Genomic DNA, 57,671 nt, shown 5'->3' with positions numbered 1-57,671 from the left:
GAAGACCATGAAAGAGATCCTGGACAGGATCCAGTTTTATTTAAATCACAGATCCTATGAGCAGATCCTTTTAGGGGCAGTGATCTTTAATAATACTTATGGGTATCTGGGGCAGACTGCAGATGCAGAGAAGCTGATAAAGCTGATTAATGCACAGAATGATGAGGCACAGTAAAGATCCTATCGCAAAGGCGATTTTAACCGAATCAAGTAAGTCCCCTGCTTCAATTGCGAAAAGCAATAAGCAGTGGGTGGGGACTTGCTTGTATCAGGAGGAGTGCAAGCTCCTTCTGATAAACTGCGGAGCAGTTATTCGGTTATGAGCAAGTAGCGAAGCGGATTGCGAATATCCGCTTGAATGGATTTTGACTCACAACTGTGAAAGTATTGAACAGTTGAAATAAATTTATAAAAAGGAGAATGATAGATTATGGTACATTTCGTAGGAGCAGGTCCGGGAGCACCGGATCTTATCACAGTAAGAGGAAAACAGTATCTGGAGGAAGCTGATGTGGTGATCTATGCAGGATCACTGGTAAATCCAAAGCTTCTGGAATACACAAAGGACATCTGCACCATCTACAACAGTGCAAAAATGACACTGGAGGAAGTGATCCATGTGATCGAGAAGGCAGAAGCAGAGGGAAAGACAACTGTCCGACTTCATACCGGAGATCCATGTATTTACGGTGCGATTCGTGAGCAGATGGATATTCTGGATGAGAAAAATATTGCTTATGATTACTGTCCGGGTGTCAGTGCATTCTGCGGTGCTGCAAGTGCCCTGAATCTGGAATATACTCTGCCGGATATTTCCCAGAGTGTGATCATTACACGAATGGAAGGCAGAACTCCGGTTCCGTCCAAGGAAAGCATTCAGTCATTTGCAGCTCATCAGGCAACTATGGTTGTATTCTTAAGTACAGGAATGCTGGAAGAGCTGAGCAGACGTCTTATTGAAGGCGGTTATACAGCAGATACACCAGCAGCCATTGTATATAAGGCAACCTGGCCGGAACAGAAGACCTTCGTCTGCACAGTGGGAACACTGGCAAAAACGGCTGCAGAAAATAATATTACAAAAACAGCTCTGATGATCATCGGAGATACAGTTGCAGCAGCACACTATGACCGTTCCAAGCTGTATGATCCGGAGTTTACCACAGAATTTCGTGAAGCTGTGAAATCAAAAACACATCACTCATAGAATCTGGTAACCTTAAGGAATTGCTATCGTTTATGAGATTACTGTAAACAGGAGAAAGAGAAGGAATATAACAGTGAAGGTTGCACTTATATGCTTCAGCCTTACCGGTCAGCAGACCGGGGAGAGATTATGCCGGGGGCTGGAAGCTGCCGGTATGACAGCAGAACTGGATAAAAAAAGTAAATATCTTCTGGATTCTATTCAGATCAGTACCTCTGCATGGGCAGGAGAGAAATTTTCTGATTCAGATGCACTGATCTTTATCGGTGCCACCGGAATTGCCGTCCGCAGCATTGCGCCTTATGTAGCGTCAAAGAAGTCAGACCCTGCGGTGCTGGTTGTAGATGAATGTGGAAAGTTTGTCATTTCCCTTCTGTCCGGACATCTGGGCGGTGCCAATGAACTGGCGCTGAAAACAGCAGAAATTCTGGAAGCAATACCAGTGGTCACAACAGCCACAGACCTGCATCACCGTTTTGCAGTAGATGTTTTTGCAAAGAAAAACAATTGCAATATTTTTAACATGAAAGCAGCAAAGGAAGTCTCTGCTGCACTTCTGGCAGGAAAGAAAGTTGGATTTTACAGTGAGTTTCCTGTAGAAGGCGAACTGCCGGAGGGGCTGGTCCGGTGTGACGAATATGGGAATCCTGTCAGCAGTATGGATGACAGATCAGAAGAGGAAACACAGAAAAGCTCTGATTTTAATGGAACAGGGACAGACTGTACGAATATAGACTGCGGAGTTGCAGTTACTGTACATACTTCCTGTAATCCTTTTATTTCTACCACACAGGTAGTTCCGAAATGTCTGACTCTGGGTATGGGATGCAGGAAAGACAAGGATGCCCGTGGAATCGCAGAGGCAGCGCAGAAGGTGCTGGACAGATCCGGATTTCATAAAGAAGCATTTGAGCAGATCGCAAGTATTGATCTGAAGAAAGAAGAAAAGGGAATCCTGTCATTGTCACAGGACTGGCAGATTCCTTTTGTGACTTATACAGAAGAAGAATTAAAACAGGTGCCTGGAGAATTTACTCCCTCACCTTTTGTAAAAAAGATCACAGGTGTGGACAATGTCTGTGAGAGAAGTGCAGTCCTTGCCAGTGGAAATGGCAGGCTGCTGCAGAGAAAAACAGGAGAAAATGGTGTGACCACAGCAGTGGCTGCCAGGGAATGGAGGATACATTTTGAGTAAAATATATGTAATCGGAATCGGACCGGGAGCTTATGATCAGATGACAGGAAAAGCGATACGCGCCATGAATGAAAGTGATGCAATCATCGGATATACCGTATATGTAGACCTGGTGAAGGAATATTTTCCGGGAAAAGAATTTATGACTACACCAATGAAAAAGGAAGTGGACCGCTGTGTCCTTGCTTTTGAAGAGGCAAAGAAAGGCAAAACTGTTTCCATGATCTGCAGCGGTGATGCAGGAGTTTACGGTATGGCAGGTCTGATGTATGAGGTTGGTGTCAATTATCCGGAAACAGAACTGGAGATCATCCCGGGTGTGACAGCGGCAACAGGTGGAGCTGCTGTTCTGGGTGCACCTCTGATCCATGACTTCTGTCTGATCAGCTTAAGCGACCTTCTCACACCATGGGAAAAGATAGAGGCAAGACTTCTGGCAGCAGCTCAGGCAGATTTTGTTGTATGCCTTTACAATCCGTCAAGTAAAAAACGTCATGATTATCTGCAGAAAGCCTGTGATCTGATGATGAAATACAAATCACCGGATACCATCTGCGGAACAGTTTCCAATATTGCAAGAGAAGGCGAAGAAGCTCATGTAATGACATTAAAGGAACTGAGAGATACACAGGTGGATATGTTTACCACAGTATTTATCGGTAATTCTCAGACAAAGGAAATCAACAATAAGATGGTAACACCGAGGGGATATAGGAATGTATAAAGTTCTTGTTTTTGCGGGAACAACAGAAGGATACGAGATCTGCCGGTTTCTGGCAGATCATAAGATAGAGACAAAAGGTTTTGTTGCCACAGAATATGGCAGCAAATCTCTTACAGAAAATGAATTTCTCACTGTTCAGACCGGAAGACTGGATGCAGCGGACATGGAAGAGGTCTTTTTACAGGAGAAACCGGAAATGGTGCTGGATGCTACCCATCCTTATGCTGCTGAGGTGACTGTAAATATCAGGACAGCCTGTGAAAATACGCAGACAGCATATTACAGGGTGCTGAGAGAGGCCGGGGAACATGAGGACAGGGCAGTATATGTGGACAGTGTTCAGGCTGCTGCAGATTATCTGGATCAGACCCAGGGAAATGTATTGCTGACAACAGGAAGCAAGGAGCTGGCCGGCTTTACAGGCATGAAGGATTATCAGAACCGTCTTTATGCAAGAGTCCTTTCTCTGCCCAATGTGATGAAAGCCTGTGCAGAGCTGGGATTTGAGGGAAAACATCTGATAGGAATGCAGGGGCCTTTTTCCAGAGAGCTGAATGCTGCAATGCTCAGACAATATGACTGCAGATATCTGGTCACAAAGGATACAGGAAAAGCAGGTGGATTTCAGGATAAGATCGATGCTGCCCTGGAATGTGATGCAGTTCCTGTGATTATCGGGCGTCCTCTGAAGGAGAAAGGAATGTCTGTGAGAGAATGTAAGAGATTTCTTACAGAACATTTCAGCTTAGCCCACAGACCGCATATTATATTGCTGGGAATTGGAATGGGAAGTCAAAAACTTCTCACTGTCCAGGGTAAGAACAGCCTGGATCAGGCGGATCTTCTGATCGGTGCCAGAAGGATGGTGGATTCTGTGAAACGTCCGGGACAGGATGTGTTCGTGGAATACAGAAGCCAGGAGATCAGGGATTACATTGATGCACATCCGGAGTATGACAATATTGTAATCGTCCTTTCAGGAGATGTGGGCTTCTACAGCGGAGCCAGAAAACTTCTGGAAGTACTGTGTCAGGACAGTGCGGATCTGAGAGTACAGAGAAAGAACGGATCAGAGAAGAGTGAGGAAGAACGGGATAGTTCAGCACAAAATAATACAGAGATAGAGATTCAGTGTGGGATTTCCTCAGTTGTATATTTTATGTCCCAAATAGGATTGTCCTGGGATGATGCCAAAATCGTCAGTGCACATGGAAGAGGATGTAATCTTATCTCACATATCTGTTATGCGGAGAAAGTATTTTCCATACTTGGAACCTCAGACGGTGTAGCAGTTCTGGCAGAGAAACTGGTAAAATACGGGATGGGTGATGTGCTCCTTTATGTGGGAGAGAATCTGTCTTATGAAAATGAGAAGATTTTTGTAAAACCTGCCAGCGAGCTGACAGAATATAAGGGTGATCCTTTGTCCGTCATCTGTGCAGTAAATGAAAATGCAGGAACACGTCTGGAGACGCATGGGATCAGAGATGAAGAATTTATCAGAGGCAAAGCGCCTATGACAAAGGAAGAGGTGCGTACGGTATCCCTTTCCAAATTGCGGCTGACTGCTGATTCTGTCTGCTATGATGTGGGTGCAGGAACAGGCTCACTGTCAATAGAGATGGCACTTCGTGCTCATCAGGGACAGGTCTGGGCAATTGAGAAAAAGGAAGACGCAGTTGAACTGATCCACCGGAATAAGGTGAAATTTGCAGCGGATAATCTGGAGATTGTGGAAGGACTTGCACCGGAGGCTCTGAAAGATCTTCCGACACCAACCCATGCTTTTATCGGAGGCTCGTCAGGAAATCTGAAAGAGATCGTGAAGCTGTTACTTGAAAAGAACCCTCAGGTCCGGATCGTGATCAACTGTATCACTCTTGAAACTGTGTCTGAAGCATTGGAAACAGCGAAAGAGTTTGGATTTGAAGAAAATGAAATCGTGCAGCTAAGTGCGGCACGTTCAAAGGCAATCGGACGTTATCATATGATGATGGGCGAGAATCCTATTTATATTATTACACTTCAGAATCCCGGGAAATAACAAATGATGCAGATATCAGGGATTACAAATTAACAGTTAAGGAAATACAGATTAACAGTTAATAGATTGGAATGCCCTGAAATTGTTGAAAAAATATAGGACAGAAACAGAGGAGAACAGGGATGGATATTCCAAGAATACTTCTTGCAGCAGGAGCCAGCGGCAGTGGCAAAACTCTGATTACCTGCGGACTTCTGCAGGCACTGGTCAATCGAAAAGTGAAAGTGGCATCTTTTAAATGTGGACCGGATTATATAGATCCCATGTTTCATTCCAGAGTCATCGGGACGAAATCCCGTAATCTGGACACCTTTTTTACAGATGCCGAGACTACCCGATACCTGCTTGGAAAAAATGCAGCAGACTGCGATATTGCAGTGATGGAAGGTGTTATGGGCTATTATGACGGCGTGGGTGGAATATCCACGAAAGCAAGCGCCTATGACCTGGCAGATACCACAGATACTCCGGTCATCCTTGTGGTAAACAGCAGAGGAATGAGTATTTCCCTGGCAGCTTATATCAAAGGTTTTATGGAGTACAAAGAGAAAAGCCATATCAAAGGCGTAATCTTTAACCAGATGTCTCCCATGCTTTATCCCAGAATGAAGAAGCTGGTGGAAGAACAGCTTGAGGTGGAGGTTCTTGGATATGTGCCAAAGGTGGAGGACTGTGTGATCGAGAGCCGTCATCTGGGTCTTGTGCTTCCTGAGGAGATTTCTGATCTGAAGGAACGTTTGCAGAAGCTTGCCGGAATATTGGAAGATACACTGGAGATCGACAGGATTCTTGCACTTGCCCAAAATGCAGAGGAGCTGCAGGTGCCGGAATCTCTGATACAGAAAGATAGGACATATGGATATTGTCTGCCACAGAAGCTGCGTATCGGAGTGGCAAAGGATGAAGCCTTTTGTTTCTTTTATGAAGACAATTTCCGTCTCCTTCAGGAAATGGGGGCAGAGCTGGTTGATTTCTCGCCAGTTCATGATGAACATCTTCCTGCAGATCTGGATGGGATTCTTCTTTATGGCGGTTATCCGGAATTAAATGGAGAGGCACTGGAACGCAATGCATCCATGAAAGAAGAGATTGCACAGGCAGTTAAACAGGGCATGCCATGTATGGCAGAATGCGGAGGCTTTATGTATCTTCATGAGCAGATGGAGGATATGGGCGGAGTGTTCCGGAAAACCTGCGGAGTGATTCCCGGAAAATGTTTCCGCACTCCCAGACTGACCAGATTTGGATATATCACATTAACCGCCGGGAAGCCTGTTTTCGGCAGAAGTGCAGAGGAGATCGGTGAGATTCCGGCTCATGAATTCCACTATTTTGATTCAGAGAACTGTGGAAGTGATTTCCATGCAGCGAAGCCTTTGAGTAAAAGAGGTTGGGACTGTATGCACAGCAGCAGTAACCTGCTGGCAGGATATCCTCATATCTATTATTATGGAAATCCCCAGATTCCCAGGGCTTTTCTCATGAAATGTCTGGAATATCATAGCAAGGAGTTTTAAAAATATGTTATATTACAGTATGCCTGCCCTTGCAGCAGGCTTCATACTTGATCTTATGATAGGAGATCCCAGATGGCTGTATCATCCGGTATGTCTGATCGGAAATCTGATCGCATTTCTGGAAAAAATACTCCGAAAGATTTTTCCGAAAACAGATAAGGGCGAACTGGCTGCAGGTACAGTGGAAGTGATCCTTGTCTGTCTGTTAAGCGGTGGAATCCCATTTCTGATCCTACACATTCTCTATGGAATCTCAGTATGGGTGGGATTTGCACTGGAAACCTTCTGGTGTTATCAGCTTCTGGCAACGAAATCTCTGAAAACAGAGAGCATGAAAGTCTATGACAGACTGAAAAACGGAACTTTGGATGAGGCCCGTTATGCAGTATCCATGATCGTAGGCCGTGATACCCAGTCATTGACAGAGGAGGGTGTTACAAAGGCGGCAGTAGAGACTGTGGCAGAGAATGCTTCAGACGGTGTTATAGCACCGATGTTCTATATGGCAATCGGCGGAGTGTGGCTGATGTTTCTTTACAAAGGAATCAATACCATGGATTCCATGCTGGGTTATAAGAATGATAAATATCTGTATTTTGGTCGTTGCGCTGCAAAGCTGGATGATGTGGCCAATTATATTCCAGCCAGACTTTCAGGATGGCTGATGGTGGCAGCCTCTGCATTTGTAAAAATGGATGTGAAAAATGCAGCGAAGATCTACCGCAGAGACAGAAGAAATCATGCCAGCCCCAACTCTGCACAGACAGAGGCAGCAATGGCAGGTGCGCTGGAGGTACAGCTTGCAGGCAATGCTTATTATTTCGGAAAGCTTTATGAGAAACCAACCATAGGAGATGGAATCCGCCCTGTGGAGGTGGAGGATATCAGACGATCCAACCGTCTGCTTTATGCAACAGCGATCCTGGGGGCTGTGATATTCCTTCTGATCGGAAGCGCGGTGCGCATCTGTTTCTTTTTATAATTCCGGTAACAGTGTGCTGATAAGTTGATTTTTGTAATAATCTTGCAGGATAACAGCTTGTTGGTTCAATAGTGGATTGCTGAATAGTTATTAATATAAAACATGTATAGTAAGACAGGAGACAACTGATGACAAAACATATACATGGCGGTGATGTTTATAAATATGATCACTGTCTGGATTTCTCTGCAAACTGTAACCCTCTGGGAACACCGCAGAGTGTAAAGCTGGCGATCATAGACAGTGTAGAGGACCTGAGTGATTATCCCCGTGTAGGATGCGGACCTCTGAAAGAGGCAATCGCAGATTATGAACATACAAAAAAAGAATATCTGATCTGCGGGAATGGAGCCGCAGACCTTATTTTTTCCCTCAGCAGGGCATTGAATCCAAAGAAGGCCCTTCTTCCTGCTCCTACCTTTGCGGAGTATGAACAGGCACTGATCAGTGTTGGCTGCGAAATCAGCAGATATTATCTGAAAGAGGAAAATGATTTCTGTATACAGAAAGATTATCCGGATGTTCTGAAAAGAGAAAAGCCGGATATTATTTTCCTGTGTAATCCCAATAATCCTACAGGGATCACCATACCTCAGGACCTTCTGGAAGAAATCCTGGAAACCTGTGCCATGCAGGGAATATTTATGGTAGTAGATGAGTGCTTCCTGGATTTTGTAAAAGATCCGGAGAAACATACGCTGAAGGAAAAACTGGAAAAATATCCCGGACTTTTTATTCTTAAGGCATTTACCAAAAGATATGCGATCCCCGGTGTGCGGCTGGGCTATGGATTCTGTTCGGACGGGGAAGTACTTGACCGGATGGAGGCAGTCACCCAGCCCTGGAATGTGTCTACCATGGCACAGCAGGCAGGAATGGCAGCACTGAAGGAAGCAGAATATGTGGAAGCAGGACGGCAGATCATTTTCCGTGAATCTGCATGGATGAAGGAAAAGATGAGACAGCTTGGGCTGACGGTATATCCTTCTGAAGCAAATTATATATTCTTTTACGGATCTGAGGATCTCTTTGAAAGATGTGTTGCAAAGGGGATCCTGATCCGGGACTGCAGTAACTATTCGGGGCTGAAAAAGGGATATTACCGTGTGGCAGTGAAGTTGCATGAACAGAATGAAAAGCTGATAGAGGTACTGGAAGAAGTGCTTTCGTAAGTATTTATACAGGAGAAAAGGGGAAACAAAAAAATGGCAAAAGCAATTATGGTGCAGGGGACAATGTCCAATGCAGGAAAAAGCCTTCTGGCAGCAGGGCTTTGCAGGATTTTTAAACAGGATGGATACAGGGTGGCACCCTTTAAATCCCAGAATATGGCACTGAACTCTTTTATTACAGAAGAGGGGCTGGAGATGGGCAGAGCTCAGGTGATGCAGGCGGAGGCAGCCGGAATTAAGCCTTCTGTGCTGATGAACCCCATTCTTCTGAAGCCTACCAATGATGTAGGCTCCCAGGTGATCGTAAACGGAGAAGTCCTGGGAACCATGAGTGCCAGAGACTATTTTAAATATAAGAAAAAGCTGGTGCCGGATATTATGAAAGCTTATGATAAACTGGCATCAGAAAATGATATCATTGTGATCGAGGGAGCAGGAAGCCCGGCAGAGATCAATCTGAAAACAGAAGATATCGTAAATATGGGAATGGCAAAGATGGCAAAGGCACCGGTACTTCTGGTGGGAGATATTGACAGAGGCGGTGTTTTCGCACAGCTGATCGGTACAGTGGAGCTTCTGGAAGAGGATGAAAGAGAGATGGTAAAGGGTCTGATCATCAACAAATTCCGCGGCGACAAGACCATCCTTGATCCGGGAGTGCAGATGCTGGAGGAGAGAAGCCATATCCCTGTAGTGGGAGTGGCTCCGTATCTGGATATTCAGGTGGAGGATGAGGACAGCCTCACAGAAAGATTTGACAGAAAACAGGAAGTGGATCTTATTGATATTGCGGTGATTCGGGTGCCAAGGATCTCCAATTTCACAGATTTTAATCCACTGGAAAGTATCCCGGGCGTTTCCCTGAGATATGTACAGCATGTCAGCGAACTGAAAAATCCGGATATGATCATCCTTCCAGGAACTAAAAATACAATGGAAGATCTGCTGTGGATGCGGGCTAATGGTCTGGAAGCTGCAGTTTTGAAGGAAGCTGCAAAGGGTAAGATCATCTTTGGAATCTGTGGCGGTTATCAGATGCTGGGTGAGACCTTAAGTGACCCTCATCATGTGGAAGCCGGAGGAAGCATCAAAGGAATGGGACTGCTTCCTATGGATACTGTTTTTGCGGAAAAGAAAACCAGAACCAGAGTTTCCGGCAGATTCCTGGAACTCGAGGGAGAGCTTCAGGCACTGTCCGGTGCAGAACTGGAGGGTTACGAGATCCATATGGGAGAAACTGTGTTAAAAGGCGAGGCCGGACACAGTGTATCCATTGAAGATCAGGTGTCAGGAGAGTGTAAGGAAGACGGTGCATACTGTAAAAATGTCTGTGGAACCTATGTCCATGGAGTTTTTGACAGAGAGGATGTGGCAGAGGCTGTTGTACGTGTTCTGGGTGAGAAAAAGGGAATCGATGTATCTCAGATGACGGGAATCGATTTTGCAGCATTTAAAGAAACCCAGTATGATATCCTGGCAGCAGAACTGAGGAAGCATCTGGATATGAAGAAAATCTATGACATTCTGGAGCAGGGGATCTGATCCGGAACTATATGGTGAAAATCCAGATAAACTATAGCAATCCTCGTAAAATTTCACACTCTGATGGGCTGGATTAAGATGCATTATTTTAGAGGATTGCTATAATGAGTGATAGATGTAACTATTGTATACGGGAATTTATGGAATTTGGGAGATAAGGAATGAAAGTAGAACTGGAAAATGTAAAACCAATGGATATAGAGAAACGCAGCTTTGAGATCATCACAGAGGAACTTGGAGATAAAAAGCTGGTTCCCGGAACAGAGCTGATCGTAAAGAGATGTATTCACACAAGCGCAGACTTTGATTATGCAGAGAATCTCTGTTTCTCTGAGAATGCAGTTGAGAAAGCAATTGCTGCTATCAAAGACGGTGCCTGCATTGTGACAGATACACACATGGCAGAGTCCGGGATCAACAAGAGAGTCCTTTCCCGTTACGGCGGAGAAGTATTCTGCTTTATCTCTGACGAGGACGTAGCTGCCACAGCCAAAGCCAACGGAACCACAAGAGCTACAGCCAGCATGGATAAGGCTGCTGCCATGGGAAAGAAGCTGATCTTTGCCATCGGAAATGCCCCCACTGCGCTGGTACGTCTCTATGAACTGATTGAGGATGGCAAGCTGGATCCTGAGCTGATCATCGGTGTGCCGGTAGGCTTTGTAAACGTGGTTCAGTCCAAGGAACTGATCATGCAGGCAGACGTACCTTATATTGTAGCCAGAGGAAGAAAGGGCGGAAGCAATGTTGCCGCATGTATCTGTAATGCATTGCTTTATATGATTGATAATAACAGAGGATACTAATTCTGTATCTGACTGATATTCTTTAACAGCTTGCATGCCGGGACGAAATCTGCCACAGGCATGGAGGAGCAGGAGAGAATCAGGGTAATCTTACCGGGAGCCTCTCTCAGAAGCTGCAGGCGCAGACCATTGGTCTGTGCCTTTTTTTGAAGCTCCTGCCAGGTAAGAGTTGTGGACAGAGTCAGGGCCAGGCTGGTACCTGCGGCTCCGGTCTGGATCTGGGAATCTTTTCCAAATACTTCCCGCACAGCACTGCGGAGTGCTTTCAGCTTTACAGAATACAGACGTTTCAGCTTACGGGTCTGTGCTGCCAGGTGACCATCCCGGATAAACTGGCACAGAGCAATCTGCTCTGCCTTTGATGCTGTCTGATTATATTGGTCTGCTTTTTTTCTGTACAGTGCAGACAGCTCCGGAGGCAGGACCATAAAACTGATACGGATGGAGGGCAGCAGAAGTCTGGAAAAGGTTCCCAGATACACCACATTCTGACCGCCTGCCAGACCAAAAAGAGAAGGGGTAGGCTTCTGCAGATACACAAATTCATTTTCAAAATCATCCTCAATGACCAGACTGCCATGTGCAGCAGAGTAATTCACCAGTTCCAGGCGTCTGGAAACAGGCATAATATCACCCCATTTTGTCATATGTGCAGGGGAAACATAAATAATATCACAGTCCTTATTCCTGTAATCTACCTGAAATCCATAGTCATGGAACACAGTACTTCCCTGTACAAAAGAAGAATTGGGAAAAGAAACAGTCCGACGTTGATCAAGGAGCGGGCAGAGGATGTGCAAAAGGCTCTGGATACCTGCACCGATCACAATATCCTCCCCACTACATAGCACGTTTCTACGTTCTCTCACATAATCGGCAAGTGTATCTCTCAGGTCAGCCTCACCCTGAGGCTCTCCATAAGACAGTAATCTTTCATCCTGGCGAAGAGCGCTTTTGATATAACGTCTCCAAAGGTCAAAACGGAAACTCTCCCGATCTACTCCTGAAGATGCAAAATCAAACCGGCAAGGTGTCTGAGCATGTTTCTCTGTTTTTCTGACAGATGTGTGTTGTCTGTCAGCTATATCTGTCACATAGTATCCGCTCTGGGCTTTGGAAATAATATATCCCTCCGCAGCCAGCTGCAGATAGGCATTTTCAATGGTGGTGCGGCTCAGCTTTAGTTCCTGCGAACATTTTCGAAGAGAGGGCATCCTGCTTCCGGGCGGGAGCTTTTTCTCCATGATCAGCTCCCTGTAATAGTGGAACACCTCCAGATACAGGTGCTCCCTTTTTTTATTCTTATCTAAAATCAATTCCATATGTAAAACTCCGATCCTTCAAACATGCTGATGGCATTCTTGAATTGCTATAGGGTTAAAAATAAACTGACCCTTAAAAAAACATTAAATCTGGCTATATTCATATATCCACTGTGATGCTATATTAATACAAAGCATAAAAGAAAGCAAGAGGAATAAAAAATTGAAAAAAATTGCAGTAATTCATGATCTGTCCGGTCTGGGAAAATGCTCTCTTACAGCAGCGATTCCTGTAATTTCCGTCATGGGAGTCCAGGCTTGTCCGCTGCCCACCGCAATATTGAGTAATCAGACAGGATATGGATCTTATTTCTGGGATGATTATACAGACCGGATGGAACTGATCATGGATGAGTGGAAAAAAACGGGATTTACACCGGATGGTGTTTATACAGGATTTCTGGGAGATGCCAGACAGGTGGATCTGATCCTGAAATTTGTAGATATGTTCTGTACAGAGGGAACACATATCCTGGTTGATCCGGTTATGGGAGACAGAGGGGAAACATACAAAACCTATTCAGAGACTCTCTGTGAAAAAATGCGGACTCTGGTCAGAGAAGCTACAGTGATTACGCCGAACCTGACAGAGGCACTTCTTCTTCTGTATGGAGAAGAGGGGATGAAAGAAAGAATGAAAGCACTTTCTGATATGGAAGAAACACAGTTGCTTAAGGAAATAGAAACATCCGGCAGAGAACTGACTCAGCGTTTTGGGCTGGAAGCAATTGTGATCACAGGAGTAGAGGTGTCCGGCAGTGACGGCAGAGCACGAATGGGAAATCTGGTTCTGGAGAAAGAAAAAGCAGACTGGTGTTTTTCTGTAAAAGAGGGCGGCAGTTATTCTGGAACAGGAGATCTTCTGGCATCTGTTCTGAGTGCGGGAATGGTGAGAGGGATTCCCATGAAAGCATGTGTGGAGAAGGCTGTTGAATTTCTGGGTGGAGCTATTCACGATGCAGTGGAAGAAGGAACTGACAGAAATGATGGAGTCTGCTTTGAAAAATATCTGGGGATACTGACACAGATATAAGACAGGAAATCATAGATACCAAATGCCGGACAGTTAAGTAAAATATATAACAGGAGGGATCATATTATGTCTGAATTAACAGCAAAAGAGAACATCAAAACAGCCGATACAGTGAAAAGGATCACAGCCACAGCGGTAATGGCAGCATTGACTACTTTAATGACAGCTTATATCTTCCACATTCCGGTAGGGGTGAACGGAGGATATGTACATCTGGGCGACACGATGATCTATCTGGCAGCAGCATTTCTGCCACTACCTTACGCATGTGCGGCAGGAGCGATCGGAGGTGGCCTGGCAGATCTTCTGACAGCACCTGTATGGGCGCCTGCAACCATAATTATCAAAATGCTGATCTGTCTTCCGTTTTCTTCTAAAGGAACAAAGCTGGTCACAAAGAGAAATGTAGTTGCATTATTCCTTGCATTCGCCATCTCAGCAACAGGATACTATATTGCAGAAGGAATTATGTTTGGATTTACAGCATCCTTCTTTACCTCTGTCAGCGGAAGTATTGTACAGTCAGGTGGAAGTGCCATTATGTTTGTGATCATCGGTACTGCACTTGATAAAATCGGATTTAAGACGAATATTGCGAAATAATACGAAAAATGAAACAACTGAATTTAACCGGATCAAGTAGCGAAGCGGATGATTTTATCCGCTTGACACTGAGGAGAATATAAAATGACAACAGATATCATATACAGATATAAAAACCAGGTATATTTTAACATCACCAATAAATGTCCATGCAGATGCACTTTCTGCATCCGAAATACAGAGGATGCTATCGGTGAGGCATCCAATCTCTGGTTTGAACATGAACCTGCATTGGAAGAGATTTACAAAGCCATTGATGAGTTTGATTTTTCTGACTGTAATGAAGTGGTTTTCTGCGGATACGGAGAACCGACCATGGCTCTTGAGAACCTTATAGCAGTAAGCAAATATATCAGGGAAAGATACCCATTCCGGATCAGGCTGAATACCAACGGATTATCTGATCTGATTCACAAACGTTCTACTGCAGAAGAAATCTGTCAGGCTGTAGACAGTATATCCATCAGCCTGAATATGCCGGATGCAGCTTCCTACAATGAAGTAGTCCGTCCAGCATACGGCGAGAAGTCCTTTGACGCCATGCTGAAATTTGCAAGAGACTGCAAGCAGTATCTTGATGATGTACGCTTCACAGTTGTAGATGTGATTGGCGAGGAAAAAGTAGAGCAGAGTAAAATCCTGGCTGCTCAGAATGGGATTCCGTTAAGAGTAAGAAAATATTCACCGTGATACAGAATAGAAAATTTCTGTTTTTGCTTTTAAATTTGCCTGAAAACTACAGCAGTCATGCACCTTACCGTGCGTGGCTGCTTATTTTTTATGTTATAGGAAATTACTCCGTAATGTTTCTATAACATAAAAAGCCTTCCGGGCAGGATGAAGTCCCCTTCTTCGAAAATTGCAAAAAGTAATAAGCAATAAGAGAGTGCACTTGACATATGATATTCTTTATACTATATTATATTTAACAATTAGGTTAAATGTTAAATGAAAGGCTGTGATGAACTATTGGGATTACAGGATACATTGAAAGCACTGGCAGATCCAATACGACGTGAGATTCTAAATTTGTTAAAGGGCGGACGGCTTTCAGCAGGAGAGATATGTGAACATTTTTCAGTGACGGGGGCGTCTATATCCAGACATCTGGCAATATTAAAGGATGCTGATCTGATCAGGAGCAAAAGGGAAGGAAAATTTATTTATTACGAACTAAATACTTCTGTATTGGAGGATGTTATGTTGTGGATCACAGACTTAAAGGGGGTATCGGATTATGAAGGAAATGATTAAAAAATATAAAGGTACATTGATCTGTTCTGTACTGGTAATGCTTGCAGGAATTTTGGTGGGTTTTACGATGGCGCAGAGCATATGGATAAACGTGTTTTTTGTAGTGACAGATTGTATACTGGTGACAATCATCTTTTATGACAACAGGAACAGACAGCAGAGCAGCAAGGTTATAGGGATGGTCATATGGATGATACCTGTTACCGCGTTAATCTATAATGGTATGGCAAGACTGATCAGTATGGATGCGGATAGTGAGAATCTGTTTATGGCAGTAATTTACTTTGGAACAGGATTACTGTTTATGATTATAGGAAATTATTTGCCAAAGGTGAAACAGAATAACACCATAGGAATCAGGGTTGTATGGACATTGCAGGATGAAGAAAACTGGAGTGCAACTCATAGATTCAGTGGAAAATTATGGGTGGCATCAGGTGTCTTATGTATGCTTTGCGGCCTTTTTGGAGAAAGCATTGCTGCTTTGGTTTTGTATATTGTGAGCATTATGGCTGCTGCAATTGTCAGCATTCTTTATTCTTATCTTTTTTATAAGAAAAAAATGGCAGCCGGAGAAAAATTAAAAATCCAGTATAACAAGAAGACAATCGTGATATATGTAATCGTATCAGTTTTTGTCGTAATATTTACTATATGGACTTTGTTCTGGGGTGGTATTGATATCAGTTTCCATGATAATGATTTTACTGTTGAGGCACAGGGATGGAGTGATTATACAGTGGATTATGAGCAGATTGACAGTATCTCATACAAAGAAAATTTATTTCAAAATGGGAATGATCGCAGAACAAATGGTATGGGAAACCTGAAGTATGGTATGGGAAATTTCAGAAATGATATTTATGGAGATTATATCCGCTACACCCATGCATCCTGCCACTCATATGTAGTTATGGATATAGGCGGAAAAATATTGGTGGTAAATGGCGTAGATGAATCAGAAACAAAGAAAATTTATGACACTCTCAGAGAGAAATGTCAGATGAATTAGTGTGTGTTTAATCGAATCAGACAAGTAGCAAAATAACAGGTATTGCGGTTATAAATCACAATACCTGTTATTTTTTGATGCGATTGCGGGTATCATGGAACCATGAAGGTGATTTCTATGATAAACAGACAGTTCTACATCAATAAGATTATGCCATATGCTGATACGTCTTGTGTAAAAGTATTGACTGTCTTTATACAATCTTAATACGGAATCATAGACTTTTATACTATCTTTGAAAGCAATTGTATATAATAAAACGCATTATGAAGATATTGCTATAGAATCATTAGTAAGGAGTTATGATCATTTATGCCGGAAAAAATGTGTAAGAAAAAACACCTGACGTCTTTTCAGCTGATTATTCTGGGATTTGCAGGTGTGATCCTTTTGGGAAGTATTTTGCTGATGCTTCCGGTTTCCTCTTTGGACAAAGTGCCGACGCCATTTCATGAGGCACTTTTTACAGCCACTTCGGCAGTATGCGTTACAGGACTTGTAGTAAAGGACAGCGGAAGTTACTGGTCTGTATTCGGACAGACAGTTATTCTTGCGCTTATACAAATAGGTGGACTTGGAGTAGTAACCGTAGCGGCAGCGGTTTCGCTTCTTTCAGGGAAAAAAATATCTCTCATGCAAAGAAGTACAATGCAGGATGCAATTTCAGCACCTAAAGTTGGAGGAATTGTCAGACTGACAAGGTTCATTTTAAAGGGGACTCTTTTGATTGAAGCAGCAGGAGCTATGCTATTGCTGCCGGTTTTTGTATCGGATTATGGCTTAAAGGGAATCTGGATGGCAGCCTTTCATTCTATTTCTGCTTTTTGTAATGCAGGATTTGACATTCTGGGAACAGCAGATAATGCCTTTCCGTCTCTGACGGGCTATTCCGGAAATATCCTTATAAATGTGGTAATTATGCTGCTGATCATCACAGGGGGGATTGGTTTTCTTACCTGGGATGATATTTATAGGAATAAAATGAATTTTAAACGTTACCGCATGCAAAGCAAGATTATTCTCATGACTACTGTATGCCTGATTGTTTTTCCGGCAGTTTTTTTCTTTGCCTGTGATCTGAAAAACCTGCCTGCGGGAGAACGCCTGTTAGCTGCCATGTTTCAATCGGTAACTACAAGAACTGCCGGCTTTAATACCATAGATATTTCAGAGATGAGCGAGGCATCAAAAGCGGTTATGATACTGTTAATGTTGATCGGTGGTTCGCCGGGTTCTACAGCAGGAGGAATGAAAACAACTACTTTTACGGTACTGATTTTAAATGCAATTGCAACCTTTCGCAGTCAGGAAAATGCAGGGGCTTTTGGACGGAGACTGGAGTATCATGTGATAAAAAATGCAGCCACAATAGCTATGCTCTATTTTACATTATTCTTTTGTGGAGGTGTTGCAATCAGCGTATACGAAGGTCTTCCCCTTTTGGATTGTCTGTATGAAGCAGCTTCAGCTGTGGGCACGGTAGGTCTGACCTTGGGAGTCACACCGGGACTTCATGTTTTTTCACAAGTTGTGCTGATCATACTGATGTATCTGGGACGCGTAGGCGGCCTGACCCTGATTTATGCAGTATTCTCAGGAAGAAATAAGGGAAATGCAAAGCTTCCTCTGGAGAAAATCACAGTTGGATGAGAAGGAGAAAAGTAATATCATGAAGAATGTATTGATTATTGGACTTGGAAGATTTGGAAGACATATTGCCATGCAGCTGAATCAGCTTGGGCATGAAATTATGGCAGTTGACTGGAAGGAAGAAAGGGTGGACAAAGTGCTTCCGTTTGTGACTAACGCCCAGATCGGGGACAGTACCAATGCTGAATTTTTACAATCCCTTGGAATTGGAAACTACGATATCTGTTTTGTGACTATTGGAGGAAGCTTTCAGAATTCTCTTGAGACAACTTCCCTTCTGAAAGAACTGGGAGCAAAACTGGTAATATCCAGAGCTGAACGTGATGTCCATGAAAAATTTCTTTTACGCAATGGTGCAGATAAGGTGGTTTATCCGGAAAAACAGGTTGCAAAATGGGCATCTATCCGTTACACAGATGATCATATCCTTGATTATATGGAGGTGGATGCTTCCCATGCGATTTTTGAGGTAGAAGTGCCGGAGGAATGGACTGGAAAAACTGTAGGCGGACTGGATATCAGAAAGCGTTACAATATTAATATTCTGGCAGTAAAAAATGAAGGAGAATTTAATATTGCAATTTCTCCGGATACGTATTTGGAAGAGAATAGTAAATTACTGGTGCTGGGAGAATACAGAGCTCTTCAGAAGTGCTTCCGCATATAGTAAAAAAGACTTTTGACCACAACACAGCCCCATGATATAATTTTCAAAACAGTAAAAAAGGTGGGGGACAGGATGAGTTTAAAAAATGTGAATCATCAGAAACGGTCATTTACATGGTCTATGGAAAAACCGTCTGCAAAGGATTATTTTCTGACGGTATTTATATTTGCGGTATGCACTTTAATTGGTCTGTTGTTTCAGAAACTGAATTTTACGGATACGAATATTGTAACCATATATATTCTGGGGGTTTTGCTTACTTCGATTGTGACAGATGGCTATCTTTGCAGTGTGGCAGGCTCTTTCTTAAGTGTATTTTTATTTTGTTTTTTTCTGACAGAACCAAGGATGTCTTTCAAAACCTATGCGGTGGGTTATCCGGTGACATTTTTCATAATGCTTATTTCATCCGTACTTACGGGAGCACTTGCAGCAAAGCTGAAAACACATGCAAAGCTGTCTACACAGCTTGCCTTTCGTGCACAGATTCTGTTCGATACAGACCGTCTGCTGCAAAAGGCAAAAGGAGAAACAGAGATTCTTGATGTCACCTGTACACAGCTTCTCCGTTTATTAAACCGCAATATTACAGCATATGTAGTAGAAAATGGAACTTTATCAGAGGGAAAGCTTTTCTCCGGGGAAAAAGAGGACACAGAAGATTTTTTGATACCAGAAGAGCAGCAGATAGCCAAATGGGTCTGTGAAAACAGACAGCATGCCGGTGCGTCCACACACCATTTTCCTCAGGCTAAATGTTTATATCTGGCAATCCGAAGCGGGGATAATGTTTACGGTGTGATCGGGATACCATTGCAAAAAGAAACACTGGACACTTTTGAATACAGCATCCTGTTGTCTGTAATAAATGAATGTGCGCTTGCAATGGAAAATGCGAAAAATGCATTAGAAAAAGAAAAAAATGCAGTTATAGCCAAAAATGAACAGTTGCGGGCAGATCTTCTTCGGGCGATTTCGCATGATCTTCGTACGCCGCTTTGCTCCATTTCCGGTAATGCAGATATGCTGCTTGGCAATAGTGACCGTCTGGACGAAGCTACAAAACATCAGATTTATAGCGATATCTATGATGATTCTGAATGGCTGATCGGAGTTGTGGAGAATCTGCTTTCCATTACCAGACTGAATGACGGAAGACTGAAATTTAAATTTACAGACCAGCTTCTGGATGAGGTGATTGCAGAATCCCTGAGGCATATCAGCCGGAAACATGATGATTATAAAATTGTGACAGACTGCGAAGAACTTGTTCTTGCACGTATGGATGTACGTCTTATTATGCAGGTTCTGGTAAATTTAATTGATAATGCAATAAAATATACACCGCCGGGTTCTGTGATCTGTATTCGGGGAACGAAAACAGATGGGAAAGCGCAGATAAGTGTGGAAGATAATGGCCCGGGAATTCCGGAAGAAATGAAGTCACATATTTTTGAGATGTTTTATACAGGGAAAACGACAGTTGCGGATAGTCACCGAAGTCTGGGACTTGGACTGGCACTTTGCCACTCTATTATAGAAGCACATGAAGGAACCCTGGTTTTGACAGATCATGATCCTCATGGATGCAATTTTACTTTTACTTTACCCTTAAGCGAGGTGACATTAAATGAATAAAACATTAATTCTGGTGGTTGAGGATGACAGACCCATACGCAATCTGATCGTTACTACATTAAAAACACATGACTATAAATATCTGGCTGCAGAAAACGGATCTTCAGCCATTCTGGAAGCTTCGTCCCACAATCCGGATATTGTTCTTCTGGATCTGGGGCTTCCTGATATGGAAGGGGTAGAAGTGATAAAAAAAATCCGTACCTGGTCGAATATGCCGATTATTGTGATCAGCGCCAGAAGTGAGGACACAGATAAAATAGAGGCGCTGGATGCAGGAGCAGATGATTATATTACGAAACCGTTCTCTGTTGAAGAATTACTTGCGCGTATCCGTGTCACCCAGAGGAGACTTGCGGTTATGCAGAGCGGAGAGCAGATAGAAAGCTCTGTTTTTGAGAATGGTGGATTAAAGATAGACTATACGGCAGGCTGTACATATCTGAAGGGAGAGGAATTGCATCTGACACCTATAGAATATAAGTTGCTCTGTCTTTTGTCCCGCAATGTGGGAAAGGTATTGACACATACCTATATTACCCAGCAGATTTGGGGACGATGTTCGGATAATGATGTTGCTTCTCTTAGAGTTTTTATGGCAACATTGCGGAAAAAACTGGAGCCTGAGAAAAATGGAGTGCAATACATCCAGACACATATTGGCATTGGATATCGCATGCTTAGAATTGAGAAGTAAAAAGCTAGTACATCGTTTCGTAAATAACTATACCAATCCGCATCCTACGCGATTGGTATAGTTATTTCGAAAACGATGTACTAGATACGGAGTATGTCACAGAGGATATCGCCCAACCATCTGATTTAATGATACAACAATATCTTATTTTTATAGCAATCCTCGTAAATAATGCATTTAAGAGGATTGCTATAGATTTATTTCTCATAATATAATAAGAAGGAACCCTCCCAATATTAACAGCAATGAGGAAACAACTGAAAAGATCTGGGCTCCTACACCTGGGGTGCCGCCCTGTTTGATCGCTTCATCGCGGTCAAGTTTATTTTTCATCAGATTCTTTGTGATTCCGGGTGCGGATTTGAGAGTCTGTCCGTCCTGTATGCCGATAGCAGTTACGGTTTGCCCTGTTTCGAAATCAGCAGCAGAATAATAATAACGAACATCATATTCTTTATGTGAACGTGTCGTCTGGTTCGATGGTTCTATAAAATGCTTCTGTGTATAGGTGTTATCCGGTACATATGTATAACCGGCAGATGATAATGCTGCCTTGTCGTAATCTTCCCAGGTTTTGGTCAGCATAATATCATCAATAAAATCCTGCGAAAGTGCATAATTTCCAATTTTCCCCTGACCTGATACCGGCATGCTGCTGAAAGATGAATTCCATTCCAGAACGCCATATTTCTTTTCGTCGTCAGTCATTGCCTCCTTCTTTTTGGAAGAAGATTTTGTTAATTTCATTGTCTGTTTTGAACTTGAAATGCGGATGCTGTCAAAGTCCAGTCCAAGCTCATCATCATGTGCCGGTTCAGTCAGCTCGAATGTGCCGCATACAATGACTGTCTTTCCATCGTTTTCCGGGTCGATCGTATCTGCTGCATCAACGTAAACTGCGTCTTTCAGAGCTGCTTTTGTTTTGGGGTTATCCACAAAGATCATCTTTAAAGCAGATACAAAAAAGAATATTCCGATTATTACAAGGAGAACCCCTCCTGCTTTCTTCAATATCTTCATAAATTTCATCACCTTCCCTTTCTGTTAATATTTTTCTGCAAGTATCTCAATCATATTATTACATATTTTACTTCGTTTGCCACTGTCACTTGCGATAGTAACAGGGTGTGATTATTTTCTGGAATTACCATAGGATTCATGTTATTATAAACAGTAATAAGACGGATAACCATAAGAAAGGATGTTTTATAAATGGAAGGGGGATAAGATGGCAGGATTAAAAAAACTTCCAATTGGAATTGAGAATTTCGAAAAATTGCGGCAGGAAGATTTCTATTATATAGATAAGACACGACTGATTGAACAGTTGCTTACAAGATGGGGTGAAGTAAACCTGTTTACCCGTCCGAGACGTTTCGGAAAATCCCTGAATATGAGTATGCTCCAGAGTTTTTTTGAGATTGGAAAAGATAAGACTTTGTTTGATGGGCTGAGGATTTCAGATAATCAGGAATTATGTGAGGAATATCAGGGGAAATTTCCGGTGGTTTCTGTCAGTCTGAAGGGAATTAATGGTGCCACATATGAGGAAGCCCGAAGATTTCTCATAAAAACAATCAATGAAGAAGCCCGCAGACTATCCGTACTTTCAGACAGCACAGAGCTTGATGAAACAGATCACGAATTACTGACACAGTTAAAGAAAAAAGAAATGACAAACGATTCTCTGGTGTACAGTATCCGTGAACTGACAGAATTGCTGGAAAAGCACTATGGCAGCAAAGTAATTGTTCTGATCGATGAGTATGACGTACCTCTGGCAAAGGCAAATGAAAATGGCTATTATGATGAAATGGTATTGCTGATCCGTAATTTATTTGAGAACGCATTAAAAACCAATAACAGTCTGAAATTCGCAGTGCTGACAGGATGCCTGCGGATTGCAAAAGAAAGCATTTTTACAGGTCTTAACAACTTTAAGGTTTATTCCATTACAGATAAGAGTTTTGATGAAACATTTGGATTTACAGATGCGGAAGTAAGGGAACTCCTCCGGTATTATGGACAGGAAAAATATTATGAGACAGTGAAAGAGTGGTATGACGGCTACAGGTTTGGAAATGTGGATGTTTATTGTCCATGGGATGTGATCAATTTCTGCAGCGATCATCTGGCAGATCCCGGGCTGGAACCGAAGAATTACTGGGCGAATACAAGTGGAAACAGTGTGATCAGTCATTTCATTGACAGTGTGGGAAAACCACAGAAGCTGACCAGAATGGAGCTGGAACAGCTGGTAAATGGAGGGATTGTCCAGAAAGAAATTAATTCTGAGCTTACCTATAAGGAATTATATTCTTCCATAGACAATCTGTGGAGCACACTTTTTATGACCGGATATCTGACACAGAGAGGGGAACCCAGTGGTAACAGATATAATCTGGTTATTCCCAACAGAGAGATCCGAAATATTATCACCAATCATATTCTGAAAATGTTTAAAGAAAATGTAAAGGACGATGGAAAAACAGTCAGCGATTTATGTGATGCACTGCTGAACCAGAATCCGGAAAAAGTAGAGTTGATTTTTACAGAATATATGAAAAAAACGATTAGCATAAGAGATACCTTTGCCCGGAAACCAACGAAAGAAAATTTCTATCATGGATTGCTGCTGGGGATTCTGGGATTCAAAGAGAACTGGTCAGTAATGTCCAATCGGGAATCAGGAGACGGATTCGGGGATATTCTGATTCGTATAGAAGATGAAGATGTGGGGCTTGTGATCGAAGTAAAATATGCAGATGACGGAAATCTTCAGGGAGAGTGCGAAAAAGCACTTCAGCAGATTATAGATATCAGATATACTGAGTCGTTGGAACAGGAAGGGATTCATACAATCATAAAATATGGAATCGCCTGTTACAGAAAGAAATGTAAGGTGCTGATGAGAATAGACAAACAGTGAACACAGAATATTCAGACCTCATTACCGGATGCAGAACGAACGGTAATGAGGTCTTGTCACGTTATCCTTTAGTTACTGTTCACTCCGTTCACAGTAACTTAGCCAAAATTCATTCCAGATTGCCTGCGGCAATGGAATTTTGGCTTGTATGTCTCGGGATAGTGGTATGTGAACAGTAACATCCTTTACTCTAATGCTGAGTTTTTTCCGTGTTTGCAATTGACATCTTAACAGGAAATGATTATGATATCTCTGACAGCGCTTTTTAGCTGTCCGGATTTCTTATCAAATCAAATACCCTGTTGCCAGTGGGATATTTGATTTGATATGAAATGAATGAGGAATGGTGAAATACGAAGGAGAGTTAGAAGTTATGAGTATTTCCATGATTGGAATTGACCATAATATGGCACCGGTGGATATTCGTGCGAAATTTGCATTTACAAAGAAAAATGCCGGTGAAGCAATGGAAAAAATAAAGAATCAAAATGGAATATATGGATGTGTGATCCTGTCCACCTGTAACCGCCTGGAGGTCTGGGCAAGTGTGGATGATGAGGTAGATGTCTGTCTTTATGACTATCTCTGCAGGATAAAGGGAATTACTGAGGATTCTTACAGACAATATTTTGTAGAGCGTAAGGATCAGGAGGCAGTTGAGCATCTTTTTTATCTTACCAGTGGTCTGAAATCACAGATCATAGGGGAGGATCAGATCCTTACACAGGTGAAGGATGCCCTGAATCTGGCAAGAGAGAATTTTGCGGCAGATGGTGTTTTGGAGGTTCTGTTCAGAATGGCTGCCACAGCAGGAAAGAGGATTAAGACAGAGGTTCCTTTTTCCCATGGAAATCCGTCAGTGATCCATCAGGCCATCGGATTTCTGGCAGAGAAAGGGTATTCTCTCAGGGATAAGACCTGTATGGTCATCGGTAACGGTGAGATGGGGAAGGTGGCTGCTCAGGCTTTGCAGGAGGCAGGTGCAGATGTGACAGTGACCATCCGTCAGTACAGAAGCGGAGTTGTGAATATTCCGCTGGGCTGTAAGCGCATTAATTACGGTGACAGAATGGAGTATGTGCCGCATTGTGACCTTGTAGTGAGTGCAACTGCAAGTCCGAATTTCACATTAAGAGAAGAATTATTCCAGGGAATCCGGACAAAGGATGACCTGATCCTGATCGATCTAGCAGTTCCCAGAGATATAGAGCCATCTGTTGGAAAGATCCAGGGGGTCACACTTTATGACATGGACAGCTTCCGTATAGAGGAAGTTCCTGCAGAACTTCAGGAAAATCTGGAGGCAGCAGGTGCGATCGTAAGAGAGCAGATGGATGAATTTTTCCAATGGCTGGATGGAAGAGACCTGATCCCAAGAATTCAGGATATTAAAGATGAGGCAGTCAATGACCTGAATTTAAGGATTGCAAAGATATTAAAGAAAACACCTATGGAAGAGGATGACAGGCAGAATCTGGTCCATGCAGTGGATACGGCAGCAGGAAAAGTAGTAAATAAACTGATCTTTGGTCTGCGTGACAGTCTGAATCAGGAGATTTTCCTTGAGTGTGTGGCAGGACTGGAGAAAATATATGAAGAATAAGCCGTATTTTCCAATGTTTATAGACTTATCAGATAAGAATATCGTGGTTGTAGGCGGCGGAAACATTGCAACCCGTCGAGTGAAAACCCTTTTATCATTCACCAGAAATATCAGAGTCATTGCTCCGAAGGTCACCATGGAGATGATGGAGCTTGGCAAAGCCGGCTATGTAGAGTTGATCACACGTCCGGTGAAGCGTACAGACTTTGCGATGGCATATATGGTGATCGCAGCTACAAATGACAGAAAGTTAAATGATGAGATCCACAGGATCTGCAGGCAGGAAGGCGTTTATGTTAATGTAGCCAGCGACAGAGAACAGTGCGATTTTTATTTCCCCGGGATCTATATGGAGGATGGACTGGTGGTGGGAATCACAGCCAGCGGTCTGGATCATAAAAAAGCGCGCAGGATAAGAGAAGAAATCCAGAATGCCCTGGAGAGGGTTGCGCAGGAAGATGAGAATGAGGAGGGAAATGATGACTGAGGTGATCATTGGAAGTAGAGAGAGTAAGCTGGCCGTTCTCCAGAGTGAGATGGTAAAAAGCTACATAGAACAGAAAAACCGTGAAAAAAATGCCGGTTCTGAAATAACAGTAAATATCCTGACTATGAAAACAACAGGAGATATTATTCTGGACCGTACCCTGGATAAGGTGGGCGGAAAAGGATTGTTTGTAAAAGAACTGGACAGGGCATTGCTAGATGGTAAAAGCAATCTGTCTGTACACAGTCTTAAGGATATGCCTATGGAGGTTCCAAAAGAGCTTCCCCTTCTGGCCTTTTCAAAGCGTGAGGATCCAAGAGATGTACTGGTGCTTCCTGAGGGAGTGGCGGAGCTGGATCCGGATAAACCTCTGGGATGTTCCAGCTTAAGGAGAACTCTTCAGTTAGAGAAGCTGTATCCTGAGATGGAGGTAAAGAGTATCCGTGGAAATCTGCAGACAAGGCTTCGCAAGCTGGATGAAGGAGAGTATTCCGGGCTGATCCTGGCAGCGGCAGGTCTGAAACGACTGGGGCTGGAAAGCAGGATCAGCAGATATTTTACACCAGATGAGATGATTCCTTCAGCAGGTCAGGGAATCCTGGCTGTGCAGGGACGCAAAGGTGAGGATTATGGGTATCTGGACGGATACTGTGACAGGGATGCCTGGATTGCAGGAACTGCAGAGCGCGCATATGTAAAATATCTGGACGGAGGATGTTCTTCGCCTGTAGCTGCATTTGCAGAGGTGGACGGAGATGAGATCTTTATCCGCGGTTTATATTACAGTGAAGCTACAGGAAAGTGGCTTACAGGTCAGATCAGAGGTGCAGCAGAGGATGGAGAGAAGCTTGGAATTGCACTTGCAAAGCAATTGAAATCTGACTGTGAGGGAAGATAAAAAAATTTATAAAAAGAAAATTCTTGTGACGCAAAAAGGAGAGGTAACATGGCAGCTGGCAAGGTTTGGCTGGTTGGTGCGGGACCGGGTGATATCGGGCTTTTTACATTAAAGGGCGCAGCGGTTCTGCAGCAGGCAGATGTGGTAGTATATGACAGTCTGGTAGGCGAAGGGGTTCTGGCAAAGATCCCGGAGCATGCCAGACTGATTAATGTAGGTAAAAGAGCAAATCACCATACAATGGTGCAGGAGGATATTAATAAGGTTCTTCTGGAAGAAGCTGAAAAAGGAAATAAAGTGGTAAGGCTTAAAGGTGGAGATCCCTTTCTCTTTGGAAGAGGCGGGGAGGAACTGGAACTTCTTTCTGAGAATGGAATCCCTTATGAGATCGTGCCCGGAGTGACATCTCCCATCTCTGTTCCTGCTTACAATGGGATTCCTGTGACACACAGGGATTTCTGTTCGTCCTTACATATTATTACAGGACATAAACGCGCAGGGCAGGAGTATGATATAGATTTTAAGGCACTGACCCGGACAAAGGGAACACTGGTGTTTCTCATGGGAATTGCAGCACTGGAGGATATCTGCAAAGGGCTTCTTGCAGGCGGAATGGATCCGAATGTGCCGGCAGCAGTTCTTCAGAAAGGAACAACAGCAGGACAGAAGCGGGTGGTTGCTACTGTAGGTACCCTCAAGGAAGAGGTGGACAGACAGGGGATAGAGACACCTGCCATTATTGTTGTGGGTAAGGTCTGCTCCCTGGCTGACAAATTTGCCTGGTATGAGAAGCTTCCTCTGGCAGGCTGGAAGGTTCTGGTCACAAGACCAAGACAGCATATTTCAAAGACAGCAGATCTTCTCCGTCAGAAAGGTGCCGAGGTTCTGGAGCTGCCGTCTATCTGTACAGTACCTGTTGAGAATAATGGCAGACTGTATGAGGCATTTGAGAAACTGGATACTTATCAGTGGATCATTTTTACAAGCCCTGCAGGTGTGGAGATCTTTTTTGACGAGATGGACAGAAAAGAGATGGATGTGCGCAGCCTGGGACAGGCGAAGATCGCAGTGATCGGTGAAGGAACGAAGAAAAAGCTGAAAGAGCATCACCTGCTGGCTGATTTTGTGCCAGGTGTGTATGACGGAGATACTCTTGGAGCAGAGCTTGCAAAAGAACTTCAGGGAAATGAAAAAATCCTGATCCCAAGAGCTGAAGCCGGAAATAAAAAGCTGACAGAACTGCTGGAGCAGACAGGGGCACAGGTGGATGATATTGCAACCTACACTACTCGTTATGAGAAGAGCAGACTGATCGATGAGAAGAAAGAACTGGAGACAGGAAGTGTGGACTGTGTAGTATTTACCAGTGCATCCACTGTAAAGGGCTTTGTGGAAGGCACAAAGGGACTGGACTATACGAAGGTAAAAGCTGCCTGTATCGGAAAACAGACCAAAGCTGCAGCAGATGCTTATGGTATGCAGACCTGCATGGCAAAGAAGGCTACCATCGAAAGTCTCATAGAGCTTGTGGAAGAGATGAAACAGGAAAACTGATAACTATTCTGCAAAAAATGGAACAGTTATGAGAATTGTTGATAAAAGGAGCAAAAAGACATGGATTTAATTCAGAGACCAAGAAGATTAAGAGGCAGTGAAAATTTAAGAAAAATGGTAAGAGAGACAAGAATGGACAAGTCTTCCCTTATCTATCCCTTATTTGTAAAAGAGGGAACAGGAATCGAAGAAGAGATCCCTTCTATGGAAGGACAGTTCCGCTACAGTGTAGACCGTCTTCCTTTTGAACTGGAACGTCTGCAGAATGCAGGAGTAAACAGCATTATGCTGTTCGGTATCCCGGATCATAAGGATGAGGTGGGAAGCGGTGCGTACGACCCCAACGGAATCGTACAGAAGGCCCTGAGAGAAGCAAAGAAACAGTTCCCGGACATGTACTATATCACAGATGTATGTATGTGTGAGTACACTTCACACGGACACTGCGGAGTGCTCTGCGGTCATGATGTAAATAATGATGCAACACTGGAATTACTGGCTAAGACAGCTGTTTCCCATGTAGAGGCAGGCGCAGATATGGTAGCTCCCTCTGATATGATGGACGGACGTGTACGTGCTATCCGTGAGGCTCTTGATGCGAACGGACATTATGGAGCACCGATCATGTCCTATGCAGTAAAATATGCATCTGCTTTCTACGGACCATTCCGTGATGCAGCAGGTTCTGCACCGTCTTTTGGTGACAGAAAGAGCTACCAGATGGATTTCCATAACAGAAGAGAAGGAATGAAGGAAGCTCTTACGGATGTGGAAGAGGGCGCAGATATCATTATGGTAAAACCTGCCATGTCTTATCTGGATATGGTCTCTGAGGTATCAAAGGCTGTAAATGTGCCGGTTGCAACATACAGTGTAAGCGGTGAATATGCAATGGTGAAAGCAGCTGCAAAGATGGGATGGATCGATGAAGAACGTATTATGTGTGAGATGGCAGTCAGTGCATACCGTGCAGGTGCCCAGATCTATCTTACTTATTATGCAAAAGAACTTGCAAAATGCATGGATGAAGGGAGAATCGGCTGATGGGTTTATCAGAAGAATTATTTGACAGAGCGGTAAAGGTGATTCCGGGAGGAGTAAACAGTCCTGTACGTGCCTATGGCGCAATCGGTATTGCACCGAGATTTATCGACCGCGCAGACGGATGCCATATTTATGATGTTGATGGAAAAGAATATGTGGATTATATCGATTCCTGGGGACCTATGATTCTGGGCCATAATTTTCCGGAAGTAAAAGAAAGTGTACTGAAGGCATGTGAAAAGGGCCTCAGCTTCGGATGTGCAACTGCAATTGAAGTGGAGATGGCTGAATTCATCTGTGACCATATTCCACATGTGGATATGGTGCGTATGGTAAATTCCGGTACAGAGGCTGTTATGAGTGCAGTCCGTGTTGCCAGAGGATTTACAGGAAAGAATAAGATCATTAAATTTGCAGGATGCTATCATGGACACAGTGATGCCATGCTGGTAAGTGCAGGCTCCGGTGTGATGACAAGCGGTGTTCCGGACAGTGCCGGTGTGCCTAAGGGATGCACAGAGGATACCATGACTGCTGTTTATAATGATCTGGACAGTGTACGTGCACTGATGGAGCAGGCTGACGGACAGACTGCTGCTGTTATCGTGGAAGCTGTAGGCGCCAATATGGGTGTGGTTCCCCCGAAAAAGGGGTTCCTGGAAGGTCTGAGAAAGCTCTGCGATGAGTACGGCGCCCTTCTGATCTTTGACGAGGTTATCACTGGTTTCCGTCTGGCTTTTGGCGGTGCTGCAGAATATTTTGGCGTGACCCCTGATCTGGTTACCTATGGTAAGATCATCGGTGCAGGTATGCCGGTAGGCGCATACGGCGGACGCAGAGAGATTATGGAACTGGTTTCCCCTGTGGGAAAGGTTTACCAGGCCGGTACCTTAAGCGGAAATCCTATTGCAATGGCAGCAGGACTGACACAGTTAAAATATCTCTATGAACACCAGGAAATCTATAAAGATCTGGAGGAAAAAGGAAAACGTCTCTATGGCGGTATGGAGAAAATCCTGGCAGAGAAAAATCTGCCTTACCATATCAATCACGTATCTTCCCTGGGAAGCCTGTTCTTTACAGAGCAGGAGGTTGTGGATTATACATCAGCCAAATCTTCAGATACAAAAGCTTTCTCTGAATATTTCAAGGGAATGCTTGCGCAGGGAATCCATATGGCTCCGTCACAGTTTGAGGCAATGTTTTTATCTGTTGCCCATACAGATGAGATTATAGACCAGACACTGGAAGCTGTCAGAAATTATTTTACCAAATAAACAGCAGAGCGCTTATCCGGTATAGAACTTAGCCAAAATTCATTCCAGATTGCCTGCGGCAATAGAATTTTGGCTTGTATGTGAATAGTAACGACAGTAACCCATGAACTGGAAAAAATACATAAAACTGAGTTCCGTAATCTTGTTCTGATTAGGGAAATGTGCTATAATCACCTTATCGTATGACATCGTCCGGCAATATCGGGACGAAAATATTATTGCTCGCTGACAGCAGACGGGAACAGAGTGAGCGATGATAAATAAACTTCAGGACAGCAGGAGGAAAAAAGCATTATGAGTGAAAAGAAATATGTAGCTTATGTGGGCTCTTATACACACGGCTCTTCCAGACAGGGAATCCATGTTTATGATGTTGATGTTGAGAATGGCACTCTTACAGAACGCAGCAGTGTTGAAGTAAGTAATGCATCCCACATGGCTGTTTCAAAGAATGGTAAGTATCTTTATTCTATCGAGGATGAGGGTGTTGCAGTATTTAAACGTGATAAAAATGGTGATCTGTCACGTATCAACAGTGTAAATATTGATGGAATGAGAGGCTGTTTCCTTTCTACAGATGTTGACGGTAAGTATCTTTATGTTGCCGGATATCATGACGGTAAGGTGACTGTTGTACATACTCATAAGGACGGCAGACTTGGAAGCCTGATGGATGGCGTATTCCATACAGGACTCGGAAGTGTTGCAGAGCGTAACTTCCGTCCCCATGTGAACTGTGTTCGTCCGACTCCGGATAATAAATATCTCTGTGCAGTAGATAACGGAATTGATCAGGTGAAGATTTACCGTGTCAACAAATTGCGCAATAAGCTGGAACTGGTAGACATCCTGAGATGTCCGAGAGAGAGCGGCCCGCGTATCATTCGTTTTAGCGATGATGGTAAGTTTGCTTATATTCTCTTTGAACTCAGTAATGAGATCAGGGCTTACAAATATGATGGAAGCGGTAAGGTTCCGGCGTTTGAACTGATCCAGACGATTGAGACAAGTGCGAAGAAGGATGTTCATGATACACATAATGCAGCGTCCGGTCTTTCTCTTGCAAATGATGGCAAGCATCTTTTCTGTACAACAGCAGGTGAGGATACAGTTTCCATGTTTGAGCGTGATGAGGAGACTGGTATGCTGACAAGGAAGTTTACACTTCCGATCAGTGGTGAATATCCGAAAGATCTGGTACTTTTACCGGATGATAAGCATCTGGTGCTGGCTAATCATGCAAGTAATACACTGACTACTTTTACAGTGGATTATGAGAAGAATATTATTGTGATGAACGGCAAGCCGATTAAGATTACAGAGCCAAACTGTATCAGAATCTGGCCGGTTCCGGAAGAATAACAGATTCGTTACATAGAATCAGCAATATAGGCAGATAATAAAATACCTTCATTTGAAACTGAGATCAGCTCAGAATTCAAGTGAAGGTATTTTTGCGTGGATTAATTGGAATTATTTCCGATAAAAATCCCGAACCTTATCCATCTGGGAACTCATATTGACAAAGAGCGCATCCGCCAGTGTGATTGCTGCCATAGATTCTACCACAACCACTGCTCTTGGGACAATGACCGGATCATGTCGGCCATGGATTTCCAGAGAAAGAGGTTCTTTATCTTTGGTTACGGTCTGCTGCGGCTGGCTGATGGATGGGGTTGGCTTGATATGGGCACGAAGTATGATTTCACTGCCGTCACTGATTCCTCCCATGATTCCGCCTGCGTGGTTGGAGGTTTTGATGATTTCACCGTCTTTGACTGTGAATCCATCATTGTCAGTGGAACCGTTTGAGGAAGTCACTGCAATGCCGTCACCGATTTCAACAGCCTTGACTGCACCGATGGACATCAGGGCGTGGGCGAGAAGAGCACTGAGCTTGTCAAAGACAGGCTCGCCAAGTCCGGCAGGTGTTCCGGTAATACGACATTCGATCACGCCGCCTGCACTGTCCTGATTCTTCATACATTCTTCCAGATATTCACCGGCCTTCACTGCTGCCTGTGCGTCCGGCATATAAAATGCATTCTGATGGATTTCTTCTTTATTAAAAGAAGCAATTTCAACAGGTCCGATAGATTTGGTATAGGTGCAGATTGAAATGCCAAGTTCTCCTAATATTTTAGAAGCAATGGCACCTGCTGCAACTCTTCCGATGGTTTCCCGCCCTGAAGAACGTCCGCCGCCTCTGTAGTCGCGGAATCCGTATTTTTGGTCAAAAGTATAATCTGCATGTCCGGGACGATAGGAGTATGCGATATTTCCGTAGTCTCTGGAGCGCTGATCTGTATTTCTTACCATCAGAGAAATTGGAGTTCCGGTGGTTTTGCCCTCAAAGACACCTGAGAGGATTTCTACCAGATCTCCCTCTTTACGGGCGGTGGTGTATCTGCTCTGTCCGGGTTTTCTTCTGTCGAGGAATTTCTGAATGTCCTCTTCACAGAGAGGAAGGCCTGCTGGGCATCCGTCTATCACAGCTCCGAGAGCTTTTCCGTGGGATTCCCCCCAGGTGGTTACCTTAAATTTATTTCCAAATGATGACTGGCTCATATGATTTGTATCCTTTCCTGTTATTGTATTAGAGCGTGTCTGGAAAATCATTCCCGCAATCTGCACGCCCCACTTTGCGGGATATTTCACCTGAATTCAGTTGCTGTAGTTAGAGCGTGTTTGGAAAATCATTCCCGCAATCTGTACGCCCCCACTTTACGGGACTTTTATAAATAAATACTACTTTATTATAGCGAAGTGTAAAAGTTTTGTAAACCGAAAGCATTAGAATTGACAAAAATTCATGTTCAAATTATAATGATGTTTGAGTCTTTGTGAAAATAAAGAGTAAACGTAACTGTTCAGTAATCTCTTGCAGAAACTCTGAATAGTTGCAGATTTATTGTTACTGAGAACAGAGTAAACAGTAACAATCTATTGAGGGGAAATCGAGAAAAAGAAGGGAAGTGTGGATCGTGGTAAGGATTTTTAAGACAATCGATGGCGCTATCCATGAAATACAGGAACCACAGGAGGGCTGTTGGATTGCGCTGACGAATCCTACGGCAACAGAAATTTTTGAAATTTCCGAGCAATTTGGGATAGAGGTGGACGATTTGCGCGCACCTTTGGATGAGGAAGAGCGTTCCCGTATAGAAGTGGAGGACAATTATACCCTTATCCTTGCAGATGTACCTGCGATTGAAGAACGTAACGAGAAGGACTGGTATGTGACCATTCCTCTTGGTATTATCGTGACTCAGAAGATGATCTTTACTGTATGTCTGGAAGATACACAGGTTCTGACAAGATTTATGGAAGGCAGGGTAAGAAACTTTTTTACCTATATGAAAACCAGATTTATTCTGCAGATTTTGTACCGTAATGCCAGCATGTATCTGAGATATCTGCGTATTATAGATAAGAAGAGCGAGCAGATTGAGGAGAAACTTCATCTGTCTACAAGAAATCAGGAACTGATGGAACTTCTGGAACTGGAGAAATCACTGGTATACTTTACCACATCTCTGCGTTCCAATGAGATGGTTCTGGAGAAACTTCTGAAGGTGGAGAGTATCAAGAAATATCCGGAGGATACAGAGCTTCTGGAGGATGTTATCATTGAGAACAAGCAGGCCATTGAGATGGCTAATATTTACAGTGGTATCCTCAGCAGTATGATGGGAACTTTTGCGTCAGTTATTTCCAATAACCTGAACATTGTCATGAAGGTTCTGGCTGTTATTACTATTGTTATGAGTATTCCGACTATTGTTTTCAGTGCGTATGGTATGAACCTGAGTGCTGCGGGAATGCCGTTTTCTAGGACACCATGGGGATTTCTTATCGTTATCATCCTTTCTGTAGTGGCAAGTATCATTGCAGCGATATTTCTTTCCAGGAAGAAGTTTTTCTGATTTTGCAGCTGAACTGAGAGGCAGTTATTCGGTGCAGAATTACGCAGAGAAAGCAGATTGTGGATATCCGCTGTAACGAAAGAACGAATAGCATTTTGTGAGAAAAGGAGATTTATGAAATTTATTGACAAACTGGAACGAAAATTTGGAAATCGCGGGATTGAGAATCTTACGATTTATATTATTGTAAGTTATGTACTGGGATATGCATTGATGTATATTAATCCGGGGGCTCTTTCCATGTTGAGTTTGAATGTCTCTGAAATCCTGCATGGTCAGATATGGAGACTTGTTACATGGATTATTTATCCGCCGAGTACGTCATCTGCTTTATGGTTTGTGATTGCGATATTGTTCTTTTATTATCCGATCAGTGCATCGCTGGAACGTACATGGGGATCATTCAGATTTACTGTATATATTTTATCTGGAATGATTTTTACAGTAATTTCTGCGTTTATTTTGTATTTTATCACAGGTGGAGTGTTAGATGCTTATCTGAATGGATCACAGTTTTCAACGTATTATATCAGTTTATCTATTTTTCTGGCATATGCGCTGACATATCCGGATATGAAGGTTTTACTGTACTTTGTAATCCCGATCAAGATGAAGTGGATGGCGATTGTATATGCTGCTCTTGTGGTATATGATATTGTCAGATATTTTATGGGAGGAGCATGGTTTATGGCACTGCCGATCATCGCATCCTTACTGAACTTTATCATTTTCTTCCTTGGTACAAGAAATCTTAACAGATACAATCCGAAGGAAATCCATCGCAGAAATCAGTTTAAGAGAGCAATGGGAGAAAGTAAGACCGTTCCCTTCCCGGGTGGCAGCAAGTCAGGGGAAGTGACGAAGCACAAATGTGCAGTCTGTGGCCGTACAGAGAAAGATGATCCGAATCTGGAATTCCGTTTCTGTTCTAAATGTAACGGAAACTACGAGTACTGTCAGGATCATTTATATACACATATACACAAGAAGTAAGAGGAGAAAAGATTATTATGAAAAAAGTACCATTTGTCACCCTGGATAAACTTCAGGAAATCACTGCGCAGTTTCCTACACCTTTCCATCTTTATGATGAAAAAGGTATCCGCGAGAATGCAAAGGCAGTGAAAGAAGCATTTGCATGGAATAAGGGCTTCAAAGAATTCTTTGCTGTGAAGGCAACTCCAAATCCATTTCTGATCCAGATCCTTCAGGAGTATGGCTGTGGCTGTGACTGTTCTTCCATGACAGAGCTGATGATGTCCAAAGCAATCGGATGCAAAGAGGGAGATATCATGTTTTCTTCCAATGATACACCGGAAGAAGAATTCAAATATGCAAATGAAATCGGCGGGATCATCAATCTTGATGATATCACACATATCGAGAGCGTAGAAAGAGCCGTAGGATATATTCCGAAGGTGATCAGCTGTCGTTATAATCCGGGCGGAGTGTTTAAGATCAGCAACGATATTATGGACAACCCCGGAGATGCCAAATATGGTATGACAACAGAGCAGATTTTTGAAGCATTCAAGATTCTGAAGGAAAAAGGTGCCGAGGAATTCGGTATCCATGCATTCCTTGCAAGCAATACTGTGACAAATGAGTATTATCCGATGCTGGCGAAAGAGATGTTTGAAATGGCAGTGAAACTTCAGAAAGAGACAGGCGCTCATGTGAAGTTTATCAACCTTTCCGGTGGTGTTGGAATCGCTTACAAACCAGATCAGACTCCGAATGATATCAGAGAGATCGGTGAAGGTGTCCGCAAAGTATACGAAGAAGTACTTGTTCCGGCCGGAATGGGTGATGTTGCAATCTATACAGAGATGGGACGTTTCATGATGGGACCGTATGGCTGCCTGGTAACTAAGGCAATCCATGAGAAGCATACTCATAAAGAATATATTGGGGTGGATGCGTGTGCTGTAAACCTGATGCGTCCGGCAATGTATGGCGCATACCATCATATCACTGTTATGGGAAAAGAAGACCAGCCATGTGATCATATGTATGATGTGACAGGTTCTCTCTGCGAAAACAATGATAAGTTTGCAATTGACCGCTATCTTCCGAAGGTTGATATGGGAGATCTTCTTGTGATCCATGATACAGGAGCTCATGGTTTTGCCATGGGATATAACTACAATGGTAAACTGAAATCTTCTGAGATCCTTCTCCATGAAGATGGAAGTTTCGAGATGATCCGCCGTGCCGAGACACCGAAGGATTATTTCGCAACATTTGACTGCTTCCCGATTTATGAGAAATTACTGGAAGATATGGAATAATGCTGTGATTATTCTGTGATTTACTGTCCTGTGGTATTGACGGGGCAGATAGGACATAAAAATACAAAAAAAGAAAGGTACTGATCTGTGCATGATGCTGGAAGGTTAGTGCCTTTCGTTTTGCATGGAAAAACAGTGATTTCAGAAGAATATACTGTAAAAATTTTGTCTGTTCGGAGGTAGACGTATGATTAAATATGAATATGAAACAGGAATGTGTAAACAGCTGCATTACAATGGTCTGTGGAGTGTACAATATGAAGGTGTTCCCGGACATTTTAAAAAAGTAAAGATGGTCTGTCCCTGCATCAGAGACGAATGTGATCAGAATTGTGAAGTGTTTAAGAACATACCGGAAATAAAAGCAGCAGATCAGGAATGGCATATGAGAGATGAGAGATAGAATAATGGGAGATAAGAAAAAAGAATACAGAGACAAAAGAACAGGCATGCAGACTGTAAGGTCTGTCATATTTGCTATTGTGCTTATAATTACAAGTTTTACCAGTATAATATCTGTGGCAGATAATACTTATGCAGCAGACGAATATCGAGTGCATAAATCTGAGATGGTTGTAAAGACCGGTGCCACTTATACAGTAAAGATCCTGAATCATGATACAAAAGTGAGTCCAAAGAAGTTTAAATGGACCAGCAGTAACTCAAAATGTGTAAAGGTTATAAATGGCAGGATATATGGTTTAAAGCCCGGACAGGCAACGATCACAGCACAGATGAGTGGACTGAAAGTAAACTGCGAGGTTTTTGTCTGTAATAAAACGGAAACAGTTCTTTTTAAGAAATACAAAAAACAGGTGAAAGTAACGGCAGGAAAGACAATTATTTTGGAGCCGCAGAAGTATGGAAAAAGGCTGACTTATACTTCTTCTGATAAAACGGTGGCAACTGTATCAAAGAAAGGAAAAGTTACTGCAAAAAAGGCGGGAAATGTCAAAATCACCAGTGTTTCTTATGGTACTGACAGATATGTATCAGAGATAGAAGTGATCGTCCTGCCGGCAGCGTCAGAAACTCCGGAAATTACGCCTACACTGACGCCGGATGAACCAGCACCATCTGTGACCCCGGAGCCGACGGTAACGGTCACGCCAACTCCGAAAATCACACCTGCACCGGAAGATGAGGAAAAGTTCCGGAAACCCCTGGATGGAGTTACTCATTATATTTTGCACAGAGGTGAACAGACAGAAGCACCTGAGAATTCCGTGCCTGCCTTTGAGATGGCAGGACGCAATGGGGCGGAGTTTGTGGAGACAGATGTGAGAGAGACCGCAGATGGAGTTCTGGTTGTCTCTCATGATGATTCTTTGCTGCGGATGTGCGGGGAGGACAGGCTTATTTCAGAGATGACTTATGAGGAGATAAAGCAGTATCCGATTATAAATGGAAGAAATGCTTCACAGTATCCGGATAATCTTATTCCTACACTGGAACAGTATATTGCATGCTGCAATAAGTACTCTGTGACGCCGGTGATTGAAATAAAGTCAATCCGTACGGAAGAAGCCATGAATTTGTTCATGCAGCTTCTGACTGAATCACAGAAAGAGCCGGTACTCATCTGTTTTCGCATAGAAACACTTGGTAAACTGCGTGAGATGGGATTTACAGGAAAAATGCAGTGGATCCGTACAGTGCGCATGAATGCTTCTATGATACAGCAGTGTAAGAAATATGATCTGGACATAAGTGCAGAGTATAAAAATATCAGTATGAATGATATCAACAATGCTCATCAGAATGGAATCCGCATATCCGTATGGCTTTGCCGGAATGAAGATATGGTAGACATTTTCAGGAAAATGGGTGCGGATTATATCACGTATGAGAAGTGGAATACAGATGAAGTAAAAATACGACAGGATTAGCAGAAAATCAAGGTAGACATTTAGCAGAAAAATAAGTAAAATACAAGATGTAGATATAAATTGTAAGCAGAACAGTAACACAAATGTCGTAAGTATTTAACAGTTCACTATTGCTATAAGAAAGGACTGAATAGTTGTATATATTTTATATACTGCTGAAAAAGAGGAGGAGAGAGTAATGAAAAAAATAGCAGCTATGGTGCTGGCAGGTGTTCTGGCAGCAGTTCCGGTCAGTACGACCGGTGCAGCGGAATTTCAGGATGGAGCAGATACACAGAATTTCATCTTGGCAGCCGGAGAGGAAACTTCAACAGACACAGATGAAAGCAAAGGGGTAAGTGCAAATGACAGTGTCGTTGAAGGACTTGACAAACCTCTGGTTTTCTATCCCAACACTTACTATAAATTTAATGTGACCGGTGCCGGAACGCAGAATACGAATCCTGTTGAGGGAGATGTCAGATGGACACCATTATACTGGAGTCTTTCTCTCAAACCGCAGGAAAGCGATATTCACAGGAAATGGGAAATCGGTTCTGCAAAGGGTATTTATACAAAGGTGGAACGTGCATACAATATATATATCTTTTTCCAGAGAGAAGAATATACAGGAGGTATATGGGAGAAAAACGATATTGTACAACCTGTGAGATATCAGTTCAATGCAGCTCCGTTAACTGAACAGGGTGGAAGCTATAAGTACCTGATAGGTGGAATTGGCTATAAGATTTTAAATGAAAGAGAAGTAAGCGTTACAGGTCTTGCTGCGGAATATAATGTGATACAGATTCCGGCTACAGTTGTGATCAATGATAAAGTTTATAAAGTAACTACAATTGACAAGAATGCCTTCAGCGGGAACAAAGAAATTACAGATGTTATTTTTGGAAATAATGTAACAACGATTGGAAAATATGCGTTCAGCCAGTGCCCGAATCTGCGGAACATAAGATTTGGCAGCAGAGTAAAAAGAATTGGTAGCAACGCATTTGCACAGTGTACAAAACTGCGAAATTTTATACTTCCTGCCAGTGTCAGACATATAGATGCCAGAGCTTTTTACCAGTGCCCGGCAGTCAAAGTGATCAGGATCAACAGTACAGCACTGAACTATGTTGGAAAAAAAGCTTTTGCGGTCAACAAAACCGTAACTATCAGACTTCCTGAGAAGCTGTTTGCCAGATATCAGAAACTGATCAAGGCAAGCAATGTGTATTCTAAAACGAGGTTTGTGAAATATTAAAAAAAACTCAAAAATGCCCTTGCCATTTCGACAAAAACGTGATATGATAATACTCGTTTCAATGCCGGCATGTCGGAATGGCAGACGAGGCAGACTCAAAATCTGTTGTGGGCAACCACGTGTGGGTTCAAGTCCCACTGCCGGCATTAAAAAGTAAGCGAAGCCTTTGTTTGTGAAGGTGTTCGCTTTTTTTATTTGCCGTATTAAACAGTTCAGATAATTCTAAAATCTTTATGAAATTTATCTCGCTTTTCTTGAAAAAGAGATGAATAAGTGATATGGTACATCATAACAAAACGAAATGGAGGAAAAGCCAATGAACCTTGATAATAAAAAGCCTGGCAGAAAACCGCTTTATGTATATTATATCATTGCGGCAGTTATTATCATTCTTCTGAATGTGCTGTTACTTCCTGCAATTGAGGGACGAAAGGTACAGACGACTGATTACAGTACTTTCCTGACAGGAGTAGAGAAGGATTACGTTAAGACAGTAGAAATTCAGGATGATTATATTTATTATGTAGCAGAGAGTGACGGACAGGAGGGTTATTTCAGAACTGTCAAGATGAATGATCCTGACCTTGTAGACCGTTTGCATGATGCAAATGTCAAGTTCGGTGCAGCAGCACCACAGCAGACATCTATCTGGATCAGTCTGATCGCAGGATATGTACTGCCGATTGCCATCTTTATCCTTCTTGGAAGGTGGCTCAGCAAGAAGATGATGAGTTCCATGGGCGGAGGTCCCGGTGGGGCAATGTCATTTGGAAAGAGTAATGCGAAAGTATATGTGAAATCATCTACGGGAATCAAATTCTCAGATGTAGCGGGAGAGGACGAAGCCAAGGATCTTCTGACAGAAATCGTAGATTATCTTCATAACCCGCAGAAATACAGAGAAATCGGTGCATCTATGCCGAAAGGAGCCCTTCTTGTAGGCCCTCCGGGTACAGGTAAAACACTTCTTGCAAAAGCGGTAGCCGGTGAAGCGGAAGTTCCGTTCTTCTCCATTTCCGGTTCTGAATTCGTGGAAATGTTTGTTGGTATGGGCGCTGCCAAGGTGCGTGATCTTTTCAAACAGGCGAATGAGAAAGCTCCATGTATTGTATTTATCGATGAGATCGACACAATTGGCAAGAAACGTGATGGTGCCGGATTTACAGGCGGCAATGATGAGCGCGAGCAGACTCTGAACCAGCTGCTTACAGAGATGGATGGTTTTGACGGCTCCAAAGGTGTTGTGATCCTTGCGGCAACCAACAGACCGGATTCCCTTGATCCCGCACTTCTTCGTCCCGGACGTTTTGACAGACGTATTCCTGTTGAACTTCCGGATTTAAAAGGACGTGAGGAAATCCTTAAAGTCCATGCAAAGAAGATTAAGATTGCAGATTCCGTACGTTTTGATGAGATTGCGAAAGCTGCAGCCGGAGCTTCCGGTGCAGAACTTGCAAATATTGTCAATGAAGCAGCACTTCGTGCAGTACGTGACGGCAGAAAATTTGCCACTCAGGCAGATTTTGAGGAGAGTATCGAGGTAGTTATCGCAGGATATCAGAAGAAGAACAGAGTTCTTTCCAATAAAGAAAAACTGATAGTTGCTTATCATGAAATCGGACATGCGCTGGTTGCAGCAAAGCAGACCGAATCTGCACCGGTCCACAAGATCACTATTATTCCGCGTACATCAGGAGCACTCGGATATACCATGCAGGTGGATGACGGAGATCATTATCTGATGACAAAGGAAGAACTTGCAAATAAGATAGCGACCTTTACAGGCGGTCGTGCCGCTGAGGAACTGATCTTTCACTCTATTACAACCGGAGCATCCAATGATATCGAACAGGCGACTAAGCTTGCAAGAGCAATGATCTCCAGATATGGTATGAGTGAAGACTTCGATATGGTTGCCATGGAGAATGTGACAAATCAGTATCTGGGCGGAGACTCCAGCTTAAGCTGTTCTTTTGAGACACAGACTCTTCTTGATAAGAAGGTTGTGGAGCTTGTCAGGATGGAACACCAGAAAGCACTGAAAATCCTTCAGGACAATATCGGAAAGCTCCATGAACTTGCAAAATATCTGTATGAGCATGAGACAATTACAGGTGAGGAATTTATGAAGATCCTGAATGCACCTGTACAGGTTCCCACTGTAGTGGCAGAATCTGAAAGTAATACAAAGTCTGAGAACAATGCAGAATCCGAAAACAGTACAGAAGCTGATGCAGATACATCTTCCGGGAAAGTGAATTTGCAGAAGTGATATTTTCTCAAGATATACAAGCCAAAAGTCCATTGTCGCAGGCAATCCGGAAAATTGGCTATATCACTGAAAACTGAGTGAACAGCAATGAAAGCAGCAGAGGCGATTTGAGCTTCTGCTGCTTTTTCTTGCCAATTAACTCCGGTTCGGTTATAATTCGTAATAGTGAACGCAGCATCCTGGATGTTTTTTTGGAAGAAAGAAGGGAATGAAGATGGATTGCCAAACTGCAGAAGGAATGGTGAGCAGGTATATTAAACATGATCTTCCGTTAAATGAACTGGAAGAGTTTCTTGATCATGTACAGAATTGTTCTTCCTGTTATGATGAACTGGAGACATATTTTATTGTCCATGAGGTAACACATCAGCTTGATGATGACAGCAGCGATTCGGTTCTGGATTTCAAAAAACTGCTGGAACAGGACATCCGGAAATCCAGAAGATATATCCGCAAGAAGAAAGTCAGCTGGCTTATGTTTGGCGTGAGTATATGCCTTCTGATCGCTACGATTGCGGCAATACTGATTTTTGTAATGATGGAGACAAATTACATTCTATAAAGACACTGGAGGATTTTATGAGCGAAAAAATATTACTGATTGACGGACACAGTATTCTGAACAGAGCTTTTTATGGTCTGCCGGATCTTACAAATTCAGAAGGAAAACACACAGGGGCAGTATATGGTTTCCTGAATATCCTTTTTCGGACGATCGAGGAAGAGAAGCCTCAGTATCTGACGGTGGCATTTGACCTGAAGGCACCGACTTTCCGCCATAAGATGTTTGAAGCATACAAGGGAACACGTAAACCCATGCCTGAAGAACTGAGAGAGCAGGTACCGCTGATTAAAGAAATGCTTACTGCAATGGGTGTGAATGTTGTGACAAAAGAAGGCTACGAAGCGGATGATATACTGGGAACTCTGGCCAGAAAAAGCGAAGCGGCAGGAATGGATGCGACAATCCTTTCCGGTGACAGAGATCTGCTTCAGCTTGCGACAGATAAGGTTATGATCCGTTTGCCAAAGACTGTAAGGGGCAAGACCACCATAGAGGATTATCATGCACAGCAGGTGATCGAGAAATATCAGGTGACACCTCCCCAGATCATTGAGTTAAAGGCTCTGATGGGTGACAGTGCTGACAATATTCCGGGAATCCCGGGAGTAGGTGAGAAGACTGCCACAAAGATTATTGTGGAGTATGGAAGTATTGAGAATGCTCATGAACATTTGGAAGAGCTGAAGCCAAACAGAGCCAGGGAATCAATGAGAGAACATTATGATATGGCGCAGATGAGCAAGGCTCTGGCTACGATCTGTACGGACAGTCCCATAGAGTTTTCGTATGAAAAGGCAAAACTGGGAAATCTTTATACAAAAGAAGCTTTCCTTCTCTGCAGACAGCTGGAATTTAAGAATCTGCTTAACCGTTTTGACTCTGCGGCAGTACAGGAAGATACGCTGGAACAGGAGTTTTTCACATGTGCAGACCTGGCAGGCTGTGAAGCGCTGTTTGCGAAAGCGGAAGCAGGAAAGACAGCGGGTGTTTCTCTGGTTACAGAGAATGGCAGGGTATTTGGTGCAGGACTTGCGCTGAATGAAGAGGAAATTTATTATATTCCTGTAGAAGGGATGATCACAGAAGGTTATCTCTGCGGAAAATTGGAAGGGCTCCTTCATAAAGTATCTGAATCCAACACAGAGAATATTATGAAATCTAATACAGATAATGTGAAGAAGGATCCGGAAAATGAGATATCTGATGTCAATACAGACGGTACTCTGAAATATGATAAAAAATGTGTATGTGCATTGGATGTAAAGGCATTACTCAAGCATATAAAATCTGATGATCCGATGGCTGTATTTGATGCAGGTGTGGCTGCATATCTGCTGAATCCTCTGAAATCCTCCTATACTTACGATGATATGGCAAAGGAATATCTGAATGGTCGTATCCTGCCTGCAAGAGAGGAACTTCTTGGAAAGAAAACAGTGGAAAAAGCATGGGAGGAGAGTGCAGAGGGGCTTACAGCATGGGCCTGCTACATGGCCTATACAGCACTTGCCTGCCGGAAACCCATGTGTGAAGCACTGCGTGATACAGGTATGTGGAATGTATATACACAGATTGAGCTTCCGCTGATCTTTACTCTTGATTCCATGGAAAAATGGGGAATCAGCGTGAAGAGTGAAGAACTGAAAAGCTACGGTGAGAAACTAAGTGTACGTATTGGAGAACTGGAGAAGCAGATCTGGCAGCAGGCAGGGGAAGAGTTTAATATCAATTCTCCGAAACAGATGGGAGTGATCCTGTTTGAAAAGCTTGGCCTTAAGGGTGGAAAGAAAACAAAGACAGGTTATTCCACAGCGGCAGATATTCTGGAAAAGCTTGCACCGGAGTATCCCATTGTAAAGGATATTCTGGAGTACCGTCAGCTTGCGAAACTGAAATCTACTTATGCAGACGGGCTTGTTGGTGAGATCGCAGAGGACGGCAGGATTCATTCTACTTTTAACCAGACAATTACAGCAACAGGAAGGATCAGTAGCACAGAGCCGAATCTTCAGAATATCCCTGTAAGAATGGAGCTTGGAAGACTGATCCGTAAGGTATTTGTTCCGGAAGAGGGATATGTATTTCTGGATGCGGACTATTCCCAGATCGAGCTTCGCGTTCTGGCGCATATGTCAGGGGATGAGAAACTGATCCAGGCATATAAAGAAGCCCAGGATATCCACAGACATACAGCATCAGAGGTATTCCATGTGCCCTTTAATGAGGTGACAGATCTGCAGAGGAGAAATGCCAAGGCAGTAAATTTTGGAATCGTTTATGGGATCAGTTCCTTTGGGCTCAGCCAGGATTTAAGTATCACACGAAAAGAAGCAGCAGAATATATTGAAAGATATTTTGAAACTTATCCAAAGATCAAAGGATTTCTTGACGGACTGGTGGAAGAGGGAAAAGAAAAAGGATATGTGACTACCATGTTTGGCAGACGCAGGCCGATCCCGGAACTGAAATCCGGTAATTTTATGCAGAGGTCTTTTGGGGAGCGAGTAGCCATGAACTCTCCAATACAGGGAACTGCGGCGGATATCATTAAAATTGCAATGAACCGTGTGTACAGACGATTAAAGGATGAGAATCTTAAATCCCGTCTTGTACTTCAGGTACACGATGAACTTCTGATAGAGACCTGTAAAGAGGAAATCCCGCAGGTTTCTGCTATTCTTGAAGAAGAGATGAAAGGTGCCGCAAAGCTTTCCGTAGAACTGGAAGTCGATATGCATCAGGGTAATAACTGGTATGAGGCGAAGTGATGATGATAACAATAGGAATTACCGGCGGAGTGGGTGCCGGAAAAAGTACAGTGCTTGATTTTCTTGAAGAAAAGTATCAGGCGTATGTGATGAAAGCAGATGAGATCGGGCATCTGGTGATGGAGCCGGGGCAGTCCTGTTATGAACCGGTGATTGCACTATTTGGAAGACAAATCATAAAAAATGATAAAACTATTGACCGCAGACAGGTTTCGGATGTAGTATTTTCACATCCAGAGCTTCTGGAGAAATTAAACCAGATCATCCATCCGGCTGTGAAACAGTACATCAGAGAGCAGTTAGCTGTAAAGAAACAGCAGGGACAGAAGATATGTGTGGTGGAAGCTGCACTCCTTCTGGAAGATCATTATCAGGAGTTTTGCGATACGATATGGTATATTCATACGGATGAAGAGATCCGTATCAGGAGACTGATGGAGAACCGCGGTTATACAAGAGAGAAATCAGTCAGTATCATTGCCAGTCAGGCACCGGAGACTTTTTTTCGGGAAAATGCAGACTATGTTGTGGTAAATAACGGAGATTTTGCACAGACCAGACGGCAGATTGAGGAAGGAATCAGAAAATATGAGACTTTGTAGCATTGCCAGCGGAAGCAGCGGAAACTGTATTTATGTGGGCTCAGATAATACCCATCTTCTGGTGGATGTAGGCATCAGCGGAAAAAGAGTAGAACAGGGATTGAATTCTCTGGAATTGACAGGAAAAGATATTGATGGTATCTTGATTACACATGAACATTCGGATCATATCAAAGGTCTGGGCGTGATCGCAAGGAAACATCAGATACCGGTTTATGCGACAGAAGGAACTGTGGAAGCTTTATCTCACATGAATCTTGGAAAAATGCCGGAAGGGATTTTTCGTGAGATACACGAAGATGAGCCTTTTGAGATTAATGATCTGACAGTGAATCCTTTTACGATCCCTCATGATGCTGCACAGCCCGTAGGATACCGGGTAGAGTGTGGAGAGCATTCTGTGGGGATTGCTACAGACCTTGGAAAATATAATGAGTACATAGTCGGTAATCTGCAGAATCTGGATGCGCTTCTTCTGGAAGCAAACCATGATATCCGTATGCTGCAGGTTGGAAAATATCCCTATTATCTGAAACAGAGAATCCTTGGAGACAGGGGACATCTTTCCAATGAAAATGCAGGCAGGCTTTTATGCAGGCTGCTGCATGACAATATGAAAGGGATTTTCCTTGGACATCTGAGCAGGGAAAATAACTATGAGGAACTGGCATATGAAACCGTCTGTTCAGAAGTAACCTTAGGTGACAACCCTTATAAGTCGCGTGATTTCAGAATTCAGGTGGCACAGAGGGATTGCATATCAGAAGTAATTACAGTGTAGAAAGGACAAAGAACTTATGAAAAAGACAATCATCACAGTAGTAGGAAACGATACCGTAGGAATTATTGCAAAGGTTTGTACTTATCTTGCAGACAATAATGTAAACATTCTTGATATCTCCCAGACCATCGTACAGGGATATTTCAACATGATGATGGTAACAGATGCCAGCAAATGTGAGAAAGACAACGGAGTTCTTGCCAAAGAACTGGAAGCCCTTGGAGATAAGATCGGTGTAGTGATCCGCTGCCAGCATGAAGATATCTTCAATGTAATGCACAGAATCTGAGAAAATCTAAGCAGGTAAGCCACTGAGGGACTTTCCTGTATCAGATTGCCTGAAAAATGCTGAGAGAACATACAAGGGAGAAAAACAAAATGATCAATATTTTTGAAGTAAATGAAACGAATAAAATGATCGAGCAGGAGAATCTGGATGTGCGTACCATTACTATGGGTATCAGCCTTCTGGACTGTATTGACAGTGATCTTGCTGTTTTAAATGAGAAAATCTATAAAAAGATCACAACCTGTGCAAAGGATCTGGTATCTACAGGTGAGGCTATTTCCGGTGAATATGGAATTCCGATCGTAAATAAAAGAATTTCCGTAACTCCGATCGCATTGATTGGCGGAGCTGCATGTAAGACAAAGGAAGATTTTGTAACTATTGCAGAAACTCTGGATAAGGCTGCCAAGGTGGTAGGCGTAAACTTTATCGGCGGTTATTCTGCACTGGTAAGCAAGGGAATGACTCCTGCTGAGAGACTTCTGATCGAATCTATCCCACAGGCTATGGCGAAGACAGAGCGTGTCTGCAGTTCTGTAAATGTTGGATCTACACGTACAGGTATCAATATGGATGCTGTTAAGCTGATGGGTGAGATCGTTCTGGAAACAGCGAAAGCTACCAAAGATCAGGATTCCCTGGGATGTGCGAAGCTGGTTGTATTCTGTAATGCACCGGATGATAACCCGTTTATGGCAGGTGCTTTCCATGGTGTGACAGAAGCAGACACTATCATTAACGTTGGTGTCAGCGGACCTGGCGTTGTTAAGACTGCGCTGGAACAGGTAAGAGGTAAGGATTTTGAAACTCTTTGTGAGATGATCAAGCGTACTGCCTTCAAGGTAACACGTGTTGGTCAGCTGGTAGCACAGGAGGCTTCCAGACGTCTTGGTGTTAAGTTTGGTATCGTGGATCTGTCTCTGGCTCCTACTCCTGCAATTGGTGACAGTGTTGCTGAGATCCTTGAGGAGATTGGTCTGGAGCATGCAGGTGCACCGGGCACAACAGCAGCGCTTGCTCTGTTAAATGACCAGGTTAAGAAGGGTGGAGTTATGGCTTCTACAGCAGTTGGTGGTTTGAGTGGTGCATTTATTCCGGTCAGCGAGGATCAGGGTATGATCGATGCGGTGAATGCAGGGGCACTGACTCTTGAGAAGCTGGAAGCTATGACTTGTGTATGTTCTGTAGGTCTTGATATGATTGCAATTCCCGGAGATACGAAGGCTTCTACGATTGCGGGTATTATTGCGGATGAGTCTGCAATTGGTATGGTGAACCAGAAGACTACGGCGGTTCGTCTGATCCCGGTAATTGGTAAGGGGGTTGGCGAAGTGGTTGAGTTCGGTGGACTGCTTGGTTATGCACCGATCATGCCGGTGAACCAGTTCTCCTGTGATGCGTTTGTGCAGCGTGGCGGAAGGATTCCGGCACCGATCCATAGCTTTAAAAACTGATAAAAAAGGCCAGAAACTTCGGAAAAGGGGAGTTTCTGGCTCTTTTTATGTTCAAGAGGGACGCGGGGCGGAAAATATTTTATCTGGGGTGCGGTTTCGGAGCCTAAGATATTCTAAGCCGCCAGAAATCTGCTAAAAGCATGAGCCGTCTTGTCAAACTCGCTCCGTTGCAAACTTCGCTCAGACAGTGAGGCAGACGGCTCATAACGCAGATTTCTGGTGACTAAGAATATCTAAGACTCCTGCAAATGCACCCCAGACAAAATATTTTCCGCCCCGCTGGTAGCTGGTTTTAAGCTATGATGGATTGGATTGTTTGTATTATTTTATGGAATTACTATAAATAAAAGAAATGTCCTGCTTTAAAGGGATTCCAGTATATGCAGAAGTCGGGTGTTGTCTTCGGGGTGCATGATGCAGAAGCGGATGTATTCGCCGTCCAGGCATTCGAAAGAGGAGCAGTCGCGGATCATGAGACCCTGGTGGATGCAGGCGTCGAAGACGTCTTGGGAGGTCAGGCCGGGCTTCTGGATTTTCAGGAGGAGAAAGTTGGCGTAGGCCGGGTAGGTTTTGTAAGTGGGGATATTCTCCAGTGCTTTGAGCAGGCGGGTGCGTTCTGAGAGAATGAGGTCCCGGGTCTGGCGGATGTAGGTTTTATCCTGGAGCATCAGCTCGCCGGCCAGGGCTCCCAGACTGTTGAGAGACCATGGTACCTGTTTTTCTTTCATTTTTTTGAGAAATTCCAGGTTCCCGGTGATTCCGTAGCCAAGACGCATACCTGGGGCTGCGTAAAATTTTGATACGCCGCGCAGAATCATAAGGTTCGTGAATTCTCTGGTAAGGCTGACAGCAGTGATCTCATTGATATCCGGGGCAAATTCTACATAAGTTTCGTCGATCATCACGAAAATGTTCCGCTCATTGCAGAAGGAAACGATTCTGCGCAGGTCATTTATGCTAATTGCAGATGAGGTAGGATTATTTGGGTTGCAGAGGATGAGAAAATCGTATTTTCCATCCAGAGTCCGGCAAAAGTCATCTACATCGAGAACAAAGTTATCCTCTTCGCGCAGGTGGTAGTATTCCTGAGTGCTTCCGGAGAAGGAGAGTTCCCTGGAGTATTCTGAATAGGTCGGACCCAGGATAAGGGTATGCTTTGGATTTCGTTCCTGTATCAGCAGTGCGATCAGTTCGCTGGAACCATTTCCGGGCAGGATGAATTCAGCAGGAATATTACAATACTCTGAAATTGTGCTGCGAAGTGAAGTATAATCTCTGTCTGGATAAGAAGACAGGATATCCAGCCGTCCTGCAAGCTGTTCCTTTACATGCTCGGAAAGCCCCAGCGGATTTACATTAGCCCCAAACTTCACAATTTCCTCCGGCTTAAGCTGATAGACCTCACATATTTTCTCAATATCACTCCCATGAAAAATCATTTTTGCTGTTGACATATAATATCCCTCATTTCTATATAATCTAATCTATATAAACTTAAAATCACTACATAGCAGATCACAGATCTTTTCTGAACATTATTTTAACACTTATCACATCGTTCTGTAAACATCACTGTCTACATATTGCTATCCTGAAATATACAGGTCCCAATATCATTGCAGCAGGCATTTGATAGAAGGCAAGTCCCCACTCACTGCTTATTGCTTTTCGCAACCACCGCAGGGGATTTACTTGATTCGATTAAATAAGTCTCCTGCGGTGGTGCAGAAAGCAAGCAATTCGGCATGCTGTCGAAAATGGAATATATGTCAATTTGCCAGTACACAGCGAAGGAATGGGAAGGGATTTCGGGCGCATTTGAGGGTTCATAGTAATTCTTGGTATTTGGGAAGCTGCGTTATTCAAAAAAATCTCACTGTCTGAGCGAAGCGAGTTTGAGATTTTTTTGAATGCTTTTAGCAACTTACCAAATGCCTTAGAATTACATGGTTCCGAAACTAAGCCCGAAATCCCTTCCCATTCCTTCGCGTCCCTTTTGGAAAAAAATAAAAAATAAACCTCTTGACATATCTGCATTAGCGTGGTAAAGTAAACACATCAAAACCGATGAGAAAGAAGAGTAAACAACCAAGAATCATTCCAGAGAACAGCAGTTGGTGGGAAGCTGTATGAAACTGATTGTTGAATGGCCTTTCGAGGGCGGCCCGAAATCTTGATAAGCGTGAGAGTAGGCACCGACGGGAACCGAACCCGTTATAAATCAGGAGTGTATGTTTGTACATGAGAAAGTGGACGATTCGTCAATTTGAGTGGTACCGCGATAATAAGATTCTTATTACCGTCTCAAGCAACAGATAGCTTGTGGCGGATTTTTTTATATATAAAGAGAATCTGTTATATGGCACCCCCTGTAATGCAGGAAAATCTGCTGATGGCAGGTGGGTATCACAGCAGTTGACACATCCGGGAAAAAGAGGAATCCGGGGAGTTCTTTCTCACAGACAGTAACAAGGGATTGACAAACATCCCTGAGACTATGGCAGTTAAAAAACCATGAACTGCTAAATAAGATGTAGAGAGAGGAAAAAAGACTATGAAAAAAAGAGTATTAGCAATCGCAGCAGCAATGGCAACTATGATGATGGCATCACCGGTTATGGCACAGGATTTCAAGATCGGTATCTGCAATTATGTAGATGACGCTTCCTTGAATCAGATCGTAGACAACATCCAGTCCCGTCTGGAAGAAATCGGCAAGGAAAAAGACGTAAATTTTGATGTGTCCTATGATAACTGTAATGCAGATGCCAATGTTATGGAACAGATCATTTCTGATTTTCAGGCTGATAATGTAGATTTGATGGTAGGTATTGCAACACCTGTAGCAATGCGTATGCAGTCCGCAACAGAAGGAACCGATACACCGGTTGTATTTTCCGCAGTGTCTGATCCTGTAGGAAGCGGCCTTGTAGAGGATCTGGATGCACCTGGAGCCAACATTACAGGTACAAGCGATTATCTGGATACAGCATCCATCATGAAACTGATCCAGGCAGTGAACCCGGATGTAAAGAAAATCGGACTTTTATACGATATCGGACAGGATTCTTCTACAACAGCCATCCAGGAAGCCAAGGATTATCTGGATAAAGAAGGCATCGAATATGTAGAGCGTACAGGTACCACAACAGATGAGGTACAGCTTGCAGCAGATGCACTGGTGGCAGATGGCGTAGATGCAGTATTCACACCAACTGACAACACAATTATGACAGCAGAGCTTTCTATCTATGAGAAATTCATTGATGCAGGTATCCCACAGTATACAGGAGCTGACTCCTTTGCACTAAACGGTGCATTTGTCGGATACGGTGTTGATTATGCAAACCTTGGACAGAAGACAGCAGATATGATCGCAGACATCCTTATGAATGATGCAGATCCTGCAACAACACCTGTTGAAACTTTTGATAATGGTACTGCAACAGTAAACACAGAAACCTGCGAGGGACTTGGACTTGATCTTGAAACTGTTAAAAAAGATTTCGAGCCGTTATGCACACAGGTAAATGAGATCGTTACAGCAGAGAGCTTTGATGATGTAGAGAAATAATAAGGATATTCGGACAGCATTTTGAATAAATTCAGAAGTTCTGGGTTTATGGAATCCATTGTGCCGGTTGAAAAGACTGATATATTTTCTGGATTAAAATGAACAGCAGCAGATATTTTCTGTTGCTGTTCATTGAATGTAATAAAATAAATACAAATTGGAGGAAATCATCGTGACTATTGCGACTATACTCTCTCTTGGAGAGACCGCACTGAAACTTGGCCTGATCTGTTCATTGACAGTTCTTGCCCTGTTTCTCAGTTATTCCATGCTGAATGTCTGTGACCTTTCCACTGATGGCTGTTTCACACTGGGAGCAGCAGTGGGAGCGGCAGTGGCAGTCAGCGGACATCCTTTTTTATCAATTTTTGCAGCCATGGCTGCAGGTATATGCTCGGGCTTTGTGACAGCCATACTTCAGACAAAGCTGGGTGTTGACAGTCTTCTTGCAGGAATTATCGTTAATACGGCTCTTTATTCTGTGAATATTGCAGTGATGGGAGGTTCCTCCCTGATCAATATGAACAGAACAGAGACGGTATTTTCCATGATGAAAGAAACATTGAAAAGTACACCGCTGAAAGGAAGAGGAGATATTGTAGTTGCTTTCATTGCAGTAGCCATTGTGATTGTCTTCCTTGTATTTTTCTTAAGGACAAGACTTGGTCTGGCAATCAGGGCAACAGGAAATAATGCAGATATGGTAAAATCCTCATCTATTAATCCGGTATTTACTACGATTGTAGGTCTCTGTGTTGCCAACTCCTTCACAGCACTTTCCGGATGTCTTCTGTCTCAGTCACAGAAATCTGTAGATATCAATATCGGACAGGGAATGGTTACCATCGCGCTGGCTTCCCTGCTGATCGGTGGTACGATTCTTGGCAGAGGTGGAATTTTCGTGAGAGCTGTTGGCATGGTACTTGGATCTTTTATTTTCCGTCTGGTATATACCGTTGCACTGAGATTCAATATGCCGGCATTTATGCTGAAACTGGTATCTTCTGTGATCGTTGTGCTGGCTATTTCAGGTCCATATTTGAAAAAACAGTGGCCGCAGATTAAGAGAAGAATGACTCACAGGAAGGGAGTACAGTGATTTATGCTGAAGATTGAACATATTTCCAAGACTTTTAATCCGGGTACGGTAAACGAGAAACAGGCCATCAGAGATTTATCCCTGAATCTGGAGAAGGGCGATTTTGCAACGATCATCGGTTCCAATGGAGCTGGTAAATCCACTCTGTTTAATGCAATCTGTGGAGATTTTCTTACAGATTCCGGTGTGATCATGCTGGATGGACAGGACATTACTTTTATGCCCCAGCATGTACGTGCAAAGACCATCGGTCGCCTGTATCAGGATCCTATGAGGGGAACTGCACCTGGAATGACTATAGAAGAGAATCTGGCACTTGCAGCAGGGAAAGGCGGATGGCTTTCCCATGTGTCCAGACAGGAGAAAGAACGATTCCATGAAGAACTGAAGCTTCTGGATATCGGACTTGAGAAGCGTATGACTCAGCCGGTAGGACTTCTTTCCGGCGGACAGAGACAGGCGCTGACACTTCTCATGGCAACCATGAATCCGCCCAAGCTTCTGCTTCTGGATGAGCATACAGCAGCCCTTGACCCGGGCACAGCAGAGAAGGTACTGAATCTTACGAAACGAATTGTAGAGGAACATCAGCTTACCTGTCTGATGATCACCCACAATATGCAGTCGGCCCTTGATCTGGGAAATCGTATTCTGATGATGGATTCCGGAGATATTGTGCTGGATATCCATGAAGAAGAAAAGAAAGGCCTGACAGTGGAAGGTCTTCTGGAGAAGTTTAAGACAGGTGCCGGTAAGATGCTGGATAATGACCGTATTCTTCTTTCCGGAGAAAAGTAATTATAAAAATAACATATAATTGTAAATGAAAGAACCATTATATACAGAAGTTATAGTTGTTGCCTGAAGCATACAGCCATGTTTTCTGATATAATGGTTCTTTTTGTCTGGTAGCGACTCTATTGCCTGCTGTAATCTACAGAAGGCTCCTGCTCTGGTTTGAGTGTGATAAGCTTGCTTCCGACCACTGCTGCAATGAAAATCCAGATAAACATTTTAACCGGGAAGCAGAGGAAGAGAAGCATAGTTACTGCCAGTGGCTTTTTCATGATTCCACCCAGAAGTGACGCAGTAACGATTGCAGCTCCAAATACCACATGTCCCTCGTCTGGCCCGCAGGTCAGCATTGCCACGCCGTATCCCATACATACTCCGGCAAAGATGACAGGGAAGAAATGCCCTCCCTTTAAACCGAACTGAATACACAGATTTGTCAGCAGGAGCTTAAAAAATGCAATGCCAATAAGTGCCAGCGGCAGATAAGAGGTATAGGTTTTCATAAGTGTTCCCATCTGCTCTTCTCCGGAAAACATAAGTACAGGTAAGAATGAACCTGTGATTCCAAGACATAAACCTGCAAAAATTTCTCTGACAACTGCCGGGAATCTGTTGGAAATATTTCCGGTCAGCTTGTGTGTTGCCTGATAGAAGTATGCCAGGATAAGACCGCACAAAATATACAGAATCATAAGCAGATAGTCTTTTCTCTGGATTTCCACCATATCAAAGGATGGAAATCCGGAAAGCCCTGCACCAAAAAGTGCAGATAAACCTGCATAAATACCAGTGCCTGCAGCCAGCGCGATTCCGTAAATAAATAATTTGGAACCCTTTGTTAAGGCTGCAAGGTCTTCTTCAGAGTTTTCTTCTACTTCGAAAATACCGAACAGAGGTGCGTGAAACAGCATACTCATGGAGACTGCGGCACCAATCTGCGAATAATTTCTGGTATTCTGTTTGGCAAACTTAAGGTTGTCTCCGGCCCAGTAGCATAAACCTACGATAATACCGGTAAGTCCGGCTTCGGGACCTACACTGCTTCCTATGAGTAATGGCAGCAGTGCTGCCACCATCATTACAAGCATGTTTTTGTATTCGTATCTTTTTTCTGCTCTGACTTTTTCCATAACGGTTTCAAGATTTTCGGGATAGTCTCCGAATATTTTTCGGAAAATACCGATAATTGCCGCACCGGCTACACAGATAAGAATCGTATAATAGGGAACAGAGGTTTTTCCGGGAAGCCATTTCCATAGAAATTCAGTTCCGACTGCCATTATTTTCAGCAGGATCCATACCAGTGCACCGGCAACAGCACCAATGAGTGCACAGAACAGCCACAATTCAAGCTGATTTTTTAAAGATACGTTTTTGGGGCTTTTTGTGTTATTCATATAGCCATAACCTTTTTGTCAACTTTCTGCCTTTCCGAAATTAATTCCAAGTACGATCATGTTGATACCCTGCATTAAAACAGAAAATGCGATCATATATCCTGCAGAGATCATGGTAAGTACAGGGTGGGTAAATGATACGATACTGACAATGACAGATAAAATACCACAGATAATGCTCAGGATTCCTTTTCCCTTAGAGGTGCTGTATGTCTTTATGCCGCCGACAATCTGGAAAATACCATAGATCAGGATGACAGCACCGACCATATAAGCTGCCATTACATCTGTAATGAATCTCTGGATACCGCTGAAAAGTAAAACAAGACCTGCAAGTCCTTCGAGAACACCGAGGATACATGCGCCGATTTCTTTCTTTTCTTTAGATAAAGAGAGAGCTACAAGTTCAATACCATTTACAAACAGAAGGATTCCCAGGATCCAACCGATAGAGAGAAAGGTTCTCATTGGTCTTACAAGAGTATAGATGCCTAATAATACAGTTAAAATTCCTGTGATCAGGATGATGATTTTTAACGTTTTGTTGTCTTTCATACGAGGATTCTCCTTTATATGTCACAAAGCTTTTGTGTTGCAAGTGAAACCGTTTTATACTATACTTCAATTAATTTCAGATAATAGATTATTTCATTGGAGGACAGGTGTATGAAAAGAATTAAAGTATTAGGCAGTGTATTAAAACGGACTCGCGCAGATAAAATTATCATTGGTTTTATTGTGTTTATTTTTGCTATCGCAGCAGTGATTCAGCTGGTGGAACCGGACATTAACCGATACGGAGATGCGCTGTGGTATTGCTATGCGGTGATCTCCACTGCCGGATTTGGCGATGTGGTTGCGGTTACTTTTATTGGAAAAATGTGTTCCGTTCTTCTGACGATCTATTCGCTTTTTGTAGTTGCCATTGCCACCGGGGTAGTGGTTAATTTCTACACCCAGATGGTGGAATTGCAGCGAAAAGAGACACTTGCCATGTTTATGGATCAGCTGGAAAGACTTCCTGAGCTTTCCAGAGAAGAGCTGGAGAATATTTCCAGAAAAGTGCGCCAGTTTCGGTAGCTGTGGATCTTACTGATCTTTGGAAGAAAGTTCTTCTTCCTGCTTGCTGCGTACCTGCGGGATCAGAGAAGCTGCCAGCTTTCCTTTTCCGCGGTTTCGCAGATACAGAATACCGATGATAGAAAATACGACTGCGCCGATAAAGTTTACGATCAAATCTTTCATGGTATCAACAATACCAATATCAAGATAGCCTCCCAGATTCCAGGTCTCGCCGTTAACGGCCAGGGACTGAACATCTACATGGATCGGAACATTTGCACCGGTAGGATTCAGCTTCACAGAGTTGATGGCCGGTACGATCCAGTCCTTCTGCATATCCATTCCAAAAAACCAGTCCATGCTGAATTCAAAGAATTCCCACATAACACCAACAGTCATTGAAAAACAGAATGCAAAAAAAGCTACAAAATACGGTGACATTTTAATGGAAAACCTGTCGCTGCGGTTAAAAAGATCAATCAGTGCAAATCCGATGGCAGCCATCAGAAAACCGTTAGTAGTATGTAAAATGGTATCCCAGATAGGGATTTTTACATAAAAGGCATTGATTTCGCCAAGAATTTCTGCTGAAAAGATAAAGATCAGAATCACTGTTTCCAGTCCCGGTGGTATTGTGACGTTCAGTTTCCTGTCCAGAAACTGGGGAACCATAAAAAGGATCAATGTCAAGATTCCCAGAAACATATTGTGGTAATTTCCCAGGAAAAACTGACGTACAACAGATAAGATTACTAGAGCGTGTCTGAAAAATAAAAATTGCACAAAACGCATGTTTTATTTCCCTTT

Annotated in this window: 51 protein-coding genes, 1 tRNA gene, 2 pseudogenes and 1 other annotated feature (1 of these 55 running past the window's edge); of the genes and pseudogenes, 46 read left to right on the top strand and 8 right to left on the bottom strand. The window is 43.2% G+C overall.

Annotated elements, in window-relative coordinates:
- From cbiD to LJE09_RS06380, 10 genes are all read left to right on the top strand, one after another.
- On the top strand, positions 1-175 hold the 3' portion of the coding sequence (gene cbiD / locus LJE09_RS06425; protein WP_055053400.1) for a cobalt-precorrin-5B (C(1))-methyltransferase CbiD. Its footprint begins 986 nt before the window's first position; only the last 175 of its 1,161 coding nucleotides appear in the window; its start codon lies off the left edge, out of view; it ends in the stop codon at positions 173-175.
- Positions 176-430: 255 nt separating this feature from the next.
- The gene (cobM, locus tag LJE09_RS06420) at positions 431-1,207 is read left to right on the top strand and encodes a precorrin-4 C(11)-methyltransferase (RefSeq protein ID WP_022381461.1); all 777 of its coding nucleotides are present in this window, start codon (positions 431-433) and stop codon (positions 1,205-1,207) included.
- A 73-nt stretch (positions 1,208-1,280) separates the two neighbouring features.
- Positions 1,281-2,402 (top strand): cobalt-precorrin 5A hydrolase, encoded by a 1,122-nt coding sequence (locus LJE09_RS06415; RefSeq protein WP_055152925.1) that lies wholly within the window; start codon positions 1,281-1,283, stop codon positions 2,400-2,402.
- Entirely contained in the window at positions 2,395-3,126 is a 732-nt protein-coding gene (gene cobJ / locus LJE09_RS06410; RefSeq protein ID WP_008704807.1) for a precorrin-3B C(17)-methyltransferase, read from the top strand. Before LJE09_RS06415 ends, cobJ begins: the two co-directional genes overlap by 8 nt.
- Positions 3,119-5,170, top strand: coding sequence for a precorrin-6A reductase (gene cobK / locus LJE09_RS06405; RefSeq protein ID WP_055152923.1), 2,052 nt, complete (start codon positions 3,119-3,121; stop codon positions 5,168-5,170). The genes cobJ and cobK overlap by 8 nt, the downstream gene beginning before the upstream one ends.
- 122 nt (positions 5,171-5,292) lie before the next feature.
- Positions 5,293-6,687 (top strand): cobyrinate a,c-diamide synthase, encoded by a 1,395-nt coding sequence (locus LJE09_RS06400; protein WP_196049505.1) that lies wholly within the window; start codon positions 5,293-5,295, stop codon positions 6,685-6,687.
- Positions 6,688-6,691: 4 nt separating this feature from the next.
- Entirely contained in the window at positions 6,692-7,669 is a 978-nt protein-coding gene (gene cbiB / locus LJE09_RS06395) for an adenosylcobinamide-phosphate synthase CbiB (RefSeq protein ID WP_196049504.1), read from the top strand.
- Positions 7,670-7,797: 128 nt separating this feature from the next.
- Positions 7,798-8,841 (top strand): pyridoxal phosphate-dependent aminotransferase, encoded by a 1,044-nt coding sequence (locus LJE09_RS06390; RefSeq protein ID WP_173720146.1) that lies wholly within the window; start codon positions 7,798-7,800, stop codon positions 8,839-8,841.
- Between the two features lie 33 nt (positions 8,842-8,874).
- The gene (locus tag LJE09_RS06385; protein ID WP_227311062.1) at positions 8,875-10,383 is read left to right on the top strand and encodes a cobyric acid synthase; all 1,509 of its coding nucleotides are present in this window, start codon (positions 8,875-8,877) and stop codon (positions 10,381-10,383) included.
- A 161-nt stretch (positions 10,384-10,544) separates the two neighbouring features.
- Complete coding sequence (locus tag LJE09_RS06380) at positions 10,545-11,189, top strand: precorrin-8X methylmutase (protein ID WP_008704797.1); 645 nt, start codon at positions 10,545-10,547, stop codon at positions 11,187-11,189.
- On the opposite strand, the gene pdxR is transcribed toward LJE09_RS06380, so the two are convergent.
- The gene (gene pdxR / locus LJE09_RS06375) at positions 11,186-12,511 is read right to left on the bottom strand and encodes a MocR-like pyridoxine biosynthesis transcription factor PdxR (RefSeq protein WP_055060046.1); all 1,326 of its coding nucleotides are present in this window, start codon (positions 12,509-12,511) and stop codon (positions 11,186-11,188) included. The genes LJE09_RS06380 and pdxR overlap by 4 nt on opposite strands.
- Before the next feature lie 163 nt (positions 12,512-12,674).
- Here pdxR and LJE09_RS06370 point away from each other — a divergent pair, with 163 nt between their 5' ends.
- The 9 genes from LJE09_RS06370 to LJE09_RS06330 all read left to right on the top strand — a co-directional run bounded on the left by LJE09_RS06370 (position 12,675) and on the right by LJE09_RS06330 (position 21,065).
- Positions 12,675-13,544: a pyridoxamine kinase gene (locus LJE09_RS06370; protein ID WP_118408147.1), complete on the top strand. Its 870-nt coding sequence runs from the start codon at positions 12,675-12,677 to the stop codon at positions 13,542-13,544.
- 66 nt (positions 13,545-13,610) lie between these two features.
- Entirely contained in the window at positions 13,611-14,147 is a 537-nt protein-coding gene (locus LJE09_RS06365) for a TIGR04002 family protein (RefSeq protein WP_008704793.1), read from the top strand.
- A gap of 84 nt (positions 14,148-14,231) precedes the next feature.
- Positions 14,232-14,837 carry a TIGR04100 family radical SAM protein gene (locus tag LJE09_RS06360; protein ID WP_008704792.1) on the top strand — a complete coding sequence of 202 codons (606 nt, stop codon included), beginning with the start codon at positions 14,232-14,234 and terminating at the stop codon, positions 14,835-14,837.
- Between the two features lie 258 nt (positions 14,838-15,095).
- Positions 15,096-15,401 carry an autorepressor SdpR family transcription factor gene (locus LJE09_RS06355; protein ID WP_196801867.1) on the top strand — a complete coding sequence of 102 codons (306 nt, stop codon included), beginning with the start codon at positions 15,096-15,098 and terminating at the stop codon, positions 15,399-15,401.
- A complete protein-coding gene (locus LJE09_RS06350; protein WP_055060044.1) occupies positions 15,385-16,413 on the top strand; it encodes an SdpI family protein in 1,029 nt (342 codons plus the stop codon). The genes LJE09_RS06355 and LJE09_RS06350 overlap by 17 nt, the downstream gene beginning before the upstream one ends.
- A gap of 312 nt (positions 16,414-16,725) precedes the next feature.
- A complete protein-coding gene (locus LJE09_RS06345; RefSeq protein ID WP_161233285.1) occupies positions 16,726-18,063 on the top strand; it encodes a TrkH family potassium uptake protein in 1,338 nt (445 codons plus the stop codon).
- A gap of 19 nt (positions 18,064-18,082) precedes the next feature.
- Positions 18,083-18,730, top strand: a complete 648-nt coding sequence (locus tag LJE09_RS06340; protein WP_022381472.1) for a potassium channel family protein — start codon at positions 18,083-18,085, stop codon at positions 18,728-18,730.
- A 72-nt stretch (positions 18,731-18,802) separates the two neighbouring features.
- Entirely contained in the window at positions 18,803-20,368 is a 1,566-nt protein-coding gene (locus LJE09_RS06335) for an ATP-binding protein (protein ID WP_055053412.1), read from the top strand.
- Positions 20,361-21,065, top strand: a complete 705-nt coding sequence (locus LJE09_RS06330; protein ID WP_019161280.1) for a response regulator — start codon at positions 20,361-20,363, stop codon at positions 21,063-21,065. The genes LJE09_RS06335 and LJE09_RS06330 overlap by 8 nt, the downstream gene beginning before the upstream one ends.
- Positions 21,066-21,269: 204 nt before the next feature.
- Here LJE09_RS06330 and LJE09_RS06325 read toward each other — a convergent pair whose 3' ends face one another.
- On the bottom strand, positions 21,270-22,085 hold the full coding sequence (locus LJE09_RS06325; protein ID WP_227311061.1) for a hypothetical protein: 816 nt from the start codon (positions 22,083-22,085) through the stop codon (positions 21,270-21,272).
- 208 nt (positions 22,086-22,293) lie between these two features.
- Here LJE09_RS06325 and LJE09_RS06320 point away from each other — a divergent pair, with 208 nt between their 5' ends.
- The 8 genes from LJE09_RS06320 (at position 22,294) to LJE09_RS06285 (ending at position 32,219) form a co-directional block, all read left to right on the top strand.
- The gene (locus tag LJE09_RS06320) at positions 22,294-23,994 is read left to right on the top strand and encodes an AAA family ATPase (protein ID WP_227311060.1); all 1,701 of its coding nucleotides are present in this window, start codon (positions 22,294-22,296) and stop codon (positions 23,992-23,994) included.
- 373 nt (positions 23,995-24,367) lie between these two features.
- On the top strand, positions 24,368-25,597 hold the full coding sequence (hemA, locus tag LJE09_RS06315) for a glutamyl-tRNA reductase (protein WP_227311059.1): 1,230 nt from the start codon (positions 24,368-24,370) through the stop codon (positions 25,595-25,597).
- Positions 25,587-26,084 carry a precorrin-2 dehydrogenase/sirohydrochlorin ferrochelatase family protein gene (locus tag LJE09_RS06310; protein ID WP_118408159.1) on the top strand — a complete coding sequence of 166 codons (498 nt, stop codon included), beginning with the start codon at positions 25,587-25,589 and terminating at the stop codon, positions 26,082-26,084. The genes hemA and LJE09_RS06310 overlap by 11 nt, the downstream gene beginning before the upstream one ends.
- On the top strand, positions 26,062-26,982 hold the full coding sequence (gene hemC / locus LJE09_RS06305) for a hydroxymethylbilane synthase (RefSeq protein ID WP_330584076.1): 921 nt from the start codon (positions 26,062-26,064) through the stop codon (positions 26,980-26,982). Before LJE09_RS06310 ends, hemC begins: the two co-directional genes overlap by 23 nt.
- A 48-nt stretch (positions 26,983-27,030) precedes the next feature.
- Positions 27,031-28,536, top strand: a complete 1,506-nt coding sequence (cobA, locus tag LJE09_RS06300) for a uroporphyrinogen-III C-methyltransferase (protein ID WP_161233288.1) — start codon at positions 27,031-27,033, stop codon at positions 28,534-28,536.
- A gap of 60 nt (positions 28,537-28,596) precedes the next feature.
- A complete protein-coding gene (gene hemB / locus LJE09_RS06295; protein ID WP_008704753.1) occupies positions 28,597-29,580 on the top strand; it encodes a porphobilinogen synthase in 984 nt (327 codons plus the stop codon).
- On the top strand, positions 29,580-30,857 hold the full coding sequence (gene hemL, locus LJE09_RS06290; protein WP_022381480.1) for a glutamate-1-semialdehyde 2,1-aminomutase: 1,278 nt from the start codon (positions 29,580-29,582) through the stop codon (positions 30,855-30,857). The genes hemB and hemL overlap by 1 nt, the downstream gene beginning before the upstream one ends.
- 294 nt (positions 30,858-31,151) lie before the next feature.
- Positions 31,152-32,219, top strand: a complete 1,068-nt coding sequence (locus tag LJE09_RS06285; protein ID WP_008704751.1) for a lactonase family protein — start codon at positions 31,152-31,154, stop codon at positions 32,217-32,219.
- A 111-nt stretch (positions 32,220-32,330) separates the two neighbouring features.
- Here LJE09_RS06285 and aroC read toward each other — a convergent pair whose 3' ends face one another.
- Entirely contained in the window at positions 32,331-33,425 is a 1,095-nt protein-coding gene (gene aroC / locus LJE09_RS06280) for a chorismate synthase (RefSeq protein ID WP_118571067.1), read from the bottom strand.
- On the opposite strand from aroC, the pseudogene LJE09_RS19130 reads away from it, so the two are divergent.
- Positions 33,426-33,530, top strand: a pseudogene (locus LJE09_RS19130) (DUF6783 domain-containing protein); the annotation flags it as partial. It lies immediately after the preceding gene.
- Here LJE09_RS19130 and LJE09_RS19125 read toward each other — a convergent pair.
- Positions 33,522-33,575: pseudogene (locus tag LJE09_RS19125) on the bottom strand (DUF6783 domain-containing protein); the annotation flags it as partial. The pseudogenes LJE09_RS19130 and LJE09_RS19125 sit on opposite strands and share 9 nt — an antisense overlap.
- Before the next feature lie 266 nt (positions 33,576-33,841).
- Here LJE09_RS19125 and LJE09_RS06275 point away from each other — a divergent pair.
- The 14 genes from LJE09_RS06275 (at position 33,842) to LJE09_RS06210 (ending at position 48,937) form a co-directional block, all read left to right on the top strand.
- On the top strand, positions 33,842-34,783 hold the full coding sequence (locus LJE09_RS06275) for a magnesium transporter CorA family protein (protein ID WP_020993736.1): 942 nt from the start codon (positions 33,842-33,844) through the stop codon (positions 34,781-34,783).
- A gap of 114 nt (positions 34,784-34,897) precedes the next feature.
- Complete coding sequence (locus LJE09_RS06270; RefSeq protein ID WP_022381481.1) at positions 34,898-35,776, top strand: hypothetical protein; 879 nt, start codon at positions 34,898-34,900, stop codon at positions 35,774-35,776.
- A 17-nt stretch (positions 35,777-35,793) separates the two neighbouring features.
- Entirely contained in the window at positions 35,794-37,074 is a 1,281-nt protein-coding gene (locus LJE09_RS06265; RefSeq protein WP_008704744.1) for a diaminopimelate decarboxylase, read from the top strand.
- A 187-nt stretch (positions 37,075-37,261) separates the two neighbouring features.
- Positions 37,262-37,477 (top strand): hypothetical protein, encoded by a 216-nt coding sequence (locus LJE09_RS06260; RefSeq protein ID WP_020993737.1) that lies wholly within the window; start codon positions 37,262-37,264, stop codon positions 37,475-37,477.
- 4 nt (positions 37,478-37,481) lie between these two features.
- Positions 37,482-38,963, top strand: a complete 1,482-nt coding sequence (locus LJE09_RS06255) for a glycerophosphodiester phosphodiesterase family protein (protein ID WP_227311058.1) — start codon at positions 37,482-37,484, stop codon at positions 38,961-38,963.
- Positions 38,964-39,141: 178 nt separating this feature from the next.
- Complete coding sequence (locus tag LJE09_RS06250; protein WP_227311057.1) at positions 39,142-40,206, top strand: leucine-rich repeat domain-containing protein; 1,065 nt, start codon at positions 39,142-39,144, stop codon at positions 40,204-40,206.
- 63 nt (positions 40,207-40,269) lie between these two features.
- A tRNA-Leu gene (locus LJE09_RS06245) sits at positions 40,270-40,352 on the top strand.
- Positions 40,353-40,522: 170 nt separating this feature from the next.
- Positions 40,523-42,478 carry an ATP-dependent zinc metalloprotease FtsH gene (ftsH, locus tag LJE09_RS06240; protein ID WP_055053421.1) on the top strand — a complete coding sequence of 652 codons (1,956 nt, stop codon included), beginning with the start codon at positions 40,523-40,525 and terminating at the stop codon, positions 42,476-42,478.
- 214 nt (positions 42,479-42,692) lie between these two features.
- Positions 42,693-43,040 (top strand): zf-HC2 domain-containing protein, encoded by a 348-nt coding sequence (locus LJE09_RS06235; protein ID WP_008704734.1) that lies wholly within the window; start codon positions 42,693-42,695, stop codon positions 43,038-43,040.
- A 17-nt stretch (positions 43,041-43,057) separates the two neighbouring features.
- Positions 43,058-45,811, top strand: coding sequence for a DNA polymerase I (polA, locus tag LJE09_RS06230; protein WP_227311056.1), 2,754 nt, complete (start codon positions 43,058-43,060; stop codon positions 45,809-45,811).
- Positions 45,811-46,413 carry a dephospho-CoA kinase gene (gene coaE, locus LJE09_RS06225; protein WP_306797798.1) on the top strand — a complete coding sequence of 201 codons (603 nt, stop codon included), beginning with the start codon at positions 45,811-45,813 and terminating at the stop codon, positions 46,411-46,413. Before polA ends, coaE begins: the two co-directional genes overlap by 1 nt.
- A complete protein-coding gene (locus LJE09_RS06220) occupies positions 46,400-47,194 on the top strand; it encodes an MBL fold metallo-hydrolase (protein ID WP_008704729.1) in 795 nt (264 codons plus the stop codon). The genes coaE and LJE09_RS06220 overlap by 14 nt, the downstream gene beginning before the upstream one ends.
- A gap of 16 nt (positions 47,195-47,210) precedes the next feature.
- Entirely contained in the window at positions 47,211-47,483 is a 273-nt protein-coding gene (locus LJE09_RS06215; RefSeq protein ID WP_008704728.1) for an ACT domain-containing protein, read from the top strand.
- Between the two features lie 89 nt (positions 47,484-47,572).
- The gene (locus LJE09_RS06210; RefSeq protein ID WP_008704727.1) at positions 47,573-48,937 is read left to right on the top strand and encodes a PFL family protein; all 1,365 of its coding nucleotides are present in this window, start codon (positions 47,573-47,575) and stop codon (positions 48,935-48,937) included.
- Between the two features lie 362 nt (positions 48,938-49,299).
- Here LJE09_RS06210 and LJE09_RS06205 read toward each other — a convergent pair whose 3' ends face one another.
- The gene (locus tag LJE09_RS06205; protein WP_227311055.1) at positions 49,300-50,391 is read right to left on the bottom strand and encodes a pyridoxal phosphate-dependent aminotransferase; all 1,092 of its coding nucleotides are present in this window, start codon (positions 50,389-50,391) and stop codon (positions 49,300-49,302) included.
- Positions 50,392-50,995: 604 nt separating this feature from the next.
- Positions 50,996-51,247: a binding site (T-box leader), on the top strand.
- A 244-nt stretch (positions 51,248-51,491) separates the two neighbouring features.
- Between LJE09_RS06205 and LJE09_RS06200 the strand changes: the two genes are divergently transcribed.
- From LJE09_RS06200 to LJE09_RS06190, 3 genes are all read left to right on the top strand, one after another.
- Entirely contained in the window at positions 51,492-52,511 is a 1,020-nt protein-coding gene (locus LJE09_RS06200; protein WP_173681354.1) for an ABC transporter substrate-binding protein, read from the top strand.
- A 172-nt stretch (positions 52,512-52,683) separates the two neighbouring features.
- Complete coding sequence (locus tag LJE09_RS06195) at positions 52,684-53,610, top strand: ABC transporter permease (RefSeq protein ID WP_008704724.1); 927 nt, start codon at positions 52,684-52,686, stop codon at positions 53,608-53,610.
- A gap of 3 nt (positions 53,611-53,613) precedes the next feature.
- Positions 53,614-54,408: an ABC transporter ATP-binding protein gene (locus tag LJE09_RS06190; protein ID WP_022380585.1), complete on the top strand. Its 795-nt coding sequence runs from the start codon at positions 53,614-53,616 to the stop codon at positions 54,406-54,408.
- A 119-nt stretch (positions 54,409-54,527) separates the two neighbouring features.
- Here LJE09_RS06190 and LJE09_RS06185 read toward each other — a convergent pair whose 3' ends face one another.
- Positions 54,528-55,802 (bottom strand): chloride channel protein, encoded by a 1,275-nt coding sequence (locus LJE09_RS06185; RefSeq protein ID WP_227311054.1) that lies wholly within the window; start codon positions 55,800-55,802, stop codon positions 54,528-54,530.
- An 18-nt stretch (positions 55,803-55,820) separates the two neighbouring features.
- Positions 55,821-56,357 (bottom strand): HdeD family acid-resistance protein, encoded by a 537-nt coding sequence (locus LJE09_RS06180; protein ID WP_082433221.1) that lies wholly within the window; start codon positions 56,355-56,357, stop codon positions 55,821-55,823.
- A gap of 111 nt (positions 56,358-56,468) precedes the next feature.
- Between LJE09_RS06180 and LJE09_RS06175 the strand changes: the two genes are divergently transcribed.
- A complete protein-coding gene (locus LJE09_RS06175; RefSeq protein ID WP_008704717.1) occupies positions 56,469-56,882 on the top strand; it encodes a potassium channel family protein in 414 nt (137 codons plus the stop codon).
- 9 nt (positions 56,883-56,891) lie between these two features.
- Here the strand turns inward: LJE09_RS06175 and LJE09_RS06170 are convergent, their stop codons facing one another.
- On the bottom strand, positions 56,892-57,569 hold the full coding sequence (locus tag LJE09_RS06170; RefSeq protein WP_227311053.1) for a hypothetical protein: 678 nt from the start codon (positions 57,567-57,569) through the stop codon (positions 56,892-56,894).
- Between the last annotated feature and the right edge of the window lie 102 nt (positions 57,570-57,671).

It is taken from the genome of Blautia sp. DFI.3.45 (assembly GCF_020593505.1).
Taxonomy (GTDB): Bacteria; Bacillota; Clostridia; order Lachnospirales; family Lachnospiraceae; genus Blautia_A; species Blautia_A wexlerae.
This window is presented reverse-complemented; position numbering and strand designations above follow the sequence as displayed.

Bases quoted from the DNA above. Each gene is read 5' to 3' on its own strand.
- LJE09_RS06360 (WP_008704792.1), top strand. From the start codon at position 14,232: ATGACAACAGATATCATATACAGATATAAAAACCAGGTATATTTTAAC.
- LJE09_RS06325 (WP_227311061.1), bottom strand. From the start codon at position 22,085: ATGAAGATATTGAAGAAAGCAGGAGGGGTTCTCCTTGTAATAATCGGA.
- LJE09_RS06380 (WP_008704797.1), top strand. From the start codon at position 10,545: ATGAAAGTAGAACTGGAAAATGTAAAACCAATGGATATAGAGAAACGC.
- LJE09_RS06390 (WP_173720146.1), top strand. From the start codon at position 7,798: ATGACAAAACATATACATGGCGGTGATGTTTATAAATATGATCACTGT.
- LJE09_RS06185 (WP_227311054.1), bottom strand. From the start codon at position 55,802: ATGAATAACACAAAAAGCCCCAAAAACGTATCTTTAAAAAATCAGCTT.
- LJE09_RS06190 (WP_022380585.1), top strand. From the start codon at position 53,614: ATGCTGAAGATTGAACATATTTCCAAGACTTTTAATCCGGGTACGGTA.
- aroC (WP_118571067.1), bottom strand. From the start codon at position 33,425: ATGAGCCAGTCATCATTTGGAAATAAATTTAAGGTAACCACCTGGGGG.
- hemB (WP_008704753.1), top strand. From the start codon at position 28,597: ATGGATTTAATTCAGAGACCAAGAAGATTAAGAGGCAGTGAAAATTTA.
- LJE09_RS06355 (WP_196801867.1), top strand. From the start codon at position 15,096: ATGAAAGGCTGTGATGAACTATTGGGATTACAGGATACATTGAAAGCA.
- LJE09_RS06255 (WP_227311058.1), top strand. From the start codon at position 37,482: ATGGGAGATAAGAAAAAAGAATACAGAGACAAAAGAACAGGCATGCAG.
- cobM (WP_022381461.1), top strand. From the start codon at position 431: ATGGTACATTTCGTAGGAGCAGGTCCGGGAGCACCGGATCTTATCACA.
- hemA (WP_227311059.1), top strand. From the start codon at position 24,368: ATGAGTATTTCCATGATTGGAATTGACCATAATATGGCACCGGTGGAT.
- LJE09_RS06260 (WP_020993737.1), top strand. From the start codon at position 37,262: ATGATTAAATATGAATATGAAACAGGAATGTGTAAACAGCTGCATTAC.
- LJE09_RS06365 (WP_008704793.1), top strand. From the start codon at position 13,611: ATGTCTGAATTAACAGCAAAAGAGAACATCAAAACAGCCGATACAGTG.
- LJE09_RS06265 (WP_008704744.1), top strand. From the start codon at position 35,794: ATGAAAAAAGTACCATTTGTCACCCTGGATAAACTTCAGGAAATCACT.
- LJE09_RS06400 (WP_196049505.1), top strand. From the start codon at position 5,293: ATGGATATTCCAAGAATACTTCTTGCAGCAGGAGCCAGCGGCAGTGGC.
- LJE09_RS06200 (WP_173681354.1), top strand. From the start codon at position 51,492: ATGAAAAAAAGAGTATTAGCAATCGCAGCAGCAATGGCAACTATGATG.
- LJE09_RS06215 (WP_008704728.1), top strand. From the start codon at position 47,211: ATGAAAAAGACAATCATCACAGTAGTAGGAAACGATACCGTAGGAATT.
- cobK (WP_055152923.1), top strand. From the start codon at position 3,119: ATGTATAAAGTTCTTGTTTTTGCGGGAACAACAGAAGGATACGAGATC.
- LJE09_RS06170 (WP_227311053.1), bottom strand. From the start codon at position 57,569: ATGTTTCTGGGAATCTTGACATTGATCCTTTTTATGGTTCCCCAGTTT.
- LJE09_RS06330 (WP_019161280.1), top strand. From the start codon at position 20,361: ATGAATAAAACATTAATTCTGGTGGTTGAGGATGACAGACCCATACGC.
- LJE09_RS06270 (WP_022381481.1), top strand. From the start codon at position 34,898: ATGAAATTTATTGACAAACTGGAACGAAAATTTGGAAATCGCGGGATT.
- LJE09_RS06345 (WP_161233285.1), top strand. From the start codon at position 16,726: ATGCCGGAAAAAATGTGTAAGAAAAAACACCTGACGTCTTTTCAGCTG.
- hemC (WP_330584076.1), top strand. From the start codon at position 26,062: ATGAGGAGGGAAATGATGACTGAGGTGATCATTGGAAGTAGAGAGAGT.
- LJE09_RS06175 (WP_008704717.1), top strand. From the start codon at position 56,469: ATGAAAAGAATTAAAGTATTAGGCAGTGTATTAAAACGGACTCGCGCA.
- LJE09_RS06335 (WP_055053412.1), top strand. From the start codon at position 18,803: ATGAGTTTAAAAAATGTGAATCATCAGAAACGGTCATTTACATGGTCT.
- LJE09_RS06320 (WP_227311060.1), top strand. From the start codon at position 22,294: ATGGCAGGATTAAAAAAACTTCCAATTGGAATTGAGAATTTCGAAAAA.
- LJE09_RS06250 (WP_227311057.1), top strand. From the start codon at position 39,142: ATGAAAAAAATAGCAGCTATGGTGCTGGCAGGTGTTCTGGCAGCAGTT.
- cobA (WP_161233288.1), top strand. From the start codon at position 27,031: ATGGCAGCTGGCAAGGTTTGGCTGGTTGGTGCGGGACCGGGTGATATC.
- ftsH (WP_055053421.1), top strand. From the start codon at position 40,523: ATGAACCTTGATAATAAAAAGCCTGGCAGAAAACCGCTTTATGTATAT.
- LJE09_RS06350 (WP_055060044.1), top strand. From the start codon at position 15,385: ATGAAGGAAATGATTAAAAAATATAAAGGTACATTGATCTGTTCTGTA.
- LJE09_RS06385 (WP_227311062.1), top strand. From the start codon at position 8,875: ATGGCAAAAGCAATTATGGTGCAGGGGACAATGTCCAATGCAGGAAAA.
- pdxR (WP_055060046.1), bottom strand. From the start codon at position 12,511: ATGGAATTGATTTTAGATAAGAATAAAAAAAGGGAGCACCTGTATCTG.
- LJE09_RS06235 (WP_008704734.1), top strand. From the start codon at position 42,693: ATGGATTGCCAAACTGCAGAAGGAATGGTGAGCAGGTATATTAAACAT.
- LJE09_RS06205 (WP_227311055.1), bottom strand. From the start codon at position 50,391: ATGTCAACAGCAAAAATGATTTTTCATGGGAGTGATATTGAGAAAATA.
- hemL (WP_022381480.1), top strand. From the start codon at position 29,580: ATGGGTTTATCAGAAGAATTATTTGACAGAGCGGTAAAGGTGATTCCG.
- polA (WP_227311056.1), top strand. From the start codon at position 43,058: ATGAGCGAAAAAATATTACTGATTGACGGACACAGTATTCTGAACAGA.
- LJE09_RS06340 (WP_022381472.1), top strand. From the start codon at position 18,083: ATGAAGAATGTATTGATTATTGGACTTGGAAGATTTGGAAGACATATT.
- LJE09_RS06285 (WP_008704751.1), top strand. From the start codon at position 31,152: ATGAGTGAAAAGAAATATGTAGCTTATGTGGGCTCTTATACACACGGC.
- LJE09_RS06220 (WP_008704729.1), top strand. From the start codon at position 46,400: ATGAGACTTTGTAGCATTGCCAGCGGAAGCAGCGGAAACTGTATTTAT.
- LJE09_RS06310 (WP_118408159.1), top strand. From the start codon at position 25,587: ATGAAGAATAAGCCGTATTTTCCAATGTTTATAGACTTATCAGATAAG.
- LJE09_RS06180 (WP_082433221.1), bottom strand. From the start codon at position 56,357: ATGAAAGACAACAAAACGTTAAAAATCATCATCCTGATCACAGGAATT.
- LJE09_RS06210 (WP_008704727.1), top strand. From the start codon at position 47,573: ATGATCAATATTTTTGAAGTAAATGAAACGAATAAAATGATCGAGCAG.
- cbiB (WP_196049504.1), top strand. From the start codon at position 6,692: ATGTTATATTACAGTATGCCTGCCCTTGCAGCAGGCTTCATACTTGAT.
- coaE (WP_306797798.1), top strand. From the start codon at position 45,811: ATGATGATAACAATAGGAATTACCGGCGGAGTGGGTGCCGGAAAAAGT.